The 56,047-nt window shown below is 72.7% G+C and carries 55 protein-coding genes and 1 riboswitch (2 of these 56 cut by a window edge); of the genes, 27 read left to right on the forward strand and 28 right to left on the reverse strand.

The window, feature by feature from the left end; all coding sequences use genetic code 11:
* The 3 genes from C4J65_RS05835 to C4J65_RS05845 form a co-directional block, all read right to left on the reverse strand.
* Window positions 1-544 carry the 5' portion of an SPFH domain-containing protein gene (locus C4J65_RS05835; protein WP_059301910.1) on the reverse strand. Its footprint begins 416 nt before the window's first position, so the window shows 544 of its 960 coding nt (coding positions 1-544); its start codon is at window positions 542-544; the stop codon falls past the left edge of the window.
* Window positions 545-721: 177 nt separating this feature from the next.
* Window positions 722-1,153 carry an NfeD family protein gene (locus C4J65_RS05840; protein ID WP_115741416.1) on the reverse strand — a complete coding sequence of 144 codons (432 nt, stop codon included), beginning with the start codon at window positions 1,151-1,153 and terminating at the stop codon, window positions 722-724.
* Window positions 1,154-1,208: 55 nt separating this feature from the next.
* Entirely contained in the window at window positions 1,209-2,006 is a 798-nt protein-coding gene (locus C4J65_RS05845; RefSeq protein WP_115741417.1) for an ABC transporter ATP-binding protein, read from the reverse strand.
* Window positions 2,007-2,159: 153 nt separating this feature from the next.
* Between C4J65_RS05845 and C4J65_RS05850 the strand changes: the two genes are divergently transcribed.
* Window positions 2,160-2,942 carry a hypothetical protein gene (locus tag C4J65_RS05850; RefSeq protein WP_115741418.1) on the forward strand — a complete coding sequence of 261 codons (783 nt, stop codon included), beginning with the start codon at window positions 2,160-2,162 and terminating at the stop codon, window positions 2,940-2,942.
* 170 nt (window positions 2,943-3,112) lie between these two features.
* Here C4J65_RS05850 and chpE read toward each other — a convergent pair whose 3' ends face one another.
* The 3 genes from chpE to C4J65_RS05865 form a co-directional block, all read right to left on the reverse strand.
* A complete protein-coding gene (chpE, locus tag C4J65_RS05855) occupies window positions 3,113-3,361 on the reverse strand; it encodes a chaplin ChpE (RefSeq protein ID WP_115741419.1) in 249 nt (82 codons plus the stop codon).
* 175 nt (window positions 3,362-3,536) lie between these two features.
* On the reverse strand, window positions 3,537-4,178 hold the full coding sequence (locus tag C4J65_RS05860) for a response regulator transcription factor (protein WP_115741420.1): 642 nt from the start codon (window positions 4,176-4,178) through the stop codon (window positions 3,537-3,539).
* Window positions 4,171-5,349 (reverse strand): GAF domain-containing sensor histidine kinase, encoded by a 1,179-nt coding sequence (locus tag C4J65_RS05865; protein WP_115741421.1) that lies wholly within the window; start codon window positions 5,347-5,349, stop codon window positions 4,171-4,173. The genes C4J65_RS05860 and C4J65_RS05865 overlap by 8 nt, the downstream gene beginning before the upstream one ends.
* A gap of 218 nt (window positions 5,350-5,567) precedes the next feature.
* On the opposite strand from C4J65_RS05865, the gene C4J65_RS05870 reads away from it, so the two are divergent.
* The 3 genes from C4J65_RS05870 to C4J65_RS05880 all read left to right on the forward strand — a co-directional run bounded on the left by C4J65_RS05870 (window position 5,568) and on the right by C4J65_RS05880 (window position 8,442).
* Entirely contained in the window at window positions 5,568-6,263 is a 696-nt protein-coding gene (locus C4J65_RS05870) for an SDR family oxidoreductase (RefSeq protein WP_115741422.1), read from the forward strand.
* On the forward strand, window positions 6,263-7,372 hold the full coding sequence (locus C4J65_RS05875) for an S-adenosylmethionine:tRNA ribosyltransferase-isomerase (RefSeq protein ID WP_115741423.1): 1,110 nt from the start codon (window positions 6,263-6,265) through the stop codon (window positions 7,370-7,372). The genes C4J65_RS05870 and C4J65_RS05875 overlap by 1 nt, the downstream gene beginning before the upstream one ends.
* Window positions 7,373-7,725: 353 nt before the next feature.
* Window positions 7,726-8,442, forward strand: a complete 717-nt coding sequence (locus C4J65_RS05880; protein ID WP_115741424.1) for a transglycosylase SLT domain-containing protein — start codon at window positions 7,726-7,728, stop codon at window positions 8,440-8,442.
* Window positions 8,443-8,567: 125 nt separating this feature from the next.
* Here C4J65_RS05880 and C4J65_RS05885 read toward each other — a convergent pair whose 3' ends face one another.
* Complete coding sequence (locus C4J65_RS05885; protein ID WP_162833045.1) at window positions 8,568-11,156, reverse strand: FHA domain-containing protein; 2,589 nt, start codon at window positions 11,154-11,156, stop codon at window positions 8,568-8,570.
* Window positions 11,157-11,395: 239 nt separating this feature from the next.
* Between C4J65_RS05885 and C4J65_RS05890 the strand changes: the two genes are divergently transcribed.
* Both C4J65_RS05890 and serB read left to right on the forward strand, forming a co-directional pair.
* Window positions 11,396-13,387 (forward strand): streptophobe family protein, encoded by a 1,992-nt coding sequence (locus C4J65_RS05890; protein WP_205350959.1) that lies wholly within the window; start codon window positions 11,396-11,398, stop codon window positions 13,385-13,387.
* Window positions 13,388-13,517: 130 nt separating this feature from the next.
* On the forward strand, window positions 13,518-14,762 hold the full coding sequence (gene serB / locus C4J65_RS05895; RefSeq protein WP_115741427.1) for a phosphoserine phosphatase SerB: 1,245 nt from the start codon (window positions 13,518-13,520) through the stop codon (window positions 14,760-14,762).
* 84 nt (window positions 14,763-14,846) lie between these two features.
* Here the strand turns inward: serB and C4J65_RS05900 are convergent, their stop codons facing one another.
* From C4J65_RS05900 to C4J65_RS05915, 4 genes are all read right to left on the reverse strand, one after another.
* On the reverse strand, window positions 14,847-15,365 hold the full coding sequence (locus C4J65_RS05900) for a histidine phosphatase family protein (RefSeq protein WP_115741428.1): 519 nt from the start codon (window positions 15,363-15,365) through the stop codon (window positions 14,847-14,849).
* A gap of 92 nt (window positions 15,366-15,457) precedes the next feature.
* A complete protein-coding gene (locus C4J65_RS05905) occupies window positions 15,458-15,664 on the reverse strand; it encodes a hypothetical protein (protein WP_115741429.1) in 207 nt (68 codons plus the stop codon).
* Window positions 15,665-15,847: 183 nt separating this feature from the next.
* Complete coding sequence (locus C4J65_RS37030) at window positions 15,848-15,964, reverse strand: SGM_5486 family transporter-associated protein (RefSeq protein WP_037922852.1); 117 nt, start codon at window positions 15,962-15,964, stop codon at window positions 15,848-15,850.
* Window positions 15,965-16,040: 76 nt separating this feature from the next.
* On the reverse strand, window positions 16,041-17,399 hold the full coding sequence (locus C4J65_RS05915) for a CynX/NimT family MFS transporter (protein ID WP_205350960.1): 1,359 nt from the start codon (window positions 17,397-17,399) through the stop codon (window positions 16,041-16,043).
* A 58-nt stretch (window positions 17,400-17,457) separates the two neighbouring features.
* On the opposite strand from C4J65_RS05915, the gene C4J65_RS05920 reads away from it, so the two are divergent.
* Window positions 17,458-18,150 carry a FadR/GntR family transcriptional regulator gene (locus tag C4J65_RS05920; protein ID WP_115741430.1) on the forward strand — a complete coding sequence of 231 codons (693 nt, stop codon included), beginning with the start codon at window positions 17,458-17,460 and terminating at the stop codon, window positions 18,148-18,150.
* A gap of 105 nt (window positions 18,151-18,255) precedes the next feature.
* Here C4J65_RS05920 and fabI read toward each other — a convergent pair whose 3' ends face one another.
* A complete protein-coding gene (fabI, locus tag C4J65_RS05925) occupies window positions 18,256-19,023 on the reverse strand; it encodes an enoyl-ACP reductase FabI (protein WP_115741431.1) in 768 nt (255 codons plus the stop codon).
* Window positions 19,024-19,028: 5 nt separating this feature from the next.
* A complete protein-coding gene (fabG, locus tag C4J65_RS05930) occupies window positions 19,029-19,733 on the reverse strand; it encodes a 3-oxoacyl-[acyl-carrier-protein] reductase (RefSeq protein WP_115741432.1) in 705 nt (234 codons plus the stop codon).
* A 275-nt stretch (window positions 19,734-20,008) separates the two neighbouring features.
* On the opposite strand from fabG, the gene C4J65_RS05935 reads away from it, so the two are divergent.
* The 3 genes from C4J65_RS05935 to tyrS all read left to right on the forward strand — a co-directional run bounded on the left by C4J65_RS05935 (window position 20,009) and on the right by tyrS (window position 24,412).
* The gene (locus C4J65_RS05935) at window positions 20,009-21,532 is read left to right on the forward strand and encodes a TldD/PmbA family protein (protein ID WP_115741433.1); all 1,524 of its coding nucleotides are present in this window, start codon (window positions 20,009-20,011) and stop codon (window positions 21,530-21,532) included.
* Window positions 21,533-21,700: 168 nt separating this feature from the next.
* Window positions 21,701-23,098, forward strand: coding sequence for a metallopeptidase TldD-related protein (locus C4J65_RS05940; RefSeq protein ID WP_115741434.1), 1,398 nt, complete (start codon window positions 21,701-21,703; stop codon window positions 23,096-23,098).
* 45 nt (window positions 23,099-23,143) lie between these two features.
* Window positions 23,144-24,412: a tyrosine--tRNA ligase gene (tyrS, locus tag C4J65_RS05945; protein WP_115741435.1), complete on the forward strand. Its 1,269-nt coding sequence runs from the start codon at window positions 23,144-23,146 to the stop codon at window positions 24,410-24,412.
* An 88-nt stretch (window positions 24,413-24,500) separates the two neighbouring features.
* Here the strand turns inward: tyrS and C4J65_RS05950 are convergent, their stop codons facing one another.
* Complete coding sequence (locus C4J65_RS05950) at window positions 24,501-24,782, reverse strand: GlsB/YeaQ/YmgE family stress response membrane protein (protein ID WP_003977004.1); 282 nt, start codon at window positions 24,780-24,782, stop codon at window positions 24,501-24,503.
* A gap of 259 nt (window positions 24,783-25,041) precedes the next feature.
* Here C4J65_RS05950 and C4J65_RS05955 point away from each other — a divergent pair, with 259 nt between their 5' ends.
* Window positions 25,042-25,440, forward strand: coding sequence for a DUF3099 domain-containing protein (locus tag C4J65_RS05955; RefSeq protein ID WP_205350961.1), 399 nt, complete (start codon window positions 25,042-25,044; stop codon window positions 25,438-25,440).
* Between the two features lie 223 nt (window positions 25,441-25,663).
* Window positions 25,664-25,894 carry a hypothetical protein gene (locus C4J65_RS05960; RefSeq protein WP_115741437.1) on the forward strand — a complete coding sequence of 77 codons (231 nt, stop codon included), beginning with the start codon at window positions 25,664-25,666 and terminating at the stop codon, window positions 25,892-25,894.
* Window positions 25,895-25,905: 11 nt separating this feature from the next.
* Here the strand turns inward: C4J65_RS05960 and moaA are convergent, their stop codons facing one another.
* The 3 genes from moaA to C4J65_RS05975 form a co-directional block, all read right to left on the reverse strand.
* Window positions 25,906-26,895 (reverse strand): GTP 3',8-cyclase MoaA, encoded by a 990-nt coding sequence (gene moaA, locus C4J65_RS05965; protein WP_240330378.1) that lies wholly within the window; start codon window positions 26,893-26,895, stop codon window positions 25,906-25,908.
* A 167-nt stretch (window positions 26,896-27,062) separates the two neighbouring features.
* Window positions 27,063-28,697 carry a cation acetate symporter gene (locus C4J65_RS05970; protein ID WP_115741439.1) on the reverse strand — a complete coding sequence of 545 codons (1,635 nt, stop codon included), beginning with the start codon at window positions 28,695-28,697 and terminating at the stop codon, window positions 27,063-27,065.
* On the reverse strand, window positions 28,694-29,068 hold the full coding sequence (locus C4J65_RS05975) for a DUF485 domain-containing protein (protein WP_003976999.1): 375 nt from the start codon (window positions 29,066-29,068) through the stop codon (window positions 28,694-28,696). Before C4J65_RS05975 ends, C4J65_RS05970 begins: the two co-directional genes overlap by 4 nt.
* Window positions 29,069-29,419: 351 nt before the next feature.
* Here C4J65_RS05975 and C4J65_RS05980 point away from each other — a divergent pair, with 351 nt between their 5' ends.
* The 8 genes from C4J65_RS05980 (at window position 29,420) to C4J65_RS06015 (ending at window position 37,610) form a co-directional block, all read left to right on the forward strand.
* Window positions 29,420-30,958 carry a S8 family serine peptidase gene (locus C4J65_RS05980; RefSeq protein WP_115741440.1) on the forward strand — a complete coding sequence of 513 codons (1,539 nt, stop codon included), beginning with the start codon at window positions 29,420-29,422 and terminating at the stop codon, window positions 30,956-30,958.
* 169 nt (window positions 30,959-31,127) lie between these two features.
* Window positions 31,128-31,616, forward strand: coding sequence for a hypothetical protein (locus C4J65_RS05985; RefSeq protein ID WP_240330379.1), 489 nt, complete (start codon window positions 31,128-31,130; stop codon window positions 31,614-31,616).
* A gap of 50 nt (window positions 31,617-31,666) precedes the next feature.
* Complete coding sequence (locus tag C4J65_RS05990; protein ID WP_115741441.1) at window positions 31,667-32,674, forward strand: CopD family protein; 1,008 nt, start codon at window positions 31,667-31,669, stop codon at window positions 32,672-32,674.
* A 104-nt stretch (window positions 32,675-32,778) separates the two neighbouring features.
* Window positions 32,779-33,765, forward strand: coding sequence for a DEDDh family exonuclease (locus C4J65_RS05995; protein ID WP_115741442.1), 987 nt, complete (start codon window positions 32,779-32,781; stop codon window positions 33,763-33,765).
* A gap of 63 nt (window positions 33,766-33,828) precedes the next feature.
* On the forward strand, window positions 33,829-34,062 hold the full coding sequence (locus tag C4J65_RS06000; protein ID WP_115741443.1) for a hypothetical protein: 234 nt from the start codon (window positions 33,829-33,831) through the stop codon (window positions 34,060-34,062).
* Between the two features lie 143 nt (window positions 34,063-34,205).
* Window positions 34,206-34,997 (forward strand): SURF1 family protein, encoded by a 792-nt coding sequence (locus C4J65_RS06005; protein WP_162833046.1) that lies wholly within the window; start codon window positions 34,206-34,208, stop codon window positions 34,995-34,997.
* Between the two features lie 64 nt (window positions 34,998-35,061).
* The gene (locus C4J65_RS06010; protein WP_115741444.1) at window positions 35,062-36,849 is read left to right on the forward strand and encodes a glycoside hydrolase family 15 protein; all 1,788 of its coding nucleotides are present in this window, start codon (window positions 35,062-35,064) and stop codon (window positions 36,847-36,849) included.
* A 5-nt stretch (window positions 36,850-36,854) separates the two neighbouring features.
* Window positions 36,855-37,610: an SDR family oxidoreductase gene (locus tag C4J65_RS06015; protein WP_115741445.1), complete on the forward strand. Its 756-nt coding sequence runs from the start codon at window positions 36,855-36,857 to the stop codon at window positions 37,608-37,610.
* A 121-nt stretch (window positions 37,611-37,731) separates the two neighbouring features.
* Here C4J65_RS06015 and amaP read toward each other — a convergent pair whose 3' ends face one another.
* The 5 genes from amaP to C4J65_RS06040 all read right to left on the reverse strand — a co-directional run bounded on the left by amaP (window position 37,732) and on the right by C4J65_RS06040 (window position 40,105).
* Entirely contained in the window at window positions 37,732-38,319 is a 588-nt protein-coding gene (gene amaP, locus C4J65_RS06020) for an alkaline shock response membrane anchor protein AmaP (protein WP_115741446.1), read from the reverse strand.
* Complete coding sequence (locus C4J65_RS06025) at window positions 38,316-38,996, reverse strand: DUF6286 domain-containing protein (RefSeq protein WP_115741447.1); 681 nt, start codon at window positions 38,994-38,996, stop codon at window positions 38,316-38,318. The genes amaP and C4J65_RS06025 overlap by 4 nt, the downstream gene beginning before the upstream one ends.
* Window positions 38,993-39,376: an Asp23/Gls24 family envelope stress response protein gene (locus C4J65_RS06030; protein WP_115741448.1), complete on the reverse strand. Its 384-nt coding sequence runs from the start codon at window positions 39,374-39,376 to the stop codon at window positions 38,993-38,995. Before C4J65_RS06030 ends, C4J65_RS06025 begins: the two co-directional genes overlap by 4 nt.
* Entirely contained in the window at window positions 39,373-39,558 is a 186-nt protein-coding gene (locus C4J65_RS06035) for a hypothetical protein (protein ID WP_115741449.1), read from the reverse strand. Before C4J65_RS06035 ends, C4J65_RS06030 begins: the two co-directional genes overlap by 4 nt.
* Before the next feature lie 64 nt (window positions 39,559-39,622).
* Window positions 39,623-40,105: an Asp23/Gls24 family envelope stress response protein gene (locus C4J65_RS06040; RefSeq protein ID WP_115741450.1), complete on the reverse strand. Its 483-nt coding sequence runs from the start codon at window positions 40,103-40,105 to the stop codon at window positions 39,623-39,625.
* Window positions 40,106-40,192: 87 nt separating this feature from the next.
* On the opposite strand from C4J65_RS06040, the gene C4J65_RS06045 reads away from it, so the two are divergent.
* Window positions 40,193-40,972, forward strand: coding sequence for a nucleopolyhedrovirus P10 family protein (locus C4J65_RS06045; protein WP_115741451.1), 780 nt, complete (start codon window positions 40,193-40,195; stop codon window positions 40,970-40,972).
* Between the two features lie 20 nt (window positions 40,973-40,992).
* Here C4J65_RS06045 and C4J65_RS06050 read toward each other — a convergent pair whose 3' ends face one another.
* From C4J65_RS06050 to C4J65_RS06060, 3 genes are all read right to left on the reverse strand, one after another.
* Window positions 40,993-41,796, reverse strand: a complete 804-nt coding sequence (locus C4J65_RS06050; RefSeq protein WP_115741452.1) for an enoyl-CoA hydratase/isomerase family protein — start codon at window positions 41,794-41,796, stop codon at window positions 40,993-40,995.
* A gap of 157 nt (window positions 41,797-41,953) precedes the next feature.
* Window positions 41,954-42,175: a helix-turn-helix domain-containing protein gene (locus C4J65_RS06055; RefSeq protein WP_003976983.1), complete on the reverse strand. Its 222-nt coding sequence runs from the start codon at window positions 42,173-42,175 to the stop codon at window positions 41,954-41,956.
* 335 nt (window positions 42,176-42,510) lie between these two features.
* Window positions 42,511-44,109, reverse strand: a complete 1,599-nt coding sequence (locus tag C4J65_RS06060; RefSeq protein WP_115741453.1) for an ABC-F family ATP-binding cassette domain-containing protein — start codon at window positions 44,107-44,109, stop codon at window positions 42,511-42,513.
* A gap of 246 nt (window positions 44,110-44,355) precedes the next feature.
* On the opposite strand from C4J65_RS06060, the gene C4J65_RS06065 reads away from it, so the two are divergent.
* Entirely contained in the window at window positions 44,356-44,769 is a 414-nt protein-coding gene (locus tag C4J65_RS06065; protein WP_162833047.1) for a VOC family protein, read from the forward strand.
* Between the two features lie 32 nt (window positions 44,770-44,801).
* Here C4J65_RS06065 and C4J65_RS06070 read toward each other — a convergent pair whose 3' ends face one another.
* The 3 genes from C4J65_RS06070 to C4J65_RS06080 form a co-directional block, all read right to left on the reverse strand.
* Entirely contained in the window at window positions 44,802-46,145 is a 1,344-nt protein-coding gene (locus C4J65_RS06070; protein WP_115741455.1) for a hypothetical protein, read from the reverse strand.
* A 309-nt stretch (window positions 46,146-46,454) separates the two neighbouring features.
* Window positions 46,455-47,582: an alpha/beta fold hydrolase gene (locus tag C4J65_RS06075; protein WP_115741456.1), complete on the reverse strand. Its 1,128-nt coding sequence runs from the start codon at window positions 47,580-47,582 to the stop codon at window positions 46,455-46,457.
* Between the two features lie 115 nt (window positions 47,583-47,697).
* Window positions 47,698-48,396, reverse strand: coding sequence for a class II aldolase/adducin family protein (locus C4J65_RS06080; RefSeq protein WP_115741457.1), 699 nt, complete (start codon window positions 48,394-48,396; stop codon window positions 47,698-47,700).
* 223 nt (window positions 48,397-48,619) lie between these two features.
* Between C4J65_RS06080 and pitH the strand changes: the two genes are divergently transcribed.
* From pitH to cobN, 5 genes are all read left to right on the forward strand, one after another.
* The gene (pitH, locus tag C4J65_RS06085; RefSeq protein WP_115741458.1) at window positions 48,620-49,891 is read left to right on the forward strand and encodes a low-affinity phosphate transporter PitH; all 1,272 of its coding nucleotides are present in this window, start codon (window positions 48,620-48,622) and stop codon (window positions 49,889-49,891) included.
* 34 nt (window positions 49,892-49,925) lie between these two features.
* Window positions 49,926-50,147, forward strand: coding sequence for a hypothetical protein (locus C4J65_RS06090; protein ID WP_003976975.1), 222 nt, complete (start codon window positions 49,926-49,928; stop codon window positions 50,145-50,147).
* A gap of 140 nt (window positions 50,148-50,287) precedes the next feature.
* A riboswitch (cobalamin riboswitch) is annotated at window positions 50,288-50,441 on the forward strand.
* A 104-nt stretch (window positions 50,442-50,545) separates the two neighbouring features.
* Window positions 50,546-51,532: a cobalamin biosynthesis protein gene (locus tag C4J65_RS06095; RefSeq protein WP_115741459.1), complete on the forward strand. Its 987-nt coding sequence runs from the start codon at window positions 50,546-50,548 to the stop codon at window positions 51,530-51,532.
* A complete protein-coding gene (locus tag C4J65_RS06100; protein ID WP_115741460.1) occupies window positions 51,529-53,061 on the forward strand; it encodes a cobyric acid synthase in 1,533 nt (510 codons plus the stop codon). Before C4J65_RS06095 ends, C4J65_RS06100 begins: the two co-directional genes overlap by 4 nt.
* On the forward strand, window positions 53,058-56,047 hold the 5' portion of the coding sequence (gene cobN, locus C4J65_RS06105) for a cobaltochelatase subunit CobN (RefSeq protein ID WP_115741461.1). It continues 679 nt past the right edge of the window; the window shows 2,990 of its 3,669 coding nt (coding positions 1-2,990); its start codon is at window positions 53,058-53,060; the stop codon falls past the right edge of the window. The genes C4J65_RS06100 and cobN overlap by 4 nt, the downstream gene beginning before the upstream one ends.

Raw genomic sequence — 56,047 nt, forward strand, 5'->3', positions numbered from 1 at the left:
CGGCGCGCATCTGCTTCTCCATCGAGTCCTGGATGGAGGTGGGCGGTTCGATGGCCTTGAGCTCGACGCGGTTGACGCGGATGCCCCACTTGCCGGTGGCCTCGTCGAGGACGCCGCGCAGGGCGGCGTTGATCTCCTCGCGGGAGGTCAGGGTCCGCTCCAGGTCCATGCCGCCGATGATGTTGCGCAGGGTGGTGACGGTGAGCTGCTCGATCGCCTGGATGTAGCTGGCGACCTCGTAGGTCGCGGCGCGGGCGTCGGTCACCTGGTAGTAGATGACGGTGTCGATGTTGACGACCAGGTTGTCCTGGGTGATGACCGGCTGCGGCGGGAAGGGGACGACCTGTTCGCGCAGGTCGATGCGGTTGCGGATGGTGTCGATGAACGGGACCACGATGTTGAGGCCCGCGTTGAGGGTCCGCGTGTAGCGGCCGAAGCGCTCGACGATGGCGGCGCTGGCCTGCGGGATGACCTGGATGGTTTTGATCAGGGCGATGAAGACCAACACCACCAGGATGATCAGGACGATGATGACCGGTTCCATCGTGGGTGTCCGTCCCCTTCTCCGCCTCGGCGCTCCGGCAGATCCTATTGGCCAGATCCGTTGACCTGGCTGACCCTGACTACTGCTGATCTTACGGCTGTTGAGGATCTTGCTGGTCGAGTCTGACAGACCGTCGCGCGACGCGGTGGCCGTTCGGGTTACTTGTGCACCGCGGGGTCACATGATGACGGCCGTTGCCCCGTCGATCTCCACGACGTCCACTTCCTCGCCCGGCTCGAAGGCGCGCCCGGTGTCCAGGGCGCGTGCCGACCACACCTCCCCGGCGAGTTTGATCCGGCCGCCGGTACCGTCGACCCGCTCCAGGACCACGGCCTGTCTGCCCTTCAGGGCGTCCACTCCCGTGGCCAGTTGGGGTTGTTGGGAGCGGCGCCGGACGGCGATGGGCCGTACGACGGCGATGAGGGCGACCGAGACGATGACGAAGACGAGTACCTGGACGACCAGGTCCGCGCCCAGGCCGGAGGCGACGGCGGCGGCGACCGCGCCGACGGCGAACATCCCGAACTCCGGCATCGCGGTCACGACGAGCGGAATTCCGAGCGCTGCCGCGGCGACGAGCCACCACACCCATGCGTCGATGTCGTTCACGCTGTCATGGTAGGTCCGCGGGGGACGCCGGGGACAGGGCGCACGGGGGGGCGGGTCAGGACAGGGGGAGCCCCTTGGCGGTCCACCGCTCCCCGGCCTGCTCGACGACGAGCGGGAGTCCGAAGCAGCGGGACAGGTTGCGGGAGGTCAGTTCGAGCTCCAGCGGGCCGGCGGCCAGGACCTTGCCCTGACGGATCATCAGGACGTGGGTGAAGCCCGGGGCGATCTCCTCGACGTGGTGGGTCACCATGATCATGGAGGGTGCGATGGGGTCGCGGGCCAGTCGGCCGAGACGGCGGACGAGGTCCTCGCGGCCGCCGAGGTCGAGTCCGGCGGCGGGCTCGTCGAGGAGGAGCAGCTCGGGGTCGGTCATCAGGGCGCGGGCGATCAGGGTGCGCTTGCGCTCGCCCTCGGAGAGGGTGCCGAACCTGCGGTCCAGGTACTCGGTCATGCCGAGGCGGTCGAGGAAGGCGCGGGCGCGCTGCTCGTCGATGTCCTCGTACTCCTCCTGCCAGCCGGCGGTCATGCCGTACGCGGCGGTGAGCACGGTCTGCAGGACGGTCTGGCGCTTGGGCAGCTTGTCGGCCATGGCGATGCCGGCGACGCCGATGCGCGGGCGCAGTTCGAAGACGTCGGTGCCCGGCTTGCCGAGGGTCTCGCCGAGGATGGTCGCGGTGCCGTTGCTGGGGTAGAGGTAGCTGGACGCGACGTTGAGGAGGGTGGTCTTGCCGGCGCCGTTGGGGCCGAGGATGACCCAGCGCTCGCCCTCCTTGACCGACCAGGAGACCTGGTCCACCAGAGCCCGGCCCTCGCGGACCACGGTTACGTCCTGAAGCTCCAGAACATCGCTCATGAGCGCGTTGTCTCCCCTTGCATTGTGGCCGGTCTCGGCTGTCGCGTACACCTGTGACTCGGGCCGCGGCGCCGGTGGGCGCAGGCCCCTCCAGGAAATCTACGCCACCGGTCGGCGTAACCGTTCCATCGGTCCGGTCCTTAGGGTGGGGGCATGCTCTCGGAACCACGCGCAGGGCGCCTTGCCGCCTGGGGAAATGCCCTTATTGCCCATATGGTCTCGCCGGACGACGCCGCGGTCGCGATCGTGGGCGAGGACGCGGTGCACCGGGTGGCGGGGCTGCCGGGTGAAGACGCGCCGGTCGGCCTGACGCTGGCGTTGGGGAGGCTGCGGGCGCTCGGGGCGGCCGGACTGCGGGTCGCGCTGCCCGCGCCGGGGCATCCGCTGGGGCTGAGCGGCCCGCCGGAGTTCAACGCGCGGGCGCTGGAGGCCGAGGAGGCGGTGATCTGCGAGGGGGCCGCGCTGGGGCTGGTGCCGGAGGTGTACGAGGCGGGGCCCGACGGGGACGTGCACGTCGAGGTCGTCTGGCACTGTCTGCCGGTGCGGGAGGCGCCGCCCGCGGACGTGCCCTCGCTCGGGGAGGCGGAGCGGGAGCTGGCGGAGGCGCTGCGGGACGCTACGGAGGTGCTGACGCGGCTGGACGTCGCGGGGTCGGGGCCGGTGGCGGAGGCCGCGGTCGCTGCCTACCGGGCGCGGGCGGAGCGGGGGCGCGAGGTGCTGGCGCCGGGGTATCCGCCGCGGGCGGTGCGGGTGCTGGAGTTGGCGCAGCGGGTGGGGGTGCTGGTGTCGCTGGCGTCCGAGAACGGGCACGGGGGCGCGGTGAGCGCGTCCGAGATGGCCGCGCGAGGGGAGGCGCTCCGGCCGGTGGAGCGGGTGGCTCGGCGGGCGCAGGTCGCGGCGTACAACTCCGTTGTGGTGGAGCGGGGGATGCGGTGACCGTTTCTCCGGCTTGTGCTCGGTGCTGGTGCGACCGCCCGGGGCTGCGGCCCCCAGACCCCGCTTTCGGCCCTGAACGGGCCTCGTCCTCAAGCGCCGGACGGGCTGGTTGACGCCGATGCGGCCTCCCAGAAGTCCCGGGAGGCCGCAGGCATCGTTGGTGACCGGGGTCAGTGGTTGACGCCCAGGTTGCCGAAGGCCGGGTTCAGGAGGCCGATGACGTTGACGCTGTTGCCGACGGCGTTGACCGGGATGTGGATCGGCGCCTGGACCAGGTTGCCGGAGGCGACGCCCGGGGAGCCGACGGCCTTGCCGTGGGCGTGGGAGCCGCCGTCGGTGGCGGAGGCCATGCCCGCGCCGGCGGCGATCAGACCGCCGGCCACCATCGTCACGGCCGCTGCCTTCTTCAGGTTCTTCACTTACAAGCCCTCCTTGCGATCGCCGCGGCAGTCGCCGCAGCACGCACTGGAGAACGGCCGGACCCCTCGAAGGATGCGCCATATGGGGGACATTCCCACGACGGTATGAATCTCCGACCGGAGGGGAACCCTCCGCCGCGCCGCCGCGTACCGGGGCAGTCGCAGTCGGTCGCGGTCAGCCGGTCACACCGTGGCGCACGGCCCACAGGGCGGCCTGGGTGCGGTCCGCGAGGTCGAGTTTCATCAGGATGTTCGAGACGTGGGTCTTCACCGTCTTCTCGGAGAGGACGAGCGCACGCGCGATCTCCCGGTTGGAGCGGCCGTCCGCTATCAGGCCCAGCACCTCGCGCTCCCGCTCCGTGAGGGAGCCCGCCCTGCCCGGCCCGGAGCTGCTCTCCTCCTGGCTCAGGAGGGCGCCCGCGACCTCGGGCTGGAGCAGGATGTGCCCGGCGTGGACCGAGCGGATGGCGCCGGCCAGCGCGTCGGGGTCGACGTCCTTGTACACGTACCCGGCCGCGCCCGCCCGCAGGGCCGGGACCACGGTGCGCTGCTCGGTGAAGCTGGTGACGACGAGCACGCGCGCGTGGTTGTCCAGCTCGCGGAGTCTGCGCAGCGCGTCGACGCCGTCCATGCCCGGCATCTTGACGTCCATGAGGATCACGTCGGGCATCAGCTCCTGGGCGCGGTCGACGCCCTCGGCCCCGTCCGCGGCCTCACCGACCACCTCGATGTCGTCCTGTACCTCCAGGAAGGTCCGCAGTCCCCGGCGGACCACCTGGTGGTCGTCGACGAGCAGCACCTTGATTGCGTCAGCCACCGGGAACCTCCATCTCGATCGTGGTGCCCTCACCGGGCGCGGACCGCACGGTCAGCCGGCCGCCGGTGCCGTTCGCCCGGTCGCGCATCGAGACCAGGCCGAGGTGGCGTCCGGCGCGGCGTACCGTGCGCGGGTCGAAGCCGCCGCCGTCGTCGGTGATCCGCAGGACGGTTCCGGTGCCCCGCCGGTGCAGGGTCACCTCGACGTGCTCCGCACCGGAGTGACGCAGGGCGTTGTGCAGGGCCTCCTGGGCCACGCGCAGCATCGCCTCCTCCTGGGCGGCCGGGAGGGCCTTGACCCCGCGGCCGGTGAAGGTGACGCGGGCGGCGTGGGCGCGGTCGAGGACCTGGATCTGGGTGCGCAGGGTGGCGACCAGGCCGTCCTCCTCCAGGGCGGCGGGACGCAGCTCGACGACGGCGGCGCGCAGCTCGTCGGCGGCCTCGGCGGCCAGCGTGGCGACCTGGTGCAGCTCGCCCTTGGCGCGCGCGGGGTCGCGGTCGACCAGAGCGGTGGCCGCCTGGGCGGTCAGGCGCAGTGAGAACAGCTTCTGGCTGACCGCGTCGTGCAGTTCGTGGGCGAGGCGGGAGCGCTCCTCGGCGATGGTCAGCTCGCGGCTGCGCTCGTACAGGCGCGCGTTGGTGAGGGCGATGGCGGCGTGCTGGGCGAGGATGCCGAGCAGTTCCTCGTCGTCCTGGGTGAAGCCGCAGGTGCCCGTCGGTTTGGGGCACGGAGGGTGTGGGGGGTGCCCACCCACGGGACGCAGCTTGTTGGCGAGGAACAGGGCCCCGAGCACCTCGTCGCCGTCGCGGATGGGCAGGCCAAGGAAGTCGACCAGGTCGGGGTGGGCGGAGGGCCAGCCCCCGAAGCGGGGGTCCTTGCGGACGTCGCCGAGGCGCTCGGGGGTGGCCTCGTGGAGCATCGCGGCGAGGATGCCGTGCTGGCGCGGCAGCGGGCCGATGGCCTTCCACTGCTCGTCGCTGACGCCGTCGACCACGAACTGGGCGAAGCCGCCGTGGTCGTCGGGGACGCCGAGGGCGGCGTACTGGGCGTCGAGCAGCTCGCGGGCCGAGGCGACGATCGTCTTGAGGACGTCGCGCACCTCGAGGTGCCTGCTCATGGCCAGCAGCGCGGAACTCACCGCGGTGAGGCCGGACCGGGGGCCGTGACTCATGTCCTCACGGTACCCGTGGGGGGTGGGGGCGGGATCGGCCCGGTGACGGGCCTCGCCTAGGGCGGTGGGCCTAGGTCCGGGGTCCCGTCCGTCGGGCCTAGGGCGAAGGGCCCTGAGAGGTTGGGGCCCGTGCCCGAGGCGAGGGGCGGCGACCGGTTCCTACGTTGAGGATCACGCCGGCCGAACGGGCGGCGGGGACGACGAAGGGGACGGGTGTCATGCCGGTTGCGATCATCACGGGGGCGTCCAAGGGACTGGGCCGGGCGTTCGCCGAGGCCCTGGCGGCACGGGGGTGGGACCTGGTGCTGGACGCCAGGAATCCCGAGGTCCTCAAGGAGACGGCGACGGCGCTGGAGGCGTACGGCACGCGCGTGGAGGCTCTGCCGGGCGACGTCACCGACTCCTGGCACCGGACGGGGCTGGTGACGGAGGCCCGGCGGCTTGGCGGCGTGGATCTGCTGGTCAGCAATGCCAGCGCGCTGGGCGCCGAGCCGCTGGTGCGGCTGGCGGAGCTGCCCCTGGAGGGTCTGCGGCGGGCTCTGGAGGTGAACGTGGTGGCCGCGCTGGGCCTGGTCCGCGAGGCGCTGCCGCTGCTGCGGGCGGCCCCCGCGGGCGCGGTGCTGACGATCAGCTCCGACGCGGCCGCCGAGGCGTACGAGACGTGGGGCGGTTACGGGGCGTCCAAGGCGGCCCTGGACCAGCTGGCGGCGGTGCTGGGCGCCGAGGAGCCGGGGCTGCGGGTCTGGGCGGTCGATCCGGGGGACATGGCCACGGACCTGTACGCGGCGGCCGTGCCGGAGGACGAGGACCCCCGGCCGGACCCCGCGAGTGTCGTGCCGGCCCTGCTGCGGCTGCTGGACGAGCGTCCGGCGAGCGGGCGCTACGGGGCTCCGGCGCTGCTGGAGGCACGGTGATGTCGTCCCTGACGGTGAGGGTCCCGGAGGAGCTGTCGGCCCGGGTGCCGGTCGAGCAGCGGGGGCCGGGGATCGACCGGGACGGTGTGCGGCTGCTGGTGTCGCGCGGCACCGAGGTGTCGCACCACGGGTTCGCGGAGCTGCCGGGGCTGCTGCGGGCCGGTGATCTGCTGGTGGTGAACACGTCGCCCACGCTGGCCGCCGCGGTGGACGGCAGGGTCGGGCACGCGCGCGTGGTGGTGCATTTCTCCACGCGCGGGGACGACGGCCGGTGGGCGGTGGAGCTGCGGGAACCGGACGGGCGGGGCACCACGCGCGCGCGTGCGGAAGCGGCGGAAGCGGCGGACGGCCCGCGCGCGCGTGCGCAGGGAGTGGGGGCACGCGGGTGCGGTGGTCCGGCGGGGACGAAGGTGCGGCTGCCGGGTGGTGCGCGGCTGGTGCTGGAGGAGCCGCTGAGTGCGCGCGGCGACCGGCTGTGGTGGGCGCGGGTGTCGGGGGTGGAGGTGCCCGCGCTGCTTCGGGAGCACGGGCGGCCCATTCGGTACTCCTATACGGACCGGGACCAGCCGCTGTCCGTCTACCAGACGGTGTTCGCGCTGCCGTACGCGGACGGGACGGGCAGTGCGGAGATGCCGAGCGCGGCGCGGCCCTTCACGGCGCGGCTGGTGGCGGAGCTGGTGAGCCGTGGGGTGCAGTTCGCGCCGGTGACGCTGCACACGGGGGTGGCCTCGGCCGAGTCGCACGAGCCGCCCTACCCGGAGCGGTTCGCCGTGCCGGAGGCGTCGGCGCGGCTGATCAACGCCGTGCGCGCCGGTGACGGGCGGGTGGTGGCGGTGGGGACGACGGCCGTGCGGGCGGTGGAGTCGGCGGCCGGCCCCGACGGGGTCGTACGGGCGCGGGCCGGGTGGACCGATCTGGTCGTGACCCCGGAGCGTGGGGTGCGGGTGGTGGAGGGCCTGCTCACGGGGCTGCACGAGCCCGAGGCCTCGCATCTGCTGATGCTGGAGGCGGTGGCGGGGCCGGCGGCGATCGACCGTGGGTACGAGGCGGCGGTGGGCGGGCGCTACCTGTGGCACGAGTTCGGGGACGTCCATCTCCTCCTGCCGTAGGAAGGCGGCGTGCAGCCACTCACACTTCGCATTGCTCCAGCAACTATCAGTGAGAAAGGTGGGGGGTCGATGTGAGCCCGCACATAGGGCGCACGTCACGTACGAAGGGGAGTAGGAGAGCGACTCGTCCGTTTTGAGCGGGGCAGATGGTCCAATCTGCCCCGTTTTGCCGTTCCCTGATCCACTACCCAGGATCGTACGTCACACCTTTGCCTCCGGATTTTGCGGTCGCTAAGAATTGCTCTCGTCGCTCAGCGCCGTGGGTTCTCCCCCGCGGCGTTTGTGCCGGAAGCACCAACTGTCCCCACCGGACGAGAGCGACCTCCGCGCTATTCGAAGAGGTCTATCCCGCCATGCTCAAGAACATCCTTCCCCGTGGTCGCAGTCGTTCCCTGAACCGCACCCAGAAGGCCGCGATCGCCGGTGTCGGCGCGCTCGGCGCCGCCGCCGTCGCCCTCACCGCCGTTCCGGCCAGCGGCCAGACGACGACCACGAGCGAGGCCGCTCCGACGGCCAAGGTGGCGTACAGCACCAAGCAGATCCAGGACGTGCACGCCGGTGTCACCGGCCAGCTCGCCGGCGCGAGCCAGAAGGTCGCCGCCATCGAGGCCAAGAAGGAGGCGGCCGCCAAGAAGGCGACCGCCGAGAAGAAGGCCACTGCCAAGAAGGCCGCAGCCAAGCGTGAGGCGAAGGAGACCACCAGCCGGTCCGCCCAGCGCACCGAGGTCAAGAAGGCCGCGAAGTCCTACCCGAACAACCTCGACGGCTGGATCCGCGAGGCCCGGGCCATCCTGGCCAAGCACGACATCCCGGGTACCTACGACGGCATCCACCGCAACATCATGCGGGAGTCGTCCGGCAACCCGAAGGCCATCAACGACTGGGACATCAACGCCATCAACGGCATCCCGTCGAAGGGCCTGCTCCAGGTCATCCCGCCGACGTTCAAGGCGTACCACGTGCCTGGTACCTCCTGGAACATCTACGACCCGGTCGCCAACATCACCGCCGCGTGCAACTACGCCGCGGACAAGTACGGCACCATGGACAACGTCGACAGCGCGTACTGAGGTCGGCGCGGACCTCTTCACGACGTCGCCGACGCCGCACCGTACGCCGAAGGGCGGCACCCTCCTGACGGGGTGCCGCCCTTCGGGGCGTGCGGGCCGGGCCTTCTGGCCCGCCAGACCTCGGCCTACTTGCGCATGACCTCGGGCTCGTGCCGGCGCAGGAAGCGGGCGACGAAGAAGCCGCAGATCACACCGAGGACGATCAGGGCGACCATGTCCATGCCCCAGGCGCCCACGGTGTGCTCCCACAGCGGGTCGGCCTCGGCGCCCTTCTCGGGCGGGCTGATCTTGTTGAAGTCCAGCGTGGCACCGGCAGCCGCGACCGCCCAGCGCGAGGGCATCAGGTACGAGAACTGGTTGACGCCGACCGCGCCGTTCAGGGCGAAGAGGCAGCCGGTGAAGACGACCTGGATGATCGCGAACATCACCAGCAGCGGCATGGTCTTCTCGGCCGTCTTCACCAGCGAGGAGATGACCAGGCCGAACATCATCGAGGTGAAGCCCAGCGCCATGATCGGCAGGGACAGCTCGACCAGCGTCGCGCCGCCCAGGACCAGCCCCTCGTCGGGGATCTCCCGGGTGGCGAAGCCGATCACACCGACCAGCAGGCCCTGGAACACCGTGATCAGGCCGAGCACGAAGACCTTGGACATCAGGTACGCGGACCGGGACAGGCCCGTCGCGCGTTCCCGCTCGTAGATCACCCGTTCCTTGATCAGCTCACGGACCGAGTTCGCGGCACCGGCGAAGCAGGCGCCGACCGCGAGGATCAGCAGGACCGTGGTGGCGGTGCCGTTCGGGATGATCCGGCCGGTCTGCGGGTTCGCGGGGTTGGGCAGCAGGCCCTTGTCCGCGTCGATGAGCAGGCTCACCGCGCCCAGCACGGCCGGCAGGATCACCATCAGGGCCAGGAAGCCCTTGTCCGAGGCGATCACCGACGTGTAGCGCCGCACCAGCGTGACGAACTGGGACATCCAGCCCTGTGGCTTCGGCGGCCTCATCGCCTGCATCGGCGGAACCTGTACGGACTGCGGCGCGACGGCGTCGAGGTCCGCGGCGTACATCTGGTAGTGCTGCGAGCCCTTCCAGCGGCCCGCCCAGTCGTAGTCGCGGTAGTTCTCGAAGGCGGAGAAGACGTCGGCCCAGGTGTCGTAGCCGAAGAAGTTCAGCGCCTCCTCGGGCGGGCCGAAGTAGGCCACGGAACCGCCCGGCGCCATCACGAGGAGCTTGTCGCAGGTCGCCAGCTCGGCCACCGAGTGGGTGACGACGAGGACGGTGCGGCCGTCGTCGGCGAGACCGCGGAGCAGCTGCATGACGTCGCGGTCCATGCCCGGGTCGAGGCCGGAGGTCGGCTCGTCCAGGAAGATCAGCGACGGCTTGGTGAGCAGCTCCAGGGCGACGGACACGCGCTTGCGCTGGCCGCCGGACAGGGACGTGACCTTCTTGTCCTTGTGGATGTCCAGCTTCAGCTCGCGCAGCACCTCGTCGATGCGGGCGTTGCGCTCGGCGGCCGTGGTATCGGCCGGGAAGCGGAGCTTCGCCGCGTACTTGAGCGCCTTCTTGACGGTCAGCTCCTTGTGCAGGATGTCGTCCTGCGGGACCAGACCGATGCGCTGGCGCAGTTCGGCGAACTGCTTGTACAGGTTCCGGTTGTCGTAGAGGACCTCGCCCTGGTCGGCCGGCCGGTAGCCGGTGAGCGCCTTGAGCAGGGTCGACTTGCCGGATCCGGACGGGCCGATCACCGCGATCAGCGACTTCTCGGGCACGCCGAAGGAGACGTCCTTGAGGATCTGCTTGCCGCCGTCGACCGTGACGGTCAGGTGCCGGGCCGAGAAGGAGACCTCACCGGTGTCGACGAACTCCTCGAGCCGGTCGCCGACGATCTGGAACGTCGAGTGACCGACGCCGACGATGTCGGTCGGGCCGAGCAGCTGGGAGCCGCCCTTGGCGATCGGCTGGCCGTTGACGTACGTGCCGTTGTGCGAGCCGAGGTCGCGGATCTCCATGCGCCCGTCGGGCGTCGAGTGGAACTCCGCGTGGTTGCGGGAGACCTGGAGGTCGGAGACGACCAGGTCGTTCTCCAGGGCACGGCCGATGCGCATCACGCGGCCGAGCGAGAACTGGTGGAACGTGGTCGGGCTGCGGTCCCCGTGGACCGGTGGCGCCCCCGCCGCGCCGCCTGGTCCCTGCTGCTGGGGGAAGTGCGGCGCAGCCTGCTGCGGCGGCTGTTGCTGCTGCCAGCCGGCCTGCTGGGCCTGGTGCTGTTGCCCGTGCTGCGGCGGCTGCTGCGGCGGCGCCTGCTGCTGGAACGGCTCCTGCGCGGGCGGCGCCTGCTGGGCCCAGCCCGCGTTCGCGCCCTGCGCGGCGTACGGCTGCTGCTGCGGCTGTTGCGGCTGGGCCTGCGGCGCGCCGGCCGGGGCCTGTGCGCCGGTCAGGCTCACGCGCGGCCCGTCGGTCGCGTTGCCCAGGTTCAGCACCGTGCCGGCGCCGAGCTCCGTCTGCTGGACCCGCTGCCCGTGCACGAACGTGCCGTTGGTGCTGCCGTGGTCCTCGACCACCCAACCGCGGCCGTTGAAACTGATCGTGGCATGCCGCCAGGAGACCCTGGCGTCGTCGAAAACAAGCTCCCCCTGCGGATCGCGTCCTAGCGCGTATGACCGGGACGGATCGAGCGTCCAGGTCCGTCCATTGGATTCCAGTACGAGTTCCGGCACTCCAGCCCCACTGAGTTGTCCCCCGATGTGCTCCCGTCGCGGGGAGTCTAGGGATGTCGAACATCGGGGGGAACTATTTCAGGCTCGGGGCCCTGACCGAAAGTCGGGCCTTGTGAAAAGTGCGTAGGCGCCCATCGGCCGTTCCCGTTGACGGGGTTGAAACCTGCCCGGAGAGTGGTATTCCACGCGAGGGGGACATGCGCGGCAACCTGACCGCGCAGCGGATCGGGGGGTCTGCCATGAGCGCGTCCACGAGCGTCGACACCGAGGGGCACGGCACCCGTGTGCCGTGGGGCGACGTACTGCTGTCCGCGATCGCCTCCGTGAGCTGGGCATTGATCGGCATGGCGGGAACGGCGGCACTCGGCCTGCGGCTGCTGGACGCGGACGCGGCGGGCTCGCTCGGGCCGATGACCGCGGCGGTCGTGGCGCTCGGGGCGGGTGGTTCGGTCACACCGGCCGGTGATGTGTCCGCGTTCGGTCTGAAAGGGGCCGAGGCGCACACGGCCATCGAGATCACGCCACTGGGGGTGGGCCTGGTCGGTGCGCTGTTCCTGTCGTTCTTCTTCCTGCGGTCCCTGCGGGCGGCCGGAGTCGTCGTCTCTCCCGCCGAACTCCTGGCGCGCGCGGGCGCGGTGGTCGCGCTGTTCGTGGCGATGACGGGCGGACTGGCCTGGGCGGGGCACGACGTCGTGACGATCGACGGCACCTCGTTCGGGCCCGACCACCTCCCCGGCGGGGGTGGGAGCGGCGGGCTGGAGATTCCGGGGCTCGGTGACGTGGGTGACATCGGCGGGCTGCTGCCCGACCGGGTCGGTGACCTCGTGGATGCCCGGGCCGCCGTCGGGTTCACCGTCGACACCGCGCCCACGTTGCTGGGCGGCCTTGTCTGGTCGGCGGGGGTGCTGCTGATCGCGTTGCTGGCCTCGCGCCGCACTCCGCTGCCGCGCGGGTGCGAGGCCGTGCACCGGGTGGTGCGGCCGGCCGTGTCCGCCCTGGTCACGGTGGCGCTGGCGGCGGTGGCGGCCGGTCTCGCGGCGGCGGCCTGGGCGGCGATCGGCGACGACCATCCCCGGCGGATCGCGGGGGCCGCGCTGCTGGGCGCGCCGAACGGGGCCTGGCTCGGTGTCCCGCTCGGCCTGTTCGTGCCGTGGGACGGGCGGGCCACCGGTCAGCTGGTCGGGGTGCTCCCGGCTCCGCTGGACGATCTGCTCGGCTCCGGCGCCGACAGGCCGGTCACGCTGGGGCGGCTGGCGGAGCTGGACGGGCGGCTGTGGCTGCTGGGGGTGGCCGCGGCACTGACGATGCTGCTGGCCGGGGTCCTGACGGCGGTGCGGACGCCGGTGGCGCCCGGTGACGCGCGTCCCCTGGCCTTCGCCGGGCGCTGCGCACTGCGGCTGGGCGTCGCCACCGCGGTGGCGTTGCCGCTGTCGGCCCGGCTCACGGAGGTTTCCGTGGACGCCTCCCTGTCGGTGCTCGGCATCGACGCCTTCGGCGCGGGCATCGACCTGCACGGGCACCTCGGTGCGGCCGTACTGCTGGGTGCCGTCTGGGGCGCGGGTGCGGGGGCCGCCGGGGCGCTGTCGGCGTACGCGAGCGGCGCGGCGGGGGAACGGGCGACGGGCATGGCACTCAGTGCCGGTGCGGTGACGGAGGGCGTCAGCGCGGGAGGCGGGCCGTATGCGGGCGCGCCCTCGGGGCCGTACGCGGACGCGCCCTCGGGGCCGTACCGGCCGGGTACGCCGCACCGGCCGCCCGACCCGGGCGCCAATCCCTACCTGCGGTCGCGGGAGGTGGCCGAACGGCCGGGGTCCGGCACGGCACCGGGAACGGGCGAACCCGAAGACGCCCGTCCGGCGGGAGCGGGAGCGGGCCCGCCTCCGCGCGACGCCGGGTCCCTGCCGGGGCCCGGGCATACGGCGTCCGGCAGCACGGGGCAGGCGCAGGTGGACCCGGCGCGGCAGGGAGGCAGCGGCGCGGGCCGTCGGAGCGGCGGCCCCGGGCAGTACGGCGACGAGGCGGGCCGGGAGGGCGGCGGGACGGATCGCCGGTCCGACGACGACGTGTACGGCGCCCCCACGGTGGCCGGGCCGCTGGGTCCGCCCCCGGGAACGCCGCGCCGGCCGCCGAGGCCGGGCGAACGGCCCCCGCAGTCCCGCCCCTGGGGCGAGGGGCCTCCTCCCCCGCCGCCCCCGCCACCCGCACCGCCTCGGCACCCCCGCGACGGGTAGCCACGGTCTGCTCCACTCCGGCTCCACTCCGGCGCCGCCCCGGCGGGCAGGAGTGCAGGGGTGCCGTTCCTGTCCGCCAGTCGGACCTGAGGCGCGGGCGGCACGGGGTGCCGGATACGGTTGGAACACCATGAGCGCTTCGCAGACCTCTGACGTTCCCACTCTCCTCGTCAAGATCTTCGGCAAGGACCGGCCCGGCATCACGGCCGGCCTGTTCGACACTCTCGCCGCGTACTCCGTCGATGTCGTCGACATCGAGCAGGTCGTCACGCGTGGCCGGATCGTGCTGTGCGCGCTCGTGACCGAGCCGCCCCGTGGTCTGGAGGGCGATCTGCGGGCGACCGTCCACAGCTGGGCGGAGTCGCTGAAGCTGCAGGCGGAGATCATCTCGGGGATCGGCGACAACCGGCCGCGCGGGTTCGGCCGCTCCCTGGTCACGGTGCTCGGGCACCCGCTCACCGCGGAGGCCACCGCCGCCATAGCGTCCCGGATCACCGAATCCGGGAGCAACATCGACCGTATCTTCCGGCTGGCCAAGTACCCGGTGACCGCCGTCGAGTTCGCGGTCTCCGGCGTGGAGACCGAACCGCTGCGCACGGCGCTGGCCACCGAGGCGGCGGCGCTCGGCGTGGACATCGCGGTCGTCGCGGCGGGGCTGCACCGCAGGGCGCAGCGCCTGGTGGTGATGGACGTGGACTCCACGCTGATCCAGGACGAGGTCATCGAGCTGTTCGCCGCGCACGCGGGCTGCGAGGACGAGGTCGCCGAGGTGACGGCGGCCGCGATGCGCGGGGAGCTGGACTTCGAGCAGTCGCTGCACGCCCGCGTGGCCCTGCTGGCCGGTCTTGACGCCTCGGTGGTGGACAAGGTGCGCGCCGAGGTGCGGCTGACGCCGGGTGCCCGCACCCTGATCCGCACGCTGAAGCGGCTCGGCTACCAGGTGGGGGTCGTCTCCGGCGGCTTCACCCAGGTCACCGACGCCTTGCAGGAACAGCTGGGGCTGGACTTCGCCCAGGCCAACACGCTGGAGATCGTCGACGGCAGGCTGACCGGGCGGGTCACCGGGGAGATCGTGGACCGGGCGGGCAAGGCGCGGCTGCTGCGCCGGTTCGCCGCCGCGGCGGGCGTACCGCTGTCGCAGACCGTCGCGATCGGTGACGGTGCCAACGACCTGGACATGCTGAACGCGGCCGGACTCGGGGTCGCCTTCAACGCCAAGCCGGTGGTGCGCGAGGCGGCGCACACCGCCGTGAACGTGCCCTTCCTCGACACGGTGCTCTATCTGCTGGGCATCACCCGCGAGGAGGTCGAGGCCGCGGACACGCTGGACGACGATCTCGGCGACGGCCTCGGTCTGCCCGCCGAGCGGCCCTGACCGGGCGCAGGAACCGACGGACGCCCGGCGCGGCGAGGGCCCGGACCGCGAGGGTGCCGTGCCCTGTCGCGTGGGGGCGGCGGGTCAGTCGGTCGGCGCCCAGTAGTCGACCAGGGCGGCCCGGCCGGGCTCCACGTCCTTCCAGGAGCCCGTGAAGGTGAGGACGGCGAAGGCGGCGGTCGGGAAGCCCCGGCGGTCGATCCGCTCGCGGACCTCGTCCTCGGCCGATCCGGACAGGATCTCGGTCAGCGCCTCCATGCCCGGATTGTGGCCGATCACCAGCACGTTCCGCAGGTCGTCGGGGGTCTCGTTGAGCACGGCGATCAGCTCGCCGGGCGAGGCCTCGTAGATCCGCTCCTCGTAGACGGTCTTCGGCCGGTGCGGGAACTCCTGGACGGCGAGCTTCCAGGTCTCGCGGGTCCGGGCCGAGGTGGAGCACAGGGCCTGGTCGAAGGGCACGCCGGTGTCCGCGAGCCGGCGCCCGGCCTCCGCGGCGTCCATGCGGCCCCGGTCGGCGAGCGGCCGCTCGTGGTCGGTCACCTGTGGCCAGTCGGCTTTCGCATGCCGGAAGAGAACAATCCTGCGGGGTTCTGCGACGCTCATGTCTTCCAGCTTCGCATGAAACAGGCCATGGGGCTCTGGGAGTTGACATGAGGGCTCACCGCGGGACGCGTGCGGGGGCCTGCGGCCGGCGCTCAGCGCAGGGTCAGCTGCTCCAGCCGCTCCAGAAGGTGGGCCGTCGCGGGCTGCTCCGCGGCCGCCTGGGCGTCGGCGGGATTGAGTATCAGCAGGAGCAGCGCGAAGAAGGCGAGCACGGGCAGGGCGAGGGCCCACCAGGGCAGCCGGGTCTCGACGCCGCCCCGGGTCGCCTGGGGAGGCCGGGTGTGGGTAGGGGCCGACATGAGTGCCTCCGCTGGTCTTCGGGCGTCCCTGGTCCGTGCTCCGCGGCCCGCCTGTGGCGGGCACATCTCGAAGTTACGGAATCCGCGGGGCCCAACCCATCCGGAGGTCCACCCACTTGACCCTGACCCTCACCCCCTAAGGGATGGGGGGTTAACCCCACCACCCGGGCGACGGGGGCGCGGTCACGGTGAGGCGATCGTCGCGATGACGCCGATGATCACGAAGATCGCGAGGAAGGCACCGAAGACGATCAGCATCTTCTTCTGGCCGTGCTGGGGATTCGGGTCGAGGACTGGCATACGGCAAGTCTCGCATCCCCCGCCCGGTCCGCTCCCGGCGGGCCGACCGCGGGGACCGGCGCGCCGCGCGGCCGGGTCAGCGGGCCGCCTCGTCCTCCACCGTGCGGTCGCGCCCCGCCAGGACACCCACCACGATCTGCGGCACCATCAGGGCGCTCATCAGCGCGATCGGCAGCCCCCAGCCGCCGCTGTGCTGGTAGAGCACGCCCACCAGGAGCGGACCCGGGATGGAGATCAGGTAGCCGGTGCTCTGCGCGAAGGCGGACAGCTGGGCGACGCCCGCCCCGGTCCTGGCCCGCATCCCGACCATGGTCAGCGCCAGCGGGAAGGCGCAGTTGGACACGCCGAGCAGCAGCGCCCAGGCCCAGGCGCCGCCGACCGGCGCGAAGTACAGCCCCGCGTATCCGGCGAGCCCGCACAGGCCCAGGACCACCACGATCGGGCCCTGGTGGGGCAGGCGGGTCGCCACACGCGGGATGACGAAGGCGAGCGGCACGCCCATCACCATGATCACGGCGAGCAGCAGCCCGGCGGTGCCGGCGGAGAGGCCCGAGTCCCGGAAGATCTGCGCCATCCACCCCATCGTGATGTAGGCGGCGGTGGCCTGGAGGCCGAAGAAGACGGCGAGCGCCCAGGCCGTGCGGCTGCGGGTGATCCGCAGCGGGGGCTGTTCCGCGGGCTTCTCGGTGGACCGCTCGCCCTCCGGCCGCGGCGTGGACGGCGCCGTGGAGGCAGGTGCCTTCCGGTTCCGCACGAAGGGGATCCACGGCAGGACGGCCAGCGCGGGCAGCACGGCCCAGACCGCGAGGCCGGGCTGCCAGTGACCGCCCAGCGCGTCGGTCAGGGGCACGGTCGCCGCCGCCGCGACGGAGGTGCCGAAGGCGAGGGCCATCGAGTAGAGGCCGGTCATCGAACCGACACGGTCGGGGAAGTAGCGCTTGACGATGACCGGCATCAGGACGTTGCTGACCGCGATGCCCATCAGCGCCAGGGCGGTGGCGGCCAGGAAGCCTCCCGTGCCGCCGGCGTACGGACGGATCAGCAGGCCCGCGGTGATGGCGACCATGCCGGCGCAGACCACCGCGCCGGGTCCGAAGCGGCGGGCCAGCCGGGGGGCGGTGACGCCGAAGACGGCGAAGCAGAGCGGGGGCACGGAGGTGAGCAGTCCGGCGATGCTGCCGCTCATGCCGAGCCCGTCGCGGACCTCCTCCAGGAGGGCGCCCAGGCTCGTGATGGCGGGGCGCAGGTTCACCGCGGCCAGGACGATGCCGAGGATGAGCAGACGGGTCGTCCACGTCGTCCACGCGCGCGTGGCGGATGCCTCGCCGGGTACCTCGGACGCACCGTCCCCGGCACGCCCCTGCGTGCGTACCTCCGCGCGTGTCTCCGTACGTGTCTCCGTCCGGGTTTCGTCACTAGCCATGAGACCCATCATAGAATCATGGGATGATTGATTGTCCACTCGCTCGTCCCCCCGTGTACGAAGGTGAGCCATGCCGCTGAGCCATCCCCGTCGTTCGGCACTGTCCGAGCAGGTCATCGCGGCGCTGCGGCAGCAGATCGCGTCGGGCGAGTGGCCGGTCGGCTCCCGCATCCCCACCGAGCCCGAGCTGGTCGAGCAGCTCGGCGTCGCCCGGAACACGGTCCGTGAGGCGGTCCGCGCCCTGGCCCACAACGGTCTGCTGGACATCCGCCAGGGCTCGGGCACGTACGTCGTGGCGACCAGCGAGCTGGCCGGCGTGATGCAGCGCCGCTTCGCCGACGCCGACCCCCGGCACATCGCCGAGCTGCGTTCCACGCTGGAGTCGGCCGCCGCGCGCCTGGCCGCCGAGCGGCGCACGGAGAAGGACCTCAAGCAGATCGACGGCCTGCTGCTGCGCCGGGAGGAGGCCTGGGAGTCGGGTGACGCGGAGGCGTTCGTGTCGGCGGACGCCACGTTCCACCTGGCGGTCGTGGCCGCCTCGCACAACAACGTGATGACGGCGATGTACGCGGACCTGGGCGAGGTGATGCGGGACTGGCTGCGTGGCGACGTGGGCGAGGGCATGTCCCCGGCCCTGCACATGGACCACGCCCGGCTGGTGGACGCGATCCGCGCGGGCGACGCCGCGACGGCGGCCGAGGAGGCGGCGTCCTATCCGTTCGTGTGCCGGCCGGCGCTGTTCGCTCCGCCCTCGGACCACTGACCCGCGCCGCTCCGCCGACCCGCGCCGCTCCGGTGGCACACCTGCCGTGACGACGCGAGGGCCCGCACCCCGTACGGGATGCGGGCCCTCCGGCGTGGCGTCCGCTCAGGCGCCGATGGCGTGCAGACCGCCGTCGACGTGGATGATCTCGCCCGTGGTCTTCGGGAACCAGTCGCTCAGCAGCGCGACGATGCCGCGGCCGGCCGGCTCCGGGTCCTTCAGGTCCCACTCCAGCGGGGAACGGCTGTCCCACACGGCGGCCAGGTCACTGAATCCCGGGATGGACTTGGCGGCCATGGACCCGATCGGGCCCGCCGAGACCAGGTTGCAGCGGATGTTCTGCTTGCCCAGGTCACGGGCCATGTAGCGGCTGGTGGCCTCCAGCGCGGCCTTGGCCGGGCCCATCCAGTCGTACTGCGGCCAGGCGTACTGCGCGTCGAAGGTGAGGCCGACGACCGAGCCGCCGTTCTGCATCAGCGGCAGGCAGGCCATGGTCAGCGACTTCAGGGAGTACGCCGAGACGTGCATGGCGGTGGCGACCGACTCGAACGGCGTGTTCAGGAAGTTGCCGCCGAGCGCGTCCTGCGGGGCGAATCCGATGGAGTGCACGACACCGTCGAGGCCGCCCAGCTCCTCGCCGACGATGTCGGCGAGCCGGGCGAGGTGCTCGTCGTTGGTGACGTCCAGCTCGATGACCCTGGTGGGCTTGGGCAGCTTCTTGGCGATGCGCTCGGTCAGCGTGGGCCGCGGGAAGGCGGTCAGGATGATCTCGGCACCCTGCTCCTGGGCCAGCTTGGCGGCGTGGAAGGCGATGGAGGACTCCATCAGCACACCGGTGATCAGGACGCGCTTGCCCTCGAGGATTCCGCTCATGGTGATCAGTGACCCATTCCCAGTCCGCCGTCAACGGGAATGACGGCTCCAGTGATGTACGAGGCGTCGTCCGAGGCGAGGAACCGCACCGTGGCGGCGATCTCCTCCGGCCGCGCGTACCGCCCCAGCGGCACCTGCGACACGATGTTCGCCCGCTGCTCGTCGGTGAGCACCTTGGTCATGTCGGTGTCGACGAAGCCGGGCGCGACGACGTTGAAGGTGATGTTGCGCGATCCCAGCTCACGGGCGAGGGAGCGCGCGAAGCCGACCAGCCCGGCCTTGGAGGCGGCGTAGTTGGCCTGCCCCGCGGAGCCGAGCAGCCCGACCACCGAAGAGATGAGGACGACGCGGCCCTTCTTGGCGCGCAGCATGGCGCGGTTGGCGCGCTTGACGACGCGGAAGGTGCCGGTGAGGTTGGTCTCGACGACGGAGGTGAAGTCCTCCTCCGACATGCGCATCAGGAGCTGGTCCTTGGTGACGCCGGCGTTGGCGACCAGGACCTCGACGGGACCGTGTGTCTCCTCGATCTCCTTGTAGGCCTGCTCCACCTGCTCGGTGTCGGTGATGTCGCATTTGACGGCCAGGAAGCCCTCCGGCGGCTCACCCGAGCGGTACGTGATCGCGACGTTGTCGCCGGCGTCGGCGAAGGCGCGGGCGATGGCGAGGCCGATGCCCCGGTTTCCTCCGGTGACGAGAACCGAGCGGCTCATCGGATCACCCTTTCGATAGCGGTCTGGCGCACCCGCCCGGTCACCCGTACGGCGGACGGCGACAGCAGGCGGCTTCCTCGAAAATCTATCGGTCCCCCGACTCCGTCAAAGACTCGGGCACCCACAGTGGCTTACGGGACTCACTGTCGGGTCCCTACAGAAAGGCCCCGGAGCGGGGGGAAAGCTGTGGTCGCCGGGCCGCCGACGCGACATGATGCGGCGCAGCCCCCGGTGTCGCGGCAGACGACCGGTCATGTCGACAGAAAGAGACGCAGGTGCCTCACAGCATCGACCAAGCCTTCACGGCACTCCCCCTACGCGCCCTCGCCGACGCCGCCCTCGCCCGTGCGCGTGCCCTCGGTGCGGAGCACGCCGACTTCCGCCTTGAGCGGGTGCGCAGTGCCTCCTGGCGGCTCAGGGACGCCAGGCCCGCCGGGTCCTCGGACACCACCGACCTCGGGTACGCGGTACGGGTGGTGCACGGCGGTACGTGGGGCTTCGCGTCCGGCGTGGACCTGACCCTGGACGCCGCCGCCAAGGTCGCCTCGCAGGCGGTGGCGATGGCGAAGCTGTCGGCGCAGGTGATCAGGGCGGCCGGGTCCGACGAGAGGGTGGAACTCGCGGACGAGCCCGTGCACGCCGACCAGACCTGGGTCTCGGCGTACGAGATCGACCCCTTCGCCGTGCCGGACGCGGAGAAGTCGGCGCTGCTGGCCGGCTGGAGCGCGCGGCTGCTGGCGGCCGACGGGGTCGACCACGTGGACGCCTCGCTGCTGACCGTGCACGAGAACAAGTTCTACGCCGACACCGCCGGGACCACGACGACCCAGCAGCGGGTACGGCTGCATCCCGTCCTCACCGCCGTGTCCGTGGACGACTCCAGCGGCGAGTTCGACTCCATGCGCACGCTGGCCCCGCCGGCCGGGCGAGGCTGGGAGTACCTGACCGGGACCGGCTGGGACTGGGAGACGGAGCTGGCCGAGATCCCGGAGCTGCTGGCCGAGAAGATGCGCGCGCCGAGCGTCGAGGCAGGGCTGTACGACCTGGTCGTCGACCCGTCGAACCTGTGGCTGACCATCCACGAGTCCATCGGCCACGCCACCGAGCTGGACCGCGCCCTCGGTTACGAGGCCGCCTACGCCGGGACCTCCTTCGCCACCTTCGACCAGCTCGGCAAGCTGCGCTACGGCTCGGAGCTGATGAACGTCACCGGCGACCGCACGGCCGAGCACGGGCTCGCGACCGTCGGGTACGACGACGAGGGCGTCGCGGGCCAGTCCTGGGACCTGGTGAAGGACGGCACCCTGGTGGGGTACCAGCTGGACCGGCGGATCGCCAGGCTCACCGGGTTCGAGCGGTCCAACGGGTGCGCCTACGCCGACTCCCCCGCGCACGTGCCGGTGCAGCGCATGGCCAACGTGTCGCTGCGACCGGACCCGGGCGGGCTGTCCACCGAGGATCTGATCGGGGGCGTCGACCGCGGGATCTACGTCGTCGGTGACCGCTCCTGGTCGATCGACATGCAGCGCTACAACTTCCAGTTCACCGGCCAGCGCTTCTTCCGGATCGAGAACGGGCGGCTCGCCGGGCAGCTGCGGGACGTGGCGTACCAGGCGACGACCACCGACTTCTGGGGGTCGATGGCGGCCGTCGGCGGCCCGCAGACGTACGTCCTGGGCGGCGCCTTCAACTGCGGCAAGGCCCAGCCGGGCCAGGTCGCGGCCGTCTCGCACGGCTGCCCGTCCGCCCTCTTCAAGGGAGTCAACATTCTGAACACGACGCAGGAGGCTGGTCGATGAGCGTTGGCACCGGCATTGGCCGGGGGTCCGGGGGTCGTCCCCCGGGAAAGCACAGCCTGAACACGACGCAGGAGGCCGGTCGATGAGCGCCGGCACCGGCATTGGCCGGGGGTCCGGGGGTCGTCCCCCGGGAAAGCACAGCCTGAACACGACGCAGGAGGCCGGTCGATGAGCGTCCGCAGCAGCAAGCCGCACGAGATCGTCGAGCGGGCGCTGGAGCTGTCCCGGGCCGACGGGTGTGTCGTCATCGCCGACGAGGAGTCCACCGCCAACCTGCGCTGGGCGGGCAACGCGCTCACCACCAACGGCGTCACGCGCGGGCGCACGCTGACGGTCGTCGCCACCGTGGACGGGCGGGAGGGCACGGCGTCCGGGGTGGTGTCGCGGTCGGCCGTGACCGTGGACGAGCTGGAGCCCCTGGTGCGGGCCGCCGAGGCCGCCGCCCGGGGGGCCGGTCCGGCCGAGGACGCACAGCCACTGGTCCCGGGCGGGCCGGGGTCGCCGGACTTCGCCGACGCGCCCGCCGAGACCTCGTCGGCGGTGTTCGCCGACTTCGCGCCGGCGCTCGGGGAGGCGTTCGCCCGCGCGCGTGCGGGCGGCCGGGAGCTGTACGGCTTCGCCAACCACGAGATGACGTCGACCTACGTCGGCACCTCGACGGGGCTCAGGCTGCGGCACGACCAGCCGAACGGGACGCTGGAGCTGAACGCCAAGTCGCCGGACCGCACCCGGTCGGCGTGGGCGGGGCAGGCCACCCGGGACTTCAAGGACGTCGACCCGGCGGCGCTCGACGCCGAGCTGGCCGTACGCCTCGGCTGGGCCGAGCGGCGGGTGGAGTTGCCCGCCGGGCGGTACGAGACGCTGCTGCCGCCCACCGCGGTCGCGGACCTGCTGATCTACCAGTACTGGTCGGCGTCCGGGCGGGACGCGGTCGAGGGGCGCACGGTGTTCTCCAAGCCCGGCGGCGGCACCCGGCTCGGCGAGCGACTCGGCGCGCTGCCGCTGACCCTGCGCAGCGATCCGCACGAGCCCGGGCTGGAGAGCGCGCCGTTCGTGGTCGCGCACTCCTCGGGCGGCGACCAGTCGGTGTTCGACAACGGGCTGCCGGTGACCGCGACCGACTGGATCCGGGAGGGCGAGCTGCACCGGCTGACGACCACCCGGCACGGCGCCGAGCTGACCGGGCTGCCGGTGACGCCGGCGAGCGGCAACCTGATCCTGGACGGCGGCGACCCGGACCGCTCCCTCGACCGGATGGTCGCGGACACGGAGCGCGGACTGCTGCTCACCTGCCTCTGGTACATCCGCGAGGTCGACCCCGCGACGCTGCTGCTGACCGGACTGACCCGGGACGGCGTCTACCTCGTCGAGCACGGCGAGGTCGTCGGCGAGGTGAACAACTTCCGGTTCAACGAGTCGCCCGTGGGTCTGCTGGGGCGGGCCTCGGAGGCCGGGCGGACGGAGAAGACGCTGCCCAGGGAGTGGGGCGACTGGTTCACCCGGGCCGCGATGCCGGCGCTGCGGGTCCCCGATTTCAATATGAGCTCTGTCAGTCAGGGCGTATAACCTCGTACCTGATTTCGCGAGACCACTCAAGGAGACACGAGAACCGTGACGGACATCGTCGACGAGCTGAAGTGGCGCGGGCTGTTCGCCCAGTCCACCGACGAGGACGCTTTGCGCAAGGCGCTCGCGGACGGTCCCGTCACGTTCTATTGCGGTTTCGACCCGACCGCGCCCTCGCTGCACGTGGGGCATCTGGTGCAGGTGCTCACCGTGCGCCGGCTCCAGCAGGCCGGGCACCGGCCGCTGGCGCTGGTCGGCGGGGCCACGGGCCAGATCGGCGACCCGCGCCCGACCGCGGAGCGCACGCTGAACTCGCCGGAGACCGTCGCGGGCTGGGTCCAGCGGCTGCGCGGCCAGATCGAGCCGTTCCTGTCCTTCGAGGGCGAGAACGCCGCGGTGATGGTCAACAACCTCGACTGGACCGAGGGTCTGTCGGCGATCGAGTTCCTGCGGGACATCGGCAAGCACTTCCGGGTCAACAAGATGCTGACCAAGGACTCCGTCGCCCGGCGCCTGGAGTCGTCCGAGGGGATCAGCTACACGGAGTTCAGCTACCAGCTGCTCCAGGCGATGGACTTCCTCCAGCTCTACCGCAGGTACGGCTGCACGATGCAGCAGGGCGGCAGCGACCAGTGGGGCAACCTCACGGCCGGCCTCGACCTGCTGCACCGGCTGGAGCCGGACGCGTCCGTGCACGCCTACGCGACCCCGCTGATGACCAAGGCGGACGGCACCAAGTTCGGCAAGACCGAGGGCGGCGCCGTCTGGCTGGACCCGGAGATGACGACGCCGTACGCGTTCTACCAGTTCTGGCTGAACGTGGACGACCGGGACATCTCGACGTACCTGCGCATCCTGTCCTTCCGCTCCCGTGAGGAGCTGGAGGAGCTGGAGCGGCAGACCGGGGAGCGTCCACAGGCCCGGGCCGCGCAGCGCGCGCTCGCCGAGGAGCTGACGACGCTGGTGCACGGCGCCGGTCAGACGGCCGCCGTGATCGCCGCGTCGAAGGCCCTCTTCGGCCAGGGCGACCTGGCGGAGCTGGACGAGCGGACGCTGGCCGCGGCCCTCTCCGAGCTGCCGCACGTCCGGGTCGCCGAGCCGGCCCCGGTGGTCGACCTGTTCGCCGAGGTGGGCCTGGTGGCCAGCAAGTCCGCCGCGCGCCGCACGGTGAAGGAGGGCGGCGCCTACGTGAACAACGCCAAGGTCGCCGGCGAGGACGCCGTCCCCGCCAAGGAGGACCTGCTGCACGGGCGCTGGCTGTTGCTGCGCCGCGGCAAGAAGAACCTGGCCGCGGTGGAGATCACCGGCGCCTGAGCGGGCGCACGCGCGAGGGGCGGTCTCCGGCAGCCGTACGGCTGCCGGAGACCGCCCCTTCGCCGTACGGGACGGGTCCGGAGCGGGGTCAGGCGCGTTCGCGTCGCCTGTTGCCGCGTACCGACGCGTAGGCGGCGTCGCCGAGGCCGACCACGATGATCGCCGCCACCAGCTGGAACAGGTGCCGCCACCAGTCGATTCCGGCCGTCGCCTCGACGCCGGCCGCGCGGGCGATCGCGTTGCCGATGATCGCGCCGATCATGCCGCAGATGGTGGTCAGCCACAGCGGCATGTGCTGCTTGCCGGGGATGATCGCCTTGGCGATCAATCCGAGCACGAATCCCACGATGATCGCCCACAACCAGCCCATGGCTGCCTCCTCGTCCGGCTCTACGGAGCAATGCCACCAGTGTTCGGGCGTACCGCGTACGGCGCATGCCGGGTACGGCCGAACGGGGTACCGGCCCGGTCCGGACGGCGCACGTGGTGCGGCCGGACCGGGGTGCCCCGGTCTCGTGAGCGGCGCAGGCGCGGCGTACCGTGGAGAGTTGTCCGGGACCGGAGTCCCCGAGCGGCCGCGGACGAGAGCGGGGCGGGGCGAGTCCGATGCGGGCGGATGGTGGAACCAGATGCGGAAGCAGAGTACCGGCGGCAGTGCCGAGGTGTTCCGGATCACCGGGGCCCGGACGGGCCTCCAGGAGGACGTGCGCGGGAGGCAGCGGCGGTACATCATCTCGATGTCGATCCGTACGGCCTCGGTGATCCTCGCGGTCTGCCTGTGGAACGTGGAACGGCACGTCGCGATCGTGGCCCTGATCGTCGGGGCCGCCCTGCCCTACATCGCGGTCGTGATCGCCAACGCCGGGCGCGAGAACGCGCCATCCTTGCCGTCGACGTTCGTGACGGCGCCGACCCCGCCGATGATCATGCCGCCGCGGGGCGGGAACGGTGCGGCGGAATCCGTTCCGGAGGGCGCGACCGCCGATCCGGGGCCGGGTGCGGCTGGTGAGCCACGTGGCCGAGCGTGACCGCGACGCCTCTCCGCGCGGGGCGTCGATTCCGCGCCAGGCCGAAGAAATGCTCAGATGAATCGTGTTGTTCCGGTGCCGGGCGATGGGTGAGCCGTGACATACTTCGTACGCGCTCCGCATCCCCCGTCGGAGCGACGGACCGACGCCGGGCAGCTCCCCCCGTGGCTGCTCGGCGTCGCCTTGTGTGCGGACCTCGTGCGTGGACCTGTGAGACGAAACCGTGAGTGACGAAACCACCCCGATCTGCTCCGCCAAGGGCTGCCGCACCCCCGCCGTGTGGGTGCTGGCGTGGAACAACCCGAAGATCCACGCTCCGGAGCGCCGCAAGACGTGGATCGCGTGCGACGAGCACCGCGAGCACCTGTCCCAGTTCCTCGGAGTGCGGGACTTCCTGAAGGACGTGGTCCCGCTCGCCGAGTGGGAAGCCCCGGAGGACTCCGGCAGGCCTTGAGGGATCCGGTCCTAGCCTCCGATCGCCGACATCGGGCGGTCCGGCTGGACGAACGTCGGATCGTCCAGTCCCGCGCCCGCCTTCTTGCCCCACATGGCCAGGCGCCAGATGCGGGCGATCTCCTCGTCGGGGGCGCCGGAGCGCAGGGCGGCGCGCAGGTCGGTCTCCTCGGTGGCGAACAGGCAGGTGCGCACCTGGCCGTCGGCGGTCAGGCGGGTGCGGTCGCAGGCCGAGCAGAACGGGCGGGTGACGGAGGCGATGACGCCGACGCGGTGCGGGCCGCCGTCCACCAGCCAGCGTTCGGCGGGGGCCGAGCCGCGCTCCTCGGAGCCCTCTGCGGTCAGCTCGAAGCGGGTGCGCAGGGAGGTCAGGATGTCACCGGCGGTGACCATGCCCTCGCGCTTCCAGCCGTGCTGGGCGTCCAGGGGCATCTGCTCGATGAAACGCAGCTCGTAGTCGTGCTCGACGGCCCAGGCGAGCAGGTCGGGCGCCTCGTCGTCGTTGAGCTCCGGCATCAGGACGCTGTTGACCTTGACCGGGGTGAGTCCGGCCTCGCGGGCGGCCTCCAGGCCCTCCAGGACGTCCTTGTGGCGGTCCCGGCGGGTGAGGGTCTTGAAGACGTCCGGGCGCAGGGTGTCCAGGGAGACGTTGACCCGGTCCAGGCCCGCGGCCTTCAGGGCGCTCGCCGTGCGCCTGAGGCCGATGCCGTTGGTGGTCAGCGACATCTGGGGGCGCGGGGCGAGGGCGGCGACGCGCTCGACGATGCCGACCAGGCCGGGGCGCAGCAGCGGCTCGCCGCCGGTGAAGCGGACCTCCTCGATGCCGAGGGAGGTGACCGCGATGTCGATGAGGCGGACGATCTCGTCGTCCGTGAGCAGGTCGGGCTTGGCGAGCCACTTCAGGCCCTCTTCGGGCATGCAGTAGGTGCAGCGCAGATTGCAGCGGTCGGTGAGCGAGACCCTCAGGTCGGTTGCCACTCGGCCGTAGGTGTCGATGAGCACAGGGGCCCCCTCCCTCGACGCGGATCGGCGGAGCACTTCTCTCCTCCGACACCGTCGAGCCTACGTGACGGGTCCGACATCGACAGCCGCCCGATCCCACGACGCGGGACGCGGCCGCCTCGTAGGGATCTACGAGCGGCCGCGCCGGCACCGGTCGGGCGGGGGCGTCAGTGCGCTCCGGTGCCGGTCAGGGACCGGACCTCCAGCTCCGCGTACTTCGCCTCGTCGGGCTTCTCCTTCGACAGGACCGTGCCGAGCCAGCCCATCAGGAAGCCGAACGGGATGGAGATGATGCCGGGGTTCTTCAGCGGGAACCAGGCGAAGTCGACGTCCGGGAACATCGCCTTGGGGTCGCCGGAGACGACGGGGGAGAACAGCACCAGGCCGACGGCGACGATCAGGCCGCCGTAGATCGACCACAGGGCGCCCTGGGTGGTGAACCGCTTCCAGAACAGGCTGTAGAGGATCGTCGGCAGGTTGGCGGACGCGGCGACCGCGAAGGCCAGCGCGACCAGGCCGGCCACGTTCAGGTCGCGGGCGAGGGCGCCGAGCGCGATGGAGACGATACCGATGAAGACGGTCGCCCAGCGGGCGGCCTTCATCTCCTCCTTCTCGGTGGCCTGCCCCTTGCGGATGACGTTGGCGTAGATGTCGTGCGCGAAGGACGAGGACGAGGCGAGGGTGAGGCCCGCGACGACGGCGAGGATGGTCGCGAAGGCCACCGCCGAGATCGTGGCGAGCAGGATCGCGCCCCAGGCCGAGTCGACGCCGCCCACGTGCAGCGCGAGCAGGGGCGCGGCCGTGTTGCCGGACGGGTTGGACGCGATGATCTCGTCCTTCCCGATGAGCGCGGCGGCGCCGAAGCCGAGGGCGATGGTCATCAGGTAGAAGGCGCCGATGATGCCGATCGCCCAGTTCACGGACTTACGGGCGGCCTTGGCGTTGGGCACCGTGTAGAAGCGGATCAGGATGTGCGGCAGGCCGGCGGTGCCGAGCACCAGGGCGATGCCCAGGGAGATGAAGTCGAGCTTGGTGGTGCCGCTCGCGCCGTACTGGAGGCCGGGCTCCAGGAACGCGGAGCCCGCGCCGCTGTTCTCCGCGGCCTTGCCGAGCAGGTCGGAGATGTTGAAGTCGAACTTCAGCAGCACCAGGAAGGTGATCAGGATGGTGCCGCTGATCAGCAGTACGGCCTTGACCATCTGGACCCAGGTGGTGCCCTTCATGCCGCCGATGGTCACGTACACGATCATCAGGACGCCGACGAGGGCGACGATGAGGATCTTGCCCGCGTCGGAGGTGATGCCGAGCAGCAGCGAGACGAGGACGCCCGCGCCCGCCATCTGGGCCAGCAGGTAGAAGATCGAGACGACGATCGTGGAGGTGCCGGCGGCGGTGCGCACCGGGCGCTGGCGCATGCGGTAGGCGAGGACGTCGCCCATCGTGTAGCGGCCGGAGTTCCTGAGCGGCTCGGCGACCAGGAGCAGGGCGACCAGCCAGGCGACCAGGAAGCCGATGGAGTAGAGGAAGCCGTCGTAGCCGAAGAGGGCGATGGCGCCGGCGATGCCGAGGAAGGACGCGGCCGACATGTAGTCGCCGGAGACGGCTAGGCCGTTCTGGAAGGCGCTGAAGGACCGGCCGCCCGCGTAGAAGTCGGCGGCGTCCTTGGTCTGGCGGCCCGCCCAGACGGTGATGCCGAGCGTCGCGAGGACGAAGACCGCGAAGAGCGTGATGATGAGCGGCCGGTGCTCGCTGGCCTCGTTGGCGGCCAGCTCGGCGGCGAATACGGACTGTGCGGGGCTCATGCGCCGCCCTCCATCCGGGTCTTGATGGCCTCGGCCTTGGGGTCGAGCTTCGCGGCGGCATGCCGCGAGTACCACCAGGCGATGAGGAACGTGGTGACGAACTGGGCGATGCCGAAGACGAACGCGACGTTGATGTTGCCGAACAGCTTGGTGCCCATGAAGCCGCCCGCGTAGTTCGACAGCAGCACGTAGAGCAGGTACCAGGCGACGAAGGCGACGGTCAGCGGGAAGGCGAAGGAGCGGAAGGAGCGGCGCAGTTCGGCGAACTCGGCGCTCTGCTGCACTTCGGAGAACTCCTCGGCGGAGGGGAGTCGGTGTTCCTCTTGCGAGGGGGGCTCCTCTTTCGAGGGGGGCGGTGCGTCGGTGGCCACGGAGTCTCCTCGTACGACGGACATGACGGCTTGGACCTCGGTGTTCTCGCAGGGGGCTGATCGTGCTCGGGCTCCCTGTCCAACGACACGGCGCCCCGCGGGGACCGGTTCAACACCCGTGGCACTTTCCGAAGTCACCCTCGGTGGGTCATTGCTGGCCAGGGACTTCGGGGGATAGCTTCACCCTGCACCACTACGTCATGTACCTGCCTGGTTACCCGTGTCCCGGGCAGGTGCCGTTTCTGCCGGATGATGTGGAGACCCCATGGATCATCTGCGTTCCGCGCGCGATCCGCGCTCCAGACGCCGGCCCGTTTCCCGAGTTTTCCCGACGGACTGGAGACACCACGCATGACCGCTCCCCACCCGCGTCACCGCCGCGCCCTCGCGATCCCGGCCGGCCTGGCCGTGGCCGCGTCGCTCGCGTTCCTGCCGGGCACCCCGGCCGCCGCGGCCCCCGCGGCCCAGGCCGCCCCCTCGACGGCGGCGGACGCGACCTCGCTCAGCTACGTCGTCAACGTCGCCCCCGGGCACCGTCCTTCGGCCACCGTGCGGCGGGCGATAGCCAAGGCGGGCGGCACGATCGTCACGTCGTACGACCGGATCGGCGTGATCGTCGTCCACTCCGCGAACCCCGACTTCGCCGAGTCCGTCCGCAAGGTGCGCGGCGTGCAGTCGGCCGGTGCCACCCGCACCGCACCGCTGCCCTCGGCCGCCACGACCGACACGGGCGCGCCGCAGGTGCTCGACGGCAAGGAGCTGGCCGCCGCCAGGGCCACCTCGGCCAAGGCCGAGGGCCAGGACCCGCTGGAGTCGCTCCAGTGGGACCTGCCCGCCATCAAGGCGGACAAGGCGCACGAGAAGTCGCTGGGCAGCAAGAAGGTGACCGTCGCAGTCATCGACACCGGTGTCGACGACACCCACCCGGACATCGCCCCGAACTTCGACCGGCGGGCGTCCGTCAACTGTGTGGCGGGCAAGCCGGACACCGCCGACGGGGCCTGGCGGCCGAGCGCGGCGGAGAGCCCGCACGGCACCCACGTGGCCGGGGAGATAGCCGCCGCCAAGAACGGCGTCGGCATGACCGGCGTGGCGCCCGGGGTGAAGGTGGCCGGCATCAAGGTCTCCAACCCCGACGGGTTCTTCTACACCGAGGCCGTGGTCTGCGGCTTCATGTGGGCAGCCGAGCACGGCGTCGACGTGACCAACAACAGCTATTACACCGACCCGTGGTACTTCAACTGCAAGGACGACCCGGACCAGAAGGCGCTGGTCGAGGCCGTCTCGCGGGCCTCGCGGTACGCGGAGAGGAAGGGCGCGGTCAACGTCGCCGCGGCCGGCAACGAGAACTACGACCTCACCTCCGACGAGATCACCGACCCGTCCTCGCCCAACGACACCACGCCCGGCGACCGGACCGTCGACCCGTCGAAGTGCCTGGACATCCCGACCCAGCTGCCGGGCGTCGTGACGGTCGCGGCGACCGGTGCGAAGGGTCTCAAGTCGTCCTTCTCCAACCACGGCCTTGGCGTCATCGACATCGCCGCGCCCGGCGGCGACTCGACGGCCTACCAGACGCCGGAGCCGCCCGCCACGAGCGGACTGATCCTGGGCACGCTGCCCGGCGGCAAGTGGGGCTACATGGCCGGTACGTCGATGGCCTCCCCGCACGTCGCGGGCGTCGCCGCCCTCATCAAGTCGACGCACCCGCACGCCTCCCCCGCCATGGTGAAGGCACTGCTGTACGCCGAGGCCGACGCCACGGCGTGCACCAACCCGTACGACATCGACGGCGACGGCAAGGTCGACGCGGTGTGCGAGGGCCCGAAGAACCGCAACGGCTTCTACGGCTGGGGCATGGCCGACGCGCTGGACGCGGTGACCTGGTAGCCGGTACGCGTACCCGTGCGTGACGCGGGGGCGGTGGTCCGGTTCCCATCCGGTCCGCCGTCCCCGTCGTCGTGCGGCAGCAGCAGTATCTTCGCCGTGGACACTTACGAGGATCCCGCCACCCGGGTCCCGAACCGGTGCGTCCCCGCTGGTCGCCGCCCTGAGGTTCGTGGCGACCCCGCGGGTCGCCCCGCTGCCGTGCGTGCTCTGGCCGGCGGCCGCCGTGGTGCCCTTCGTGGTGGGCCTGTTCGCCGACGGGACCGTGGCGGTCGGTGAGGGCTTCGGACGCTGCTACGTGAAGTTCGCGGGCGACGTCCTCGACGGTATCGCCCGGCTGGGCTCCTGGTGTGTGACGTGGTCCGAGCCGCGGCACGAGGGGGATGCCGCCTGCTACCGGGCGCGGGTCGAGAAGGTGGTGGGCAACCGGACCGAGCGGGCCTCCGCCCCGCGCGAGCCGAAGAGGGCGCGGCCGCCCGTGGAGGGCGAGATACCCCGGCGCGTCCACCGCGGCGTCGGCGGACGGTGCGTCGCCGAGGTCGCCCTTGCCCAGGGGTGGGAGCTGCGGCCCACGGACGTGCGCAAGGAGGTGCGGCTGTGGTGGTCGGCCGCTTCCCACCCGCAGGACGCGTCCGCGGCCGACGCGGCAGGGGGCTCATGACGGCGACGGCGGAACTTGCCCGGATCTGACGACTTGGTGAAGATCCTGGGGTGACCTCGATACGCCCCCCGGCCCGGACCACCGACACCGGACGCCACTCACGGCCCTCCGGCACCGGCCGGACGGTCGTCGTACTCGTGCTGGTGGCACTGGGCGCGCTGATACCCGTGCTCGGCCCCTCCCCCGCGCTGCACGGCACCGGGGAGGCCGAGGCACCCGGCACCGGCGGCATCGCCCTGCTGCGCACGGTGCTCTTCGCCGCGCTGAGCGTGCCGCTCGGCGAACTCTTCGTGAACCGGCTGGCCCGGTCGCTGCCCGGCGCTCCCCCGGACCGGCCCCGCAGCTGGTCGCCGTACGCGGCCGCCGTCGGTCTCGCCGCCGCGCTGGGGCTGGCCTCGGTCGTGGCCACGGGCAATCTGGTGCCGGGCTCCGTCGCCGACGTCGACGTCGGCGGTCTCTACGAGTCCCGCGACGGCAAGCTCGCGCTGCTGGAGGTCAACGGATTCCTCGCGGCCTGGCTGTGCTCGACCTCGCGGCGGCCCGGACTCCAGGTGTGGCCGCTGGCCGCGGTGGTCGTCGCGGACGCGCTGCGCGCGCACCCCACTACCGAGTACAGCCCGCTGCTCGGCTCCGGACTGACCCTCGTCCATCTGACGTGCGCCTCCCTGTGGGTGGGCGGTCTGCTGTACGTGCTGCGGACCCTGCGGCGATGGGGGCCGGCAGAGGCGGGGCCGGCCCTGCTGGGGCTCTACGCGCGCGTGGCCGCCGTTCTGCTGGCGGCGCTCACGGCCACCGGGGTGGGCAGTTCGCTGCGCCGGATGCCGGCGGGCACGATCCTGGACCAGCTGACGGACACCGCTTACGGGCGGGTCCTGCTGGCCAAGGTGCTCCTGGTGGCCGCCGTCGCCGCCCTCGCGCTGTGGGCCAGGATCCGGCTGAGCCGCGCGGCCGACCCGCTGGCCGCCTGCTCCCCTGCGCGCGCGGAGGTCGTCGCGCTGGGCGTGGTGGTGGCGGTGTCGGGGCTTCTGACGGCCCTTCCGGTGCCGATCCGTTGGTGAGTGCGCCCGCACGGTGCCGCAACCCTCCCCCGGCGCCCGGAACTTGACGGCACGGGGCACCTGCGGGACCGGAGTGTCGGTCCCGGCCCGTATCCTCATTGACCATGCTCGAAGACCGCACGACCGCAGCGCCGCCCGCCACGGCGTGGCCGGCCGCGTATCCCCAGGGGTACGCGGTCGTCGACGTGGAGACCACCGGCCTGGCCCGCGACGACCGCATCATCTCGGCGGCCGTCTACCGGCTGGACGCCCGCGGCGAGGTCGAGGACCACTGGTACACCCTGGTCAATCCGCAGCGCGATCCGGGCCCGGTGTGGATACACGGTCTGACCAGCGACGTACTCCGGGACGCGCCGCTCTTCCCGGACGTCGCCGAGGAGTTCGCCGCCCGGCTCGACGGACGGGTCCTCGTCGCGCACAACGCGGTCTTCGACTGGCAGATGATCGCCCGTGAGTACGCGCGCGCGCAGCGCGAGGCACCGGTGCGTCAACGCCTGTGCACCATCGCCCTGTCCAAGGCGCTGGACCTGCCGCTGCCCAACCACAAGCTGGAGTCGCTGGCCGCGCACTTCGGCGTCGTGCAGCGGCGGGCGCACCACGCGCTGGACGACGCGCGGGTGCTGGCGGAGGCGTTCCGGCCGAGCCTGCTCGCCGCGGCGGCCGGGGACGTGCGGCTGCCGCTGCTGGAGTGCCGGCCGCTGACCGAGTGGTCGGACCGGCCCGCGCCCCGGATCGGGCAGCAGGCGGGCTACGGGAGCCACCGGCCGACCAGTTGGCGCCCCTCCCGCAAAAGGCCCGCATGCCCCCATCCCAACCCGGGTCGGTACGAAGCGGGCAAACGCCTCAAGCAGGGCATGCGGGTCGCCTTCTCGGGCGACACCTCCGTCGAGCGCGACCTGCTGGAGGACCGCGCCGTCGAGGCGGGGCTGCACGTCGCGACCAGCCTGTCCCGGCTGACCAGCCTGCTGGTCACCAACGACCCGGACTCGGGCACCTCGAAGGTGGTCAAGGCCCGCCAGTTCGGGACGCCGGTGGTGGACGAGGCGGCCTTCGGGCAACTGCTCGCGGACGTCGAGCCTGCGGACGGGTGATTCCGGGCGACTCGCCCGGCGGCCACCGGCGCGCGTTCACGGCGACGGCCCACCCTGTGGCGCATGGCGACATGTGAAGTCTGCGGCAACAACTACGGAATGACCTTCGAGGTCCACGCCCAGGGAGCGGTGCACGTCTTCGACTGCTTCTCCTGCGCGATCCACCGGATGGCCCCCCTCTGCGAGCACTGCCGGGTACAGATCATCGGCCAGGGCGTCGAGGTCGAGGGCCACTGGTTCTGCGGCGCCCACTGCGCCCGCGCGGAGGGGAGGGCGGGGATCGTCGACAAGGTCTGAGCGCTTCGCGTGACCGTCGGGAAAAACCCTCGTTGACCCACGCCGCGGCACTGCTGTCGGACATGCTCCCCGCAGACGCGGGGCTGCGGCCCTCGCGGGGACCTCCCCGCGAGGGCCGATCCCGGCCAAGGTACCGTCGATGCGTGTACCGCTTCCTGTTGTCCCGCCAGTGGGTGATCCTCACGCTGCTCGCCGTGCTGCTCATCCCCACGATGATCGAGCTGGGCTTCTGGCAGATGCACCGCTACGAGGAGCGCACCGCCCGGAACGACCTGGTCGCGCGCGCGCTCGAGGCCTCACCGGCGCCCGTGGAGTCGCTGACCGCACCCGGCAAGAAGATCACCACGCGCGAGCGGTACCGCACCGTCACCGCGGAGGGCCGCTTCGACACGGACCGCGAGGTCGTGGTCCGCCGCCGCACCGACTCCGACGACAACATCGGTTACCACGTGCTGACCCCGTTCGTGCTGAACGACGGCAGGGTCCTGCTGGTCAACCGGGGCTGGATCCCCGCGGACGGCCCGAGCCAGACCGCGTTCCCGAAGGTCCCCGCACCGCCTCGGGGCGAGCTCACCCTCACCGGCCGGCTGATGCCCGACGAGACGACCGAGGCGAGCGGCATCAAGGACCTCGAGGGTCTCCCGGACCGGCAGATCATGCTCATCAACAGCGAGCAGCAGGCCGAGCGTCTGGACGCCCGGGTGCTCGGCGGGTACGTGGTCCTGAAGACTCCCGAGCCGAAGAACGACGCCCCGGAGCCGATCGGCGGGCCCGGCAACGAGAACGCCGCGCTGAACTTCGCCTACGCGATCCAGTGGTGGCTGTTCGCCGCGGCCGTACCGGTCGGCTGGTGGTTCCTGGTCCGCCGGGAGAAGCGCGACCGGGAGGCCGCCGAGGACGTGGAGCCCGCGGAGGCGGAACCCGTCACGGTGTAGCCGGGCGGCGGGAGCGCGCGGGCGGATCCGATTGCTCCGGCCGAGGCCGGGAAGAGGTCAACCCGTGCACCCCCACATCGAGGACTACGCGCTCATCGGCGACCAGCAGACCGCCGCCCTGGTCTCCACGGACGGCTCCGTGGACTGGCTCTGCCTGCCCCGCTTCGACTCGGCCGCCTGCTTCGCGAAGCTGCTCGGCGACGAGGACAACGGCCACTGGCGCATCGCGCCCAGGGGCGCGGAGCGCTGCACCCGGCGCGCCTACCGGCCGGACACCCTCGTCCTGGACACCGAGTGGGAGACCGAGGACGGTGCGGTCCGCGTCACCGACCTGATGCCCCAGCGCGACCGGGCCCCCGACCTCGTCCGCATCGTGGAGGGCCTGAGCGGCGAGGTCACCGTGCACAGCGTGCTCCGGCTGCGCTTCGACCACGGCTCGATCGTCCCGTGGGTGCGCCGGGCCGACGGGCACCGGGTGGCCGTCGCCGGGCCGGACTCGGCGTGGCTGCGCAGCGAGCCCGAGGTGCACAGCTGGGGCCAGGACTTCGGGACGCACGCGGAGTTCACCGTCGCCGCGGGCGAGAAGGTCGCGTTCGTGCTGACCTGGCACCCCTCGCACGAGCCCCGGCCGCCGCTGATCGACCCGTACACGTCGCTGGAGCACAGCGTCGAGGACTGGCGCGAGTGGGCGGCCCGCTGCCGCTACGCCGGGCCGCACCGGGACGCCGTGGTCCGCTCCCTGATCACGCTGAAGGCACTCACGTACAAGCCCACCGGCGGCATCGTGGCGGCGCCCACCACCTCGCTGCCCGAGGAGCCGGGCGGCGTGCGCAACTGGGACTACCGCTTCTGCTGGCTGCGCGACTCCACGCTCACCCTGGGCGCCCTGCTGTCGGCCGGGTACCTGGAGGAGGCCGAGGCCTGGCGCGACTGGCTGCTGCGCGCGGTCGCGGGCAACCCGGCGGACCTGCAGATCATGTACGGCGTCGCGGGCGAGCGGCGGCTGCCCGAGTCCGAACTGCCGTGGCTGTCCGGCTTCGCCGGCTCCGCGCCGGTACGGATCGGCAACGACGCGGTGAACCAGCTCCAGCTGGACGTGTACGGCGAGGTCATGGACTCCCTGTCGCTGGCCCGGCTGGCGGGGATGCGTCCGCGGCCGCAGATGTGGGAGCTGCAGTGCGCCCTGATGGAGTTCCTGGCCACGGCGTGGCGGGAACCGGACGAGGGGCTGTGGGAGGTGCGGGGCGGTCGCCGGCAGTTCGTGCACTCGAAGGTGATGACGTGGGTGGCCCTGGACCGGGCGGTGCGCACGCTGGAGCACCACCCCGAGCTGGGCGGCGGTGACCTCGACGGCTGGCGGGCACTGCGCGACGAGGTGCACCGGGAGGTGTGCGAGAAGGGCTACGACCCGGTGCGCAACACCTTCACCCAGTACTACGGCTCGCGGGAGCTGGACGCCTCGCTGCTGCTCGTCCCGCGCGTCGGCTTCCTGCCGCCGGACGACCCGCGCGTGGTCGGCACGGTCGACGCGATCGGCGCCGAGCTGACCCGGGACGGTCTGGTGCGGCGCTACAGCACCGAGGGCGCTCCCGTGGACGGTCTGCCGGGCGGCGAGGGGACGTTCCTGGTGTGCTCGTTCTGGTACGCGGACGCGCTGCACGCCACCGGCCGGACGAAGGAGGCGCGGGAGCTGTTCGAGCGGCTGGTGGGGCTCGCCAACGACGTGGGGCTGCTGGCCGAGGAGTACGACCCGGTGGCCGGACACCAGCTCGGCAACTTCCCGCAGGCCTTCAGCCACGTCGGCCTGGTGAACACGGCCCTCGCCCTGTTCGGGGGCGAGGGGGCAGGATAGGGGCCATGGATCTTGGACTGAAGGACCGGGTGTACGTCGTCACGGGTGCCACCCGGGGCCTGGGCAACGCCGCCGCGCGCGAGCTGGTCGCCGACGGGGCGAGGGTGGTCGTCACGGGGCGGGACGAGAAGAGCGTCGCGGAGGCGGCCTCGGCGCTGGGACCGGACGCGGTCGGGATCGCCGCGGACAACGCGGACCCCGAGGCCGCCGGGCGGCTGATCGCCACCGCCCGTGAGCGCTTCGGGCGTTTCGACGGCGTGCTGATCAGCGTGGGCGGGCCGCCGCCCGGGTTCGTCGCCGACACCACGGACGAGCAGTGGCAGTCGGCGTTCGAGTCGGTGTTCCTCGGCGCGGTGCGGCTGGCCCGGGCGGCGGCGGCCGAGCTGGCGGACGGCGGGGTGATCGGGTTCGTGCTGTCGGGTTCGGTGCACGAGCCGATCCCGGGCCTGACCATCTCCAACGGTCTGCGCCCCGGACTCGCGGGCTTCGCCAAGTCCCTCGCCGACGAGCTGGGCCCGCGCGGCATCCGCGTCGTCGGCCTGCTGCCGGGCCGCGTCGACACCGACCGGGTGCGCGAGCTGGACGGGCTGTCCGCCGACCCGGAGGCGACCAGGACGGCCGCCGAGTCCCGCATCCCGCTGCGCCGCTACGGCGCCCCGGAGGAGTTCGGCCGCGCGGCGGCGTTCCTGCTCTCCCCCGCGGCGTCGTACATCACGGGCGTGATGCTGCCGGTGGACGGCGGCGTGCGGCACGGCTTCTGAGGAACCGGACGGGCGGGGCCCGGGCGCGGGCGCCGGGCCCGAGGCCGCTGCCGCGATCCCGCGACGATGGCCGAGACCCGGCCCGAGCCCCGATCGTGGTGCGCCCGGGGCTGCCGCTCCCTCAGTTGACCCGCTCCGCCCCGTGCTTGACGCCCCGGAGCTGGACCTCCGCCGGGAGGGAGGGGAGGTTCGCCGAGTCGCGGGCGTGGGCCAGGGCCCGGGTGGTGAGCTCGTGCAGGGCCGTACCGGGGTCCACGTGGGGGGCCAGGAGCAGCCGGAGACGGGTCGCCGGGGCGTCGCGGCGGCCGGTGAGCCGGGCGCCCGCCCGCTCGACCCCGTCCACGCGGTCCGCCTCGCCGGCGATGACGTCCTCCAGTGCCCTGCCGCGCAGCGTGGCGCCCTCGCCGTCCCCGGTGTCGACGAGGACCTCGGTGAGCCTGCGGCGGCGTACCACCGCGACCAGCCACCACAGGGCGAGCAGCAGCAGGACGGCGAGTGCGGCGATGACGACCGGCCACCACCAGCCGGCCTCCCGCCACCGGGTCCGTTCGGCGTTGCTCAGCAGCACGTCGTGCGGCCCCTGGTGGACCCACCAGGAGGGCGCCGGGGCGTCGAAGCCCACGGCCAGCACGGCGCCGCCGAGGGCCAGCAGGACCAGGCCCGCCAGTGCGGTCAGTACTCGGTTCACCGTCCTGAGCACCGCGCTCACCCCTTCCGTCCGGGGCGCGCCACCCGCAGCGACACGGCGGGCGGCCGGGCCAGACCGAGGCCGCGCACCGCGTCGTCGAGCACACCGTCCAGGTCGGCCCGTACGTCGTCCAGTTCCCGGAAGTGCGACAGTGCCCGTACGCGAGCCCGGCGGCGGCGCAGCCGTACCCGTGCCGACTGCACCCCGGACACCTCCATGGCCCGGTCGCGCAGCACCGTGGCGGCGGCGTCCCGGTGCAGTCCGGCGCGTACGTCGGGGTGCGTGCGCCGCATCGGCAGCACCCGGCGCAGTCCGGGGGTGAGGGCCAGCACGAGCAGCCAGAGCCCGAGGGCCGCGGCGACTCCCGCGCCGACCAGCACCCAGGTGTCGTCGACGGGCCGTTCGGCGAGCTGCCGGGCCAGGTCGCGGCGCCAGCCGAGCGCGGACCGGCCGGCGCGCACGGCGACGACGTCGTAGAGGAACGCCCCGGCCAGGAGCAGGAGCAGCAGCGCGACGAGGCCGGCGGGGACGCGGCGCGCGGACCAGAAACGCCCGGCCCGTCCGCTCCCGGAGACCTCCGGGAGTCCGGGCTCCTCCTTGTCCAGCGACGGTGCGGCACCCGGCCGGGTGCCGCGTTCCACGACGGGCAGGCGTTGGGTGCTGCCCTCTCCCGTCCCGGAGCCCTGGGGCTCGCTCATCGCGTCCTCCCGTGCCTCGCGCCGTACTGCGCCGACAGGTGCAGCCGCTCCACCTGGACGGCGACCTCCGGCACCGCCATGCCCACCAACGCACGTACCCGCTGGACGACTTGGTGACGCACCTGGCGGCAGCGGGCGCCGATGTCGCACGGGTAGTCGAGTTCGAGGTGGACCCGGACGTGGGCGGTGTCGTGGTGGACGTCGACGGTGGCGTACGGCCGTGCGGCGTCCGGGTGGAGCGGGCCGAGCGCCTCGCGCGCCGCCCGGGCGGCGACCTTGGCGACGACCCGGTCGGCGATCCGCGTGGCGCCGCGCTCGCCCGGTGCCACGCGGGCCAGGGGTTCGAGGAGCTCACCGGCTCCATCGCTCACGCCGGTCACCGCCGCCGGTCGTCGCGGGTGCGGAAGAGGTCACCGAGATCCATGTCCCCCTCCAGGAAACGGCCTACGACGAACCCGACGGCCCCCAGGGCCGCCACCAGCAGGAAGGCACCGAACCCGCCGAAGTATCCGGCGAAGCCCAGTGCCATGCCGGCGATCATGCCGACCACGGCCATGCTCATGGTGCGCTCCCCTCAGTCACCGATTCACTCACCGTTCCCTCAGCCCGTTCCGTCAGTGTCCGTGTCACCTGATCCGGGGCTCCGGTTCCTCGTCCTCCTCGTCGGGCAGCTTCACGTCGCTCACCGCGATGTTGACCTCGACGACCTCCAGACCGGTCATCCGCTCCACCGCAGCCACCACGTTCTCCCGCACGTCCCGTGCCACGTCCGCGATCGACACGCCGTACTCGACGACGATCTCCAGGTCGAGGGCGGTCTGCTTCTCGCCGACCTCGGCCTTCACCCCGCGCGTCACCCCGGACTTGGTCCCGCCGGGCACCCGGTCGCGCACGGCGCCGAAGGTACGGGACATTCCGCTGCCCATCGCGTGCACACCGGCGACGTCGCGGGCCGCCATTCCGGTGATCTTCTCCACGACGCCGTCGGCGATGGTGGTCCGTCCCCGGGTGCCGGGGTCTCCGCCGCCGCGCCGAATCGTCTGGCCCTTGGCCGTACCGGGGGTCTCGATCGTGTCCTGCCCGCTCCGGTGGCTCTCCATGTCGCTCATCGCCGTACGTCCCTTTCGGTCGTAGTCCTGTGCCCACGTTAGGCGGGGTTGCGGTGGCTCGCGCCATGGATGCGGCAGGCTGGAGCAATGACGACGGCGGACCGGTGGACGCGGACGGTGCGGGAGCAGTTGGGTCTCGGCAGGCTGTTGCCGCTGGGCGGCCCGAAGGACGGTGCCTGGATCGCCGAGCGTGCGGCACGGGAGGTGCTGCTGGCGGCGGCCCGGGGCGTGCCGGGTGTGCGGCCGGGTGAGCTGCGGGTCGGGCTCGCGGACCCGGACGACGTGGGCGAGCCCGCCGTACCGCTGCCGCCGGGTGCGCTGCCGCCCGGTCCGTTGCGGGTGACGGCCGGCTTCGCGGCGGTCGTGGGGCTCACGGCGGCGGCCGCGGAGCCACTGCCGGCCACGGCCGCGCGCCTGCGTGCCGCGCTGACGGAGGCGGCGACCGCGCGGCTCGGCCTCGCGACGGCGGACGTGGACCTGCGGGTGACCGGCCTGCTCGACGAGCCGCCGGAGGCGGGGCCGGACGCCGGGCCCGGGCCGGGACCCGCCGACGCGGCCGACGGCGACGGCGACGGCGACGGCGACGGCGGAAGCGAAGCGAGCGGCGACGAGGGGCGCGTCGCCCGGGCCGCGCTGACGGTGCCGGGCGTGATGCGGCTGACGGGCGTACTGGGCCGTCCGGTGCACCTGACCGAGCCGTCACCGCGGGAGAGTGCTCTGCCGCGCCGCCATGTCCGGGTGGAGCTGGCGGTGCGGGCGGACCACCGGGCCGTCGAGGTGACCCGGCGGGTCCGCGCGGCGGTGTCCGAGGCGCTGCCGGACCGTCCGTCGGTGGCGGTGGTGGTGACACGGACGGACGTCGGCTGAGAAGGCGCGCCTGGGCGCCCCTACTCCCCGAGCCCCGCCAGGTCGCGCAGCCGACGCCCCTGCGCGGCCCGTTCGGCGGTGCGCTGGGTCTCGTAGTCCCGCGTCAGGGCGCCCTGGAGCAGCGCCTTGGTCTCGACGACCGCGTCACGCGGTGCGGCCAGGATCGCGGACACCAGGTCGTGCACGGCGGGGTCGAGCTGGTCCGCGGGCACGGCGAGGTTGGCCAGGCCGGTGCTCACGGCCTCCTCGGCCGCGACGAAGCGCCCGGTGGCGCAGATCTCCAGCGCACGGGCGTACCCGACCAGGGACACCAGGGGATGCGTGCCCGTCAGGTCCGGCACCAGGCCCAGGCTGGTCTCGCGCATGGCGAACTGCACGTCGTCGGCGACGACCCGCAGGTCGCAGGCGAGGGCCAGCTGGAAGCCCGCCCCGATGGCGTGCCCCTGCACGGCGGCGACCGAAACGAGGTCGCTGCGCCGCCACCAGGTGAACGCCTCCTGGTACCCGGCGATGGCCGCGTCCAGCTCGGCGTCGCCGCCCCGCGCGAGGTCGATGAACGACGGTTCGCCGTCGAAGCCCTCGGGCGTGAACGCCTGCCGGTCGAGCCCGGCCGAGAAGGACTTGCCCTCGGCCCGCAGCACCACGGCACGGACGGAGCCCGGCAGCAGCCGGCCGGCCTCGGCGAGCGCCCGCCACAGAGCGGGGCTCTGCGCGTTGCGCTTGGCCGGGTTGGTCAGCGTCACCGTGGCGATCGCGTCGTCGACGGTGAGCCGCACGCCGTCCTGGTCGAGTGCGGGACCGGGGTCGTGGGCGGGCGAAGCCATGGGGCGCCTCCGAAAGGTGCGGTCGTCGTCCCCGCCGCGCGCCGGACGGTGCGCCGTGCGACGGCAGGGCTAAGTGACTGCACAGTAACCACCCGGACGGTCGGACGACCGGCCGGGTGGCCACCATCACTTTCGGAGTCGGGGGCCGCCCGGGACGTCAGGCCGAAGTGGCCTTCTTGCCCCGGGTAGCCCCGCCACGCCCTCGGAGCGTGACGCCCGACTCGCTGAGCATGCGGTGCACAAAGCCATACGAGCGGCCGGTTTCCTCGGCCAACGCCCGGATGCTCGCACCGGCGTCGTACTTCTTCTTCAGGTCTGCCGCGAGCTTGTCGCGCGCGGCGCCGGTAACCCGGCTGCCCTTCTTCAGAGTCTCGGCCACCCGTGCCTCCTCATGGGAAGTGCGCTCTGGTCTCCTCATGATCACCCCTCCAGGCCCTCATGGCCACCCATTCGGCAAGGTCGATGAGACAAGGTTGTGACGACAGGAGCGAGTCCCCACATGCGGAATCCCCGATTCCAGAGAATCGGGAGGGTTCGGCCGAACGGGTTTCTCCGCGAAATTCCAGGTCAGAAAGGCGTCGCGGCCGAGGCCCCGGCAATGAGGGCCCCGGCCGCGAATTCGATGTAGGACACACTTCTTGATGAGGAGATCTCACACAGATGGTGGATCACGGATCGGCCGAATGATCCATAACCAGTGGATCATCCATTCGATCAAGCGAGGGCGACGAGGTCCGCGTAGTCGGCGCCCCACAGGTCCTCGACGCCGTCCGGAAGCAGAATGATCCGTTCCGGCTGGAGCGCCTCGACGGCGCCCTCGTCGTGGGTGACCAGGACGACGGCGCCCTTGTAGGTGCGCAGCGCGCCGAGGATCTCCTCACGGCTGGCCGGGTCGAGGTTGTTGGTGGGCTCGTCGAGGAGCAGCACGTTCGCCGAGGACACCACGAGGGTGGCCAGGGCGAGACGGGTCTTCTCACCGCCGGAGAGGACGCCGGCGGGCTTGTCCACGTCGTCGCCGGAGAACAGGAACGAGCCCAGCGTCTTGCGGACCTCGACCAGGTCCAGGTCGGGGTTGGCCGAGCGCATGTTCTCCAGGACGGTGCGCTCGGGGTCGAGGGTCTCGTGCTCCTGCGCGTAGTACCCGAGCTTGAGGCCGTGGCCCTCGACGACCTGGCCGGTGTCGGGCTTCTCCACGCCGCCCAGGAGGCGCAGCAGCGTGGTCTTGCCGGCGCCGTTGAGGCCGAGGATGACGACCCGGGAGCCCTTGTCGATGGCCAGGTCGACGTCGGTGAAGATCTCCAGGGAGCCGTACGACTTGGAGAGTCCCTCGGCGGTCAGCGGGGTCTTGCCGCAGGGCGCGGGCTCGGGGAAGCGGAGCTTGGCGACCTTGTCGGACTTCCGCTCGGCCTCCAGACCGGCCAGCAGTTTGTCCGCCCGGCGGGCCATGTTCTGCGCGGCGACGGTCTTGGTGGCCTTGGCGCGCATCTTGTCGGCCTGCGAGTGCAGCGCGGACGCCTTCTTCTCCGCGTTCTGACGCTCGCGCTTGCGGCGCTTCTCGTCGGCCTCGCGCTGCTGCTGGTAGAGCCTCCAGCCCATGTTGTAGACGTCGATCTGGGAGCGGTTGGCGTCCAGGTAGAACACCTTGTTGACGACCGTCTCGACCAGGTCGACGTCGTGGGAGATCACGATGAAGCCGCCGCGGTAGGTCTTCAGGTAGTCGCGCAGCCAGATGATCGAGTCGGCGTCGAGGTGGTTGGTCGGCTCGTCGAGCAGCAGGGTGTCGGCGTCCGAGAACAGGATCCTGGCCAGCTCGATGCGGCGGCGCTGACCGCCGGAGAGCGTGTGCAGGGGCTGGCCGAGCACCCGGTCGGGCAGGTTGAGCGCGGCGGCGATGGTGGCGGCCTCGGCCTCGGCGGCGTATCCGCCCTTGGTGAGGAACTCGGTCTCCTGACGCTCGTACTGCTTGAGCGCCTTCTCACGGGTGGCGCCCTGGCCGTTGGCGATGCGCTGTTCGTTGTCGCGCATCTTGCGGATCAGGGTGTCCAGACCGCGGGCGGACAGGATGCGGTCGCGGGCGAGTACGTCGAGGTCGCCGGTGCGCGGGTCCTGCGGGAGGTAGCCGACCTCGCCGGAGCGGGTGACGGCACCGGCCGCGGGCTGGCCCTCGCCGGCCAGGACCTTGGTGAGGGTGGTCTTGCCGGCGCCGTTGCGGCCGACCAGGCCGATGCGGTCGCCCTTGGCGACGCGGAAGGTGGCGCTCTCGATGAGGACACGGGCACCGGCGCGCAGCTCGATGCCGGAGGCGGAGATCACGGTCAGACTCCTGGGCGGGTGGGTGGCGGGGATGGGCGGCTGTGGAGGTTCCCGCCGCTCTAATGCACGAGGAGAATGGCCATGAGGGCCAGTCTAACGGGGCGGTGCAACCGCTTTTCCCCGCCGGGCGTCGGCCCGGCGTTGTCAGTGGGCGGTGCAAGACTGGGCGAACGAGTCCAAAGCGCCCTTCGGGCCACGGGCTCGGTCAGTCAGGACGAACCATCGGCTCACAGGGAAGTGATCGGCATGGCAGGCAACGCGGGCGGCAGCCCGAGCATCTGCCCGACGCTCCAGTACGTGGACGCCAAGGCGGCGATCCGACAGCTCACCGAGGCCTTCGGCTTCACCGAACTCGCGGTGTACGAGGGCGAGGACGGCTCGGTGGCCCACGCCGAGCTGACCCAGGGCAACGGCGCGGTCATGCTCGGTTCCAAGGGCAGGGGCGGCCGCTTCGACGAGGCGATGAAGGGCGCAGGCCCCGCGGGGGTGTACGTGGTGGTGGCGAACGTCGACGCCCATCACCGGCGGGCCGTGGAGCACGGCGCGGAGATCCTGATGCCCCCGACCGACCAGGACTACGGCTCGCGGGACTACATGGCCCGCGACCTGGAGGGCAACGTCTGGAGCTTCGGGACGTACGCGCCGGAGGTACGCGGGTAGCCTCCGGCGGTTCGCCCGTCGGGGCCGGCGGGTCAGCTGCCCCCGGTGTGGACCTGGAAGGCCGCCCGGCGTACGGCCTTGGCCAGGGCGGGGTCCGGGTGCGCGGCGGCCAGCGCCACCAGGACCTGCACGGTGCGGGGGTGACCGACCGCGCGGACCTCGTCGAGCAGGGCCGGGACGGTGGCCTGCACCGCCGACTCCAGGTGCCGCACCAGCAGCGGGGCCTCCCCGTGGTCGGCGACGGCGGCCGCGGTGTCGACCCACAGCCAGGTGGCCTCCGGGCGGGTGAGGACCTCGTGGGCGTCCTCGGGATCGGCGCCGTCGTGCTCGGCGAGCCACAGCAGGGCGTACGGCCTGAGCGTCGGCTCGTCGAGGACGCCGCGGACGTCGGGCTCGGCGGGTGCGCCGACGACGCGCAGCGCCTCGAAGGCGAGGCCGCGCAGCAGGGCGTCCTCGCCGCGGGCGGCGCCGAGCAGCTCGGCGACGGCGCTGCCGACGGGGCGGGCGGCGAGCCAGGCGCGGTACTCGGCGCGGGCCGCGTTGGGCCGGAGCTGTGCGCAGCCGCGGAGCATGCCCTCGGCCGACTGCTCGATGTTGCCGGCGGGGCTCTGCGCGGCGACGCAGATCTGCTCCAGCTTGACCCAGACCGCCCAGCTGCCGAGCGGGGTGAGCGTGGCCTGTCCGTCGCCGCAGGTGAGGGCGCCGACGGCGGCGAGGGCGTGCAGGGCCCAGTCGAGGAGGGGGGCGAGCGCGGTGTCGGTGGCCGGGGCCGGGTCCGGCTCGGCGCCCGGGGTACCGGGTTCCAGCCGGGGGCCGTAGGGCACCTCGCAGCGTTCGGTGCGCAGTTCGGTGACTCGCTGCTCCAGCAGGTCCAGGAGCTGCGCCACGGGGACGGGCCCGGCGGACAGCTGGAGGAAGGAGAGCACCTGGGGCATCGCGGAGACGACCTCGGCCACCGCGCCGGGCTCCTGCCCGGCGGGCTCGGGGTGGGCGAGCGACCAGGCGTCGAAGAGGGCGACCCAGCCGCGCAGCACGGCGCTGTCGTCGCGGTTCCAGGCGCGCAGCCGCCAGCCGGGGCGGGCGGTGTCGCCGTGCACCTCGACCAGTCCGGCGAGGCGGGCGGTGTCCCAGTCGGCGCGGACCTTGGCCACGGGCAGGCCCAGCTCGCGGGCCGCGTGGTCGGCGGTGGGGTCGGACAGGGTGGCCTTGCCGTCGGCGGTCGCGCTGCCGCGGCCGGGGCCGAGTGCGGAGTCGGCCCAGCGGGCGACGCGGGCCGCGTCGGCAAGGCCGGAGCGGGCCATTCCGGCCAGCTCCGAGCGGGCCGGTGTGCCTTCCGGGGGGCGCGGCGCGGGGCGGCGCGGACGCCGCTGATTCATCGCTTGGGGGGCGGCGGCCAGGGGTCGCGGGCGGACGAGTCGAAGCCTGGAGTCGCGCGGGATACGGGACGTCACGGGTGCAGTCTTCCGGTTGACGGTCCGAAAACCCAAACGGAATGCCCCGGCGGCCTCCCGGGACGGGGGACGCAGGCGCCCGGCGCACCGTTCGGGCATCGGATCAGGCCAGTGGTGCGGCGCTGAACGGAACCGGAGCGACGCGCACGGGAACGGGGGCCGGGGCGTGGGTCCGGCGTGGATCCGGCGTGGGGGCGGCCGGTGTCGCGTCGCGGGAGGGGGCGTCGCGGGGGATCACACCAGCGGGGTCATGAAACGGCGGAGGGTCTCCTCGTAGTCCGCGGGGTCGGCGTTCCACATGGCACCGTGCGGGGCGTCCCGGACGGTGTGGAGGGCGACCAGGCGCGGGTGGGTGTCGGCGAGCCGGCGGCTGAGGCGCCAGGGGGCCACTTCGTCACCGGGGCCGTGGAAGATCAGGGTGGGCACGGCCGGGCGGTGCAGACCGGCCGTGCCGGTGTCCCGGTCGGCGTGCAGCCCGGCGCGGCCCTGCGCGGCCCGGACGGCGAGCGGCAGGAGCGCGCCGGGGGTGCGGCGGGCGGCGGCCAGGGCGCGCAGTGTGGTCTCCCAGCTGAGCACCGGTGAGTCCAGGACGAGCCCCGCGATGCGCTCGCGCACGCCGGAGAGCGCCGCGGTGCGCAGCGCCATGGTGGCACCGGTGGACCAGCCGAGCAGGACGACCTGGCGGGCCCCGTGGTCCAGGGCGTAGCGGACGGCCGCGTCCACGTCGCGCCATTCGGTCTCGCCGAAGTGGTGCAGGCCGTCGGGCGAGGGCGGTGCGCCGACGTCGCCGCGGTGGGCGAGGGCGAGCACCGGGACGTTGCGGCGGTGCAGGGGGGCGATCAGGTTCAGCGCGTGTTCGCGGGTGGCGGCCAGGCCGTGCACGGCGATGATCCAGGTCGGCCGGGCCCCGGGCAGGAACCAGGCCGGGAGCGGGCCGAGTTCCCCCGGGACCTCGACGTCGGCGTACTCGAGGTCGAGGGCCGTGCCCGGGTTCCCGACGTACAGGTTGGGGGTGAACCACGCCCGGTCGCCGGTCGCGAAGGTGCCGTGCGTGACGCGTTCGAGGCGGCGTACGACGGTGTCGGCGCCGTGCTCGGCGGTGTCCAGGACGGGGCCGAGCACGGCGTGGGAGCCGTCGCCGGCGAGCCCGTACCGGCCGGGGCGCAGGGCGGCCAGGTCCCGGGTGAGGGTGATCTGTCCGGCGGCGGTCCCGTGCACCGTGAGCCGGGGCTCGGTGGGCAGGGGTCGGCCGGGGGGCGCCTTGAGCGCGGCGTCGCTGGCGAGCCGGCCGGCGGCGACGCTCGCCATCCCGGTCGCCAGTGCTGCGGTGACGGCGGCTGCCGTTGCGGTGACAGTGCGCATGGGGCCAGTCTCCTGGTGGAGTCCTCGGGCGGCCAGTGGACGCGTGACGGTGGGTGACGAGGGGCTTCGTGTCCCGTAGCCGGTACCCGCGCAGCCGACCGGCACGCACCCCGCGTCAGCTTCGCTGCCCGTACCCCTGGAGGCGTTCGGTCACCTCGGCGAGCTGGGCCGGCGTCAGCAGGGACGGCGAGTGGCCCGGCACGGAGGACGCGGTCAGCCACAGGCGGCACATCCACTCGAGCTGGGCGGTGCGGTCGTAGGCCTGGTCGAGGGAGGTGCCGTAGGTGATCGTGCCGTGGTTGCGGAGCAGGCAGCCGGTGCGGTCGGCGAGGGCGTCGAGCATGCCGCGGGCGAGTTCGGCGGTGCCGTAGGCCGCGTAGGGGGCGACCCGGACGGGGCCGCCGAGGGCGGCGGTCATGTAGTGCACCGGCGGGAGTTCGGGGACGAGCAGCGAGACCGCCGTCGCGTGCACGGCGTGGGTGTGGACGACGGCCCGGGCGTCGGGGTCGGCGCGGTACACGGCGAGGTGCATGGGCAGTTCACTGGTCGGCACGAGGGCGCCGAGCAGCTGCCGTCCGTCCAGGCCGACGCCGGTGACGTCGTCCGGGGTCAGCCGGTCGTAGGGCACGCCCGACGGGGTGACCAGGACCGTGTCGCCGACGCGCACCGAGACGTTGCCGGAGGTGCCGACCACCAGCCCGTCCGAGACGGTCCGCCGGGCCGTCGCGACGAGTTCCTCCCAGGCGGCTTCCTCGGCGGTCTTTCCCACCGTCTTTCCGGCCTTCTCCCCGCTCTCGGCCCGCGATTGCGTCACAGTCACCCACTCCTCCGGGGCGCCCGCGCGCCCTCGCGTCCCGTCGCCGAACGGCCTGGCGGTGATCCTGCCAGGGACGTCTCCGGAGAGCACCGGAGCGGGCACGCAGAGGGAGGTTACGGCCCCGCTTCCGGTCACCGTGACGCCCTGCCCAGTTCATCTTCCGTTCACCCTGGTTACTTACGTTCGTCGCGCCAACGACCTCGAACGATTGCCTGGGTAAATGGAAAGCTTCTCGCTGATCCTCGCGATTGTGGTGGTAACCGCACTCGCGTTTGATTTCACGAACGGTTTCCACGACACCGCGAACGCGATGGCAACGACCATTTCGACCGGTGCGCTCAAGCCCAAGGTGGCGGTGGCGATGTCCGCCGTCCTCAACCTTGTAGGCGCCTTCCTCTCGGTGGAGGTCGCCAACACGATCTCCAAGGGTCTCGTCGACGAGACCGGCATCCGTCCCGAGGTCATCTTCGCCGCCCTGGTCGGCGCGATCCTCTGGAACCTCCTGACCTGGCTGGTCGGGCTCCCGTCCAGTTCCTCGCACGCCCTGATGGGCGGCCTGATCGGTGCGGCCGTCGCCTCGGCCGGCATCGGCGCGGTCAACGGCGACGTGCTCGTCACCAAGGTGCTGCTGCCCGCGATCGCCGCCCCGATCGTGGCCGGCCTCGCGGCGATGCTCGCGTCCCGGATGACGTACTCGCTGGGCCGCAAGGCGGACGGCAAGGCCGCCGCGAAGGGCTACCGGGCCGGCCAGATCGCCTCCGCCGGTCTGGTCTCGCTGGCCCACGGCACCAACGACGCCCAGAAGACGATGGGCATCATCACCCTCGCCCTGATCGCCGGCGGCTCGCTCGCCCCCGACTCCGACCCGCCCGTCTGGGTCATCCTGGGCGCCGGTCTGGCCATCGCGCTCGGCACCTACCTGGGCGGCTGGCGCATCATCCGCACCATGGGCAAGGGCCTGACCGACCTCCAGCCGCAGCAGGGCTTCGCCGCCCAGACCAGCGCCGCCACGGTCATCCTGGCCTCCTCCCACCTCGGCTTCTCGCTGTCCACCACGCACTCGGTCTCCGGCGCGGTGATGGGCGCGGGCCTCGGCCGCAAGGGCGGCGTGGTCCGCTGGTCCACGGCCACCCGGATGTTCATCGCCTGGGGCCTGACGCTGCCGGCCGCGGCCCTGGTCGCCGCGCTCGCCGAGTGGGTCTGCCGCGCCGGCGACTGGGGCACGGCCCTCGTCGCGGTGTTCCTGATCGCCTCCAGCTTCGCGATCTGGCGGATCTCCCGCCGCGAGGTCGTCGACCACACCAACGTCGTCGACGGCGACCCGGTGGACACCGAGGGGCCCGGGCAGCCCGAGCCCGCCGGTGTGGTCACCACGGCGATGGCCGCCGTGTCGCCGCCCCCGACGGGCGTGACCGAGGAACTGGCGGCCACCGTCCCCGCTCCGGCCACCACCCCCGACCCCAAGGCCCCGTCGGCCGCCACCACCGTCTGAACCCGCCTGCCGGGTACGAAGGAAGCGAACCTCCATGAGCATCGACTGGGCAGCCCTCGGCTCCGTCTTCGGCGTCAGCCTCGTGGTCACGGTGGCCCTGGTGGGCCTGTTCACCCTCGGCATCGTCGGCCTCTCCCGCCAGGAGCGGGCCGCCGCCCGGGGCGGCTCCGCGGCCCTCGCGGTCACCGGCGCCTACGCGTGCTTCGCGGCCTGCACGGCGGCGGTGGCGTACGGGATCTATCTGATCGTCGCCTGAGCGCCGCCCGTCTCACGGGCGCACGCCCCCGGGGCGGGGCGCGGAACGGACTCGAACCGTTCCGCGCCCCGCCTCTTCGCGTGCCGGCGCACACCACTCGGGTGTGGGCCTTCGCACACTCCCCCGTCGCAGGTCAACGCCAGGTTGACGGGTGTTCGCGGGCCGTGGTGGACTTCCGGGGCCATCTACGGCGGCAGAAGAGGAAGCCCGGTGCGAATCCGGCGCGGTCCCGCCACTGTGACCGGGGACAGGATCCCCGGGAGCCAGGAACTCTCGCCGCCGTGCTCTTCGAACCAGGGCGCGGACACCCTGAGTGAGGACCTATCGCCATGCGCGGCTGCCGTTCCGGGCTCACCAGCGACACGCTTCGACTTCCCCTTCCTACGGCCGGCTGAGCCGTGCGTGCCGGACGCGTCTTCGCGTACGGCGCCGCCGCCGGCCTCCTCGGTGACCTCCTCCTCGGCGATCCGCGCCGCGGACACCCGGTCGCCGCGTTCGGCCGTGCCGCGGGCGCCGTGGAACGGGTGCTGTGGCGGGACCACCGGGGCCGGGGCGCGCTGCACACCGTCGTGTGCGCCGGCGGCGCCGCCGTCCTCGGCTCGGCCGCCGCACACGCCGTACGCCGCTCCCCCGCCGCCTCCGTCGCGCTGACCGCCGCGGCCACCTGGTCGGTCGTCGGCGGCACCTCGCTGGCCCGCGAGGCCACTGCCGTCGGCCGTGCCCTGGAGGCCGGGGACGTCGAGGCGGCGCGGGCGCGGCTGCCGCACCTGTGCGGGCGGGACCCGCGGGCGCTGGACGCCGACGGGATCGCCCGGGCCGTCGTGGAGTCCGTCGCCGAGAACACCTCGGACGCGGTGGTGGGCGCCCTGGTGTGGGGCGCGGTGGCCGGGGTGCCCGGACTGCTCGGCTTCCGGGCCGTCAACACCCTGGACGCGATGGTCGGCCACAAGTCGCCCCGCTACCGCCGCTACGGCTGGGCCTCGGCCCGCCTCGACGACCTCGCGGGCTGGCCGGGCGCCCGCCTCACCGCCGTACTGGCCACCGTGGCGGGCGGCGACCCGCGCGGCGCCGTACGGGCCTGGCGGGCGGACGCCGCACGGCACCCGAGCCCCAACGCCGGGCCCGTGGAGGCCTCGTTCGCGGGCGCCCTCGGCGTGCGGCTGGGCGGCACGCTCTCCTACGGCGGGCGGGTCGAGCACCGACCCGTCCTCAACGGGGCGGCGGGGCGCGCCGTACGGGGGACCGGTTCCGCCGACATCGACCGGGCGGTACGGCTGTCCCGGCGCGTGGGCTGGCTCGCGCTGGGCGTGTGCGCGGGCGCGCGGCTGCTCGTGCGCGGGGCCGCCGCGAAGAACCCGGGTGCCACGAAGGGGCGTATGTCATGAACGGTGGCCTGCTCGTCGCCGGCACCACCTCCGACGCCGGCAAGAGCGTCGTCACCGCCGGGATCTGCCGCTGGCTGGTGCGCCAGGGCGTCAAGGTGGCGCCGTTCAAGGCGCAGAACATGTCGCTGAACTCCTTCGTGACCCGCGAGGGCGCGGAGATCGGGCGGGCGCAGGCCATGCAGGCCCAGGCCTGCCGGGTGGAGCCGACCGCGCACATGAACCCCGTGCTGCTCAAGCCCGGCGGGGAGCGCAGCAGCCAGGTCGTGCTGCTCGGCAGGCCCGTGGGCGAGATGAGCGCCCGCGGCTACCACGGCGGGCGCCAGGAGCGGCTGCTCGGCACGGTGCTCGACTCGCTGGCCGAACTGCGCGGCACGTACGACGCGGTGATCTGTGAGGGCGCGGGCAGCCCGGCCGAGATCAACCTGCGCCGCACCGACATCGTGAACATGGGGATCGCCCGGGGCGCCGGACTCCCCGTCCTCGTCGTCGGCGACATCGACCGCGGGGGCGTCTTCGCCTCCTTCTTCGGCACGGTGGCGCTGCTGGCGCCCGGGGACCAGGCACTGGTCGCCGGGTTCCTGGTGAACAAGTTCCGGGGCGACGTGTCGTTGCTGGAGCCGGGTCTGGAGATGCTGCACGGGCTCACCGGACGGCGGACGTACGGCGTGCTGCCCTTCCGGCACGGGCTCGGCATCGACGAGGAGGACGGCCTCCGGGTCTCGCTGCGCGGGACGGTGCGGGAGTCGGTCGTCGCGCCGCCGGTCGGCGAGGACGTGCTGCGGATCGCCGTCTGCGCGGTCCCGCTGATGTCCAACTTCACGGACGTGGACGCGCTGGCCGCCGAACCCGGTGTCGTGGTGCGGTTCGTGGACCGGCCGGAGGAACTGGCCGACGCCGACCTGGTGATCGTGCCGGGGACGCGCGGGACGGTGCGGGCGCTGGAGTGGCTGCGGGAGCGGGGGCTCGCGGACGCGATCGCGCGCAGGGTGGCCGAGCGCCGGCCCGTGCTCGGCATCTGCGGCGGCTTCCAGCTCCTCGGCGAGCACATCGAGGACGAGGTCGAGTCACGCGCCGGGCACGTGGACGGGCTGGGACTGCTCCCCGTCCGGGTGAGGTTCGACCGCGAGAAGACCCTCACCCGGCCGGTGGGCGAGGCCCTCGGCGAGCACGTCGAGGGGTACGAGATCCACCACGGGGTCGCCGAAGTCGCGGGGGGCGATGCGTTCATCTCCGATGACAAAGGACACAGCTTGGACGGCTGCCGGGTCGGCCAGACCTGGGGCACGCACTGGCACGGCTCGCTGGAGTCGGACGGCTTCCGGCGGGCGTTCCTGCGCGAGGTGGCCGCCGCCGCGGGCCGCCGTTTCGTGCCGGCCCCCGACACCTCGTTCGCCGCGCTGCGCGAGGAGCAGCTCGACCGGCTCGGCGACCTGATCGAACACCACGCGGACACGGACGCGCTGTGGCGGCTCATCGAGTCCGGCGCGCCGCAAGGACTGCCCTTCATTCCACCGGGAGCGCCCGCATGAGCACAGTGTTGTTGTTGTCGACCGCCGACACGGACCTGCTGGCGGCCCGCGCGTCGGACGCCGCCTACCGGATCGGCAACCCGACCCGGATCGACGTGCGCGAGGAGTTGCCCGGGCTGGTCGAGGGCGCGGACCTCGCCGTGGTCCGCCTGCTCGGCGGCAAGCGCGCCTGGGAGGACGGGCTGGCCGCGCTGCGGGCCGCCGGCATCCCGACCGTCCTGCTGGGCGGCGAGAGCGTGCCGGACGCGGAGCTGATGGCCGAGTCGTCGGTCCCGGCCGGGGTGGTGGCGCAGGCCCTGCGCTACCTGGTCGAGGGCGGCCCGGACAACCTCGCCCAGCTGGCCCGCTTCCTGTCGGACACGGTGCTGCTGACCGGTGAGGGCTTCGACGAGCCGCGGAAGATGCCGGAGTACGGCGTCCACGGCTCCCGGGACGTCGTGGCCGGCCGCCCGACGGTCGGCGTGCTCTTCTACCGCGCCCACCAGCTGAGCGGCAACACCGCCTTCGTCGACACGTTGTGCGACGCGATCGAGGCGCGCGGTGCCAACGCCCTGCCCGTGTACTGCGGTTCGCTGCGCGGCGCGGACCCCGGGCTGTACGAGCTGCTGGGCCGGGCCGACGCCCTCGTCGCCACGGTCCTCGCGGCCGGCGGCACGCACGCCTCGCAGGCCTCGGCGGGCGGTGCCGAGGAGGCGTGGGACATCGGTGCGCTGGCCGACCTGAACGTGCCGGTGCTGCAAGGACTCTGCCTCACCTCCTCCCGGGCCGCCTGGGAGGCCTCGGACGCCGCTCTGTCCCCCATGGACGCGGCGATGCAGGTCGCGATCCCGGAGTTCGACGGGCGCCTGGTGACCGTGCCGTTCTCCTTCAAGGAGCAGGGCCCGGACGAGGTGCCGGTCTACGTCGCCGACCCCGAGCGGGCCGCGCGCGTCGCCGGGATCGCCGTCCGGCACGCGGTGCTCGGGCACAAGCCGAACGCCGACAAGAAGCTGGCGCTGGTGTTCACGGCGTACCCGACCAAGCACTCCCGCGTCGGCAACGCCGTCGGCCTCGACACCCCCGCGTCCGCGGTGCGGGTCCTGGACGCGCTGCGGGAGGCGGGGTACGGGGTCACCGAGTACCCCGCCGAGGGCGACGAGTTGATCCACCGGCTGATCGAGGCGGGCGGCCACGACGTGGAGTGGCTGACGGAGGACCAGCTGGCCGCGGCGCCCGCACGGGTGCCGCTGGCCGACTACCGGGCCTGGTTCGAGAAACTGGACCCCCGGCTGCGGGACGGCATGCGGGAGGCGTGGGGCGAGCCGCCGGGCTCGCTGTATGTCGACGGCGACGACATCGTGCTGGCCTCCCTCCGGTTCGGGAACGTCGTGGTGATGATCCAGCCGCCGCGCGGCTTCGGCGAGAACCCCATCGCGATCTACCACGACCCGGACATGCCGCCGTCGCACCACTACATGGCGGCCTACCGCTGGCTGAACGCTGCGACATCGGAGGGGGGTTTCGGCGCCGACGCGATCGTGCACATGGGCAAGCACGGCACGATGGAGTGGCTGCCGGGCAAGGGGCTGGGGCTGAGTGCCGGCTGCGCACCGGACGCCGTCCTCGGCGACCTGCCGCTGATCTACCCCTTCATCGTCAACGACCCCGGCGAGGGCACCCAGGCCAAGCGCCGCGGGCACGCCACGGTCGTCGACCACCTGGTGCCGCCGATGGCGCGCGCCGACACCTACGGCGACCTGGCCAAGCTGGAGCAGCTGCTCGACGAGTACGCCCTCGTCTCCGACCTGGACCCGACGAAGGCGCCGGCGGTCCGCGCGCAGATCTGGACGCTGGTCAAGGCGGCCGAGCTCCACCACGACCTGCACGTGGACGACCAGCCGGACGACGACGCGTTCGACGGGTTCGTCATGCACATCGACGGCTACCTGTGCGAGATCAAGGACGTGCAGATCCGCGACGGCCTGCACATCCTGGGCGGCGGCCCGGTCGGCGAGCCGCGCGTCAACCTCGTCCTGGCGGTGCTGCGCGCCTCGCAGGTGTGGGGCGGGCAGGCGAACGCGCTGCCGGGTCTGCGGGCCTGTCTGGCCGAGCACTTCGGGCTGGTGGAGAAGGAACTGCTGGCCGCGCCCGGCGCCCCGGTGAAGGCACCGGTGGAACTGACGGACCTGGTCGACGGCCCTGCCCGGTCGGCGGCCGACGCGATCGACCTGCTCGAGCAGCTGTGCCGGCGGTTCGCGGAGGGCATGGAGCTGCGGGCGTGGGACGCGGGGGCCGTTCCGGGCCTGGTGCGGGACGTGCTGGGCACCGAACTCCGCGACGCGGTGGCGGTGCTGGAGTTCGCCTGCGTGGAGGTCGTGCCGCGGCTCGCGCGGACGACGGACGAGATCGGGCACATCCTGCGGGCCCTGGACGGCGGTTACGTCCCGGCCGGGCCTTCCGGGTCCCCGACCCGTGGCCTGGTCAACGTCCTGCCGACCGGCCGGAACTTCTACTCCGTCGACCCGAAGGCGATCCCGTCCCGGCTGAGCTGGGAGGTCGGGCAGTCGCTGGCGGACTCGCTGATCCAGCGGTACCTGAGCGACACGGGTGAGTACCCGAGGTCCGTCGGCCTCACCGTCTGGGGCACGTCCGCGATGCGCACCCAGGGCGACGACATCGCCGAGATCCTGGCGCTGCTGGGCTGCCGTCCGGTCTGGGACGACGCCTCGCGCCGGGTGACGGGCTTCGAGGTGGTGCCGGTGGCGGAGCTGGGCCGGCCGCGCGTGGACGTGACGGTGCGCATCTCGGGCTTCTTCCGGGACGCGTTCCCGCACGTGGTGGGGTTGATCGACGACGCGGTACGGGCGGTGGCGGAGCTGGACGAGCCCGCCTCGCAGAACTTCGTCCGCGCGCACGCCGACGAGGACACCGCCGAGCACGGCGACCGGCGCCGGGCGACCTCCCGCATCTTCGGCTCCAAGCCGGGCGCCTACGGCGCGGGTCTGCT

Origin of the sequence: Streptomyces sp. CB09001 (assembly GCF_003369795.1) — a bacterium.
Lineage (GTDB): Bacteria > Actinomycetota > Actinomycetes > Streptomycetales > Streptomycetaceae > Streptomyces.

Bases quoted from the DNA above. Each gene is read 5' to 3' on its own strand.
- C4J65_RS05845 (WP_115741417.1), bottom strand. From the start codon at position 2,006: ATGAGCGATGTTCTGGAGCTTCAGGACGTAACCGTGGTCCGCGAGGGC.
- C4J65_RS05850 (WP_115741418.1), top strand. From the start codon at position 2,160: ATGCTCTCGGAACCACGCGCAGGGCGCCTTGCCGCCTGGGGAAATGCC.
- C4J65_RS05865 (WP_115741421.1), bottom strand. From the start codon at position 5,349: ATGAGTCACGGCCCCCGGTCCGGCCTCACCGCGGTGAGTTCCGCGCTG.
- C4J65_RS05870 (WP_115741422.1), top strand. From the start codon at position 5,568: ATGCCGGTTGCGATCATCACGGGGGCGTCCAAGGGACTGGGCCGGGCG.
- C4J65_RS05875 (WP_115741423.1), top strand. From the start codon at position 6,263: ATGTCGTCCCTGACGGTGAGGGTCCCGGAGGAGCTGTCGGCCCGGGTG.
- C4J65_RS05880 (WP_115741424.1), top strand. From the start codon at position 7,726: ATGCTCAAGAACATCCTTCCCCGTGGTCGCAGTCGTTCCCTGAACCGC.
- C4J65_RS05890 (WP_205350959.1), top strand. From the start codon at position 11,396: ATGAGCGCGTCCACGAGCGTCGACACCGAGGGGCACGGCACCCGTGTG.
- serB (WP_115741427.1), top strand. From the start codon at position 13,518: ATGAGCGCTTCGCAGACCTCTGACGTTCCCACTCTCCTCGTCAAGATC.
- C4J65_RS05900 (WP_115741428.1), bottom strand. From the start codon at position 15,365: ATGAGCGTCGCAGAACCCCGCAGGATTGTTCTCTTCCGGCATGCGAAA.
- C4J65_RS05905 (WP_115741429.1), bottom strand. From the start codon at position 15,664: ATGTCGGCCCCTACCCACACCCGGCCTCCCCAGGCGACCCGGGGCGGC.
- C4J65_RS37030 (WP_037922852.1), bottom strand. From the start codon at position 15,964: ATGCCAGTCCTCGACCCGAATCCCCAGCACGGCCAGAAGAAGATGCTG.
- C4J65_RS05915 (WP_205350960.1), bottom strand. From the start codon at position 17,399: ATGATGGGTCTCATGGCTAGTGACGAAACCCGGACGGAGACACGTACG.
- C4J65_RS05920 (WP_115741430.1), top strand. From the start codon at position 17,458: ATGCCGCTGAGCCATCCCCGTCGTTCGGCACTGTCCGAGCAGGTCATC.
- fabI (WP_115741431.1), bottom strand. From the start codon at position 19,023: ATGAGCGGAATCCTCGAGGGCAAGCGCGTCCTGATCACCGGTGTGCTG.
- fabG (WP_115741432.1), bottom strand. From the start codon at position 19,733: ATGAGCCGCTCGGTTCTCGTCACCGGAGGAAACCGGGGCATCGGCCTC.
- C4J65_RS05940 (WP_115741434.1), top strand. From the start codon at position 21,701: ATGAGCGTCCGCAGCAGCAAGCCGCACGAGATCGTCGAGCGGGCGCTG.
- C4J65_RS05950 (WP_003977004.1), bottom strand. From the start codon at position 24,782: ATGGGCTGGTTGTGGGCGATCATCGTGGGATTCGTGCTCGGATTGATC.
- C4J65_RS05955 (WP_205350961.1), top strand. From the start codon at position 25,042: ATGCGGAAGCAGAGTACCGGCGGCAGTGCCGAGGTGTTCCGGATCACC.
- C4J65_RS05970 (WP_115741439.1), bottom strand. From the start codon at position 28,697: ATGAGCCCCGCACAGTCCGTATTCGCCGCCGAGCTGGCCGCCAACGAG.
- C4J65_RS05980 (WP_115741440.1), top strand. From the start codon at position 29,420: ATGACCGCTCCCCACCCGCGTCACCGCCGCGCCCTCGCGATCCCGGCC.
- C4J65_RS05995 (WP_115741442.1), top strand. From the start codon at position 32,779: ATGCTCGAAGACCGCACGACCGCAGCGCCGCCCGCCACGGCGTGGCCG.
- C4J65_RS06000 (WP_115741443.1), top strand. From the start codon at position 33,829: ATGGCGACATGTGAAGTCTGCGGCAACAACTACGGAATGACCTTCGAG.
- C4J65_RS06015 (WP_115741445.1), top strand. From the start codon at position 36,855: ATGGATCTTGGACTGAAGGACCGGGTGTACGTCGTCACGGGTGCCACC.
- C4J65_RS06025 (WP_115741447.1), bottom strand. From the start codon at position 38,996: ATGAGCGAGCCCCAGGGCTCCGGGACGGGAGAGGGCAGCACCCAACGC.
- C4J65_RS06035 (WP_115741449.1), bottom strand. From the start codon at position 39,558: ATGAGCATGGCCGTGGTCGGCATGATCGCCGGCATGGCACTGGGCTTC.
- C4J65_RS06040 (WP_115741450.1), bottom strand. From the start codon at position 40,105: ATGAGCGACATGGAGAGCCACCGGAGCGGGCAGGACACGATCGAGACC.
- C4J65_RS06045 (WP_115741451.1), top strand. From the start codon at position 40,193: ATGACGACGGCGGACCGGTGGACGCGGACGGTGCGGGAGCAGTTGGGT.
- C4J65_RS06050 (WP_115741452.1), bottom strand. From the start codon at position 41,796: ATGGCTTCGCCCGCCCACGACCCCGGTCCCGCACTCGACCAGGACGGC.
- C4J65_RS06065 (WP_162833047.1), top strand. From the start codon at position 44,356: ATGGCAGGCAACGCGGGCGGCAGCCCGAGCATCTGCCCGACGCTCCAG.
- C4J65_RS06070 (WP_115741455.1), bottom strand. From the start codon at position 46,145: ATGAATCAGCGGCGTCCGCGCCGCCCCGCGCCGCGCCCCCCGGAAGGC.
- C4J65_RS06075 (WP_115741456.1), bottom strand. From the start codon at position 47,582: ATGCGCACTGTCACCGCAACGGCAGCCGCCGTCACCGCAGCACTGGCG.
- pitH (WP_115741458.1), top strand. From the start codon at position 48,620: ATGGAAAGCTTCTCGCTGATCCTCGCGATTGTGGTGGTAACCGCACTC.
- C4J65_RS06090 (WP_003976975.1), top strand. From the start codon at position 49,926: ATGAGCATCGACTGGGCAGCCCTCGGCTCCGTCTTCGGCGTCAGCCTC.
- C4J65_RS06100 (WP_115741460.1), top strand. From the start codon at position 51,529: ATGAACGGTGGCCTGCTCGTCGCCGGCACCACCTCCGACGCCGGCAAG.